Below are 47,344 nucleotides of genomic sequence, written 5' to 3' on the forward strand. Positions count from 1 at the left end.
GACGCTGCCCCGTGGCGAGATGCCGTTGATTAACTGGCTCGGGCCTTTGAGGATATCCACCCGCTCCGCCATTTCCATGTCGATGGTGTAGGTCGGCAGCACGCCGTACAGGCCGTTGTAGGCCACGTCACTGTTGAACAGGCTGAAGCCGCGAATGGTGAACTGCTCGTAACGCCCGCCCGCCGGGTTGGTCGAACGCACCGAGGGGTCACTGTTGATCAGGTCGCCCAGGGTCCGCGCCTGCAGGTTTTTCACCGCCTCACTGGTGTAGGTGGTCTGGCTGAACGGGGTTTCCATGAAGTCTTTGGCACCGAGCAGCCCTTGAGAGCCCTTGCGCGCCACCTGGCCACCGGCATAGGCCTGGCCGTCGGTACTGTCATTGGCACCGACGATAGACGTCGGCGCCAATTGCAGGCCGCTGCCTTGCGGCGCCGGGGTCAGGGTGTAGGCCTGATCGCCCACGGGCAGCAATTGCAGGCCGGAGCCTTGCAGCAGCCGGGCAAAGCCCTCTTCCACGCCATAGTTGCCGGACAGCCCGGCGCTATTGCGCCCGCTGACCAGCGCCGGGTCCACCGACAGATTGACCCCGGCCAGCCCGGCAAAACGGGTCAGTGCGGCACCGAGGCTACCGGCTGGCACCTCGTAAGTGCGCCGCCCCGCCGTCTCCGCCCAGCTGAGCGGGACGAACAGCGGACTGGAACTGAGGGTCAGCAACAAACTGAAATGCAATAGCGGACGCAAGCGGTAGGACGATACTGCGGACATGGAGGGAAGCTCTCGTATTTTGTTCACTTACCTGGAATGACCAGTGAGGCGAAAAAAAGGGACAGGCTTCATGCAGTATTTTTTTGCGTGGTGGTTTTTCTTGGCACCAGGGTGACCCAATAGCGGGTACGCATCTGCACCTCCAACGGCAGACTGGCCGCGAGCAACGAGAGCACCCGGTCGGTATTGTCGAGGCGGAAACTGCCGGTGACCCGCAGTGTTTCCAGCTCCGGCTCCCAGCGCAGCAGGCCGGTGCGGTAGCGGCCAAGCTCGCGCAGGAAGTCGCCTAGGGCCTGGTTCTGCGCCATCAACACACCGTCGCGCCAACCGGGCAACAGCGCATCGAAGCTGCTGACCGGGCCGGCCCCGCTGCGCAGCAGGCTGACCTGTTGCCCGGCGCGCAAATCGAGGCTCGGCCCCTGCAGCGGCTGCAACTGCACCGTGCCGCTGATCACCGAGACCCGGCAATCATCGGCATTCAGACGCACACAGACTTCGCTCTGGCTGACCACGATGCGCCCGTATGGCCCATCGATGGTCAAGGCGGCGCTGCCCGGCACCTTGAGGGAAATCTCGCCGCGCAGCAGGGTCACGCGGCGCTTGCCCAGGTCGACATTGACGGCGCTGTCAGTATCGAGCTGCAAGGTGCTGCCGTCGGCCAGGGTCCGGCGCCGCTGTTCGCCGGTAGCGGTATGCAGGTCGGCGCGCCAGACATCCACCGGCAATTGCCGGCTGATCAGCCAGGCGGTCGGGACCAATGCGGCCAGGCCCAGAGCCCGCTTGAGCATGGCCCGGCGGTCCTGATCCGGTCGATCCAGAGTGGCCAGGGCCAGGTGGGTCGGCAGACCGCTGAAGCGCTGGCGCAGTTGCTGGACCTTCTGCCAGGCGCGCTCATGAGTACTGCTGCTGTCGCGCCAGTGCTGCAACTCGCGCTGATCGTCAGCACTGGCGTCACCGGATTCCAGCAGCGCCAGCCATTGCGCCGCCCGCCGTGCGACTTCGCGATCAGCGCTGGAGACCTGGCGAATCACCAGTCCACCAACAGGCAATGTTCATAGGCCTGGGCCATATAGCGCTTGATGGTGCGCTCGGACACGGCCATGCGCTCGGCGATTTCGCGATAGCCCAGGCCTTCGAGCTGACTCAACAGAAACGCCCGGCGCACCAGCGGCGGCAGACCGTCGAGCAGTTCGTCCAGGGCTTGCAGGGTTTCCAGCAGCAACCAGCGCTGCTCGGGGGACGGCGCACTCTCTTCCGGCATCTGGGCCAGGGCTTCGAGATAGGCGGTTTCCAGACTGCGACGGCTGTAGAAGTTGCTCAGCAGGCGCTTGCCCACGGTCAACAGATAGGCCCGGGGTTCGCGCATATCGACGATTTGCTGGGAGCTTGAAAGCACCCGCAGGAAGGTGTCATGACTCAGATCCGCCGCGTCCCAGGCATTGCCCATGCGTCGCCGCAGCCAGCTTTCCAGCCAGCCATGATGGTCGCGATACAAGGTATGCAGGGTCGCCTCCGTCGGCATTACGGCTTCAGTCATGTCTAGAGTCTCTGGGGCGAAGGCTGTCGCAAATGAGACTGATTCTAATTAGTGTTGTGCAGGGAAACCAAGTTCTTTTTCATCAAGCAACGCGTAACGTACTGAATCGCAAAAACTCTGTGGGAGCGAATTCATTCGCGAAAGCGGTGTTCCAGGCGATGAAGATGCGTCGAATGTATCGGCCCCTTCGCGAATGAATTCGCTCCCACAAGATTTGCCCTAATGTTTGCTGCGTGACAGCGCGGCGTCAAAGGCGGGGCGGGATCTCCCACAGGACCGGTGTATGCCCTCGCCTCACGCCAACCGCGTGCGCAAAAACTCGATAAACCGCTGCGTCTTGGCCGGCAGCAGGCGGGTTTCGGTAATGGCATAGATGGTCATCGGCGTGCCGCTCCACTGCGGCAGAATCCGGCAGAGCTGACCCGCCGCCACCTCATCGGCGACGATTTCCTCGGGCATCAGCACAATGCCCTGATCACAGGCAGCCAGGCGCCGGAGCAGGCCGACGTTGTTGGCAATAAAGCGCCCACCCACCCTGATCGACACCGTTTGCGCACCGTCATTTAGCGTCCAGGCTCCGGGTTTGAGGATGCCAAGGCATTGGTGTCGCTCCAGATCGTCGGGAGCGTGCGGCATTCCTGATGTCTGCAGATAACGCGGTGAGGCATATAAGTGAGAGGTCAGCGCAGCCAATGGCCGGGCAATCAGTTGTGAGTCTTCGGACTCGCCCATGCGAATGGCCACATCGAAGGGTTCGCTGACCAGATCGACGCGCCGGGAAGTCAGGTCCAGATCGAAAGTAATGCCCGGATACAGGTCAGCGAACTCGGCTATCAATGGCGCCAGATAAGTAATAGCGAAGTCCACGGGCAGCGAAACCCGCAACACGCCAGTGGGTTGCGCCAGCATCTCACCCAGTTGCTCATGGGCCAGTCGAGCCTCATCAACAATTCGTTTGCAGCGCTCGAAGTAGATCTGCCCGGCTTCCGTCAGCTCGACCTTGCGGGTGGTGCGGTGCAACAGGCGCAGGCCGATGGCCTTTTCCAGTGCGCTGATGCGCCGGGACAAGGTGGAATTGGGCATGCCCAGTATTTCAGCCGCGCCGCGAAAGCCCCGGGCCTTGGCCACTTCGACGAACAGCGCCATATCGTTCAGCAGCTCCACTGTATTGCTCCATATATGGATCAGTCATATCCATAAAGCCATATTTATCCCAAAAACAATAGCCGCGATGATGAACCCCTCGCTACTTACCTCTGGGAAATCATCATGAGTCAGACTTTTACCCCTGCCATCGTTGGCAACATCGAGCTGTCCAATCGCCTGGTCATGGCGCCCATGACCCGCAGCCGCGCGCAGTTCGACGGCACACCGGGCGAGCTGGCCGCCGAATACTATGCCCAGCGCGCCAGCATCGGCCTGATTGTGTCCGAAGGCACGCAGCCATCCGACGATGGCCAGGGCTACCTGACCACGCCGGGTATCTACAGCGACGCCCATGTGGCCGGCTGGAAAACCATTACCGATGCCGTGCATGCCAAAGGCGGCCGTTTCTTCATCCAGTTGATGCATGCCGGGCGCATGTCCCATCCCGATAACACCCCTCACCACCGTCAGGGCGTCGCGCCTTCGGCCATTGCACCGCACACGCCGATGTTCACCCCCACCGGCATGCAGGACATTCCTGTACCCCGCGCCCTGAGCACGGCCGAAATCCACCAGACCGTGGCCGACTTCCGTCGTGCCGCGCGCCGGGCCATTGAGGCCGGTGCCGACGGTGTGGAAATCCATGGCGCCAATGCTTATCTGGTGCAACAGTTCTTCGCTCCCAGCGCCAACGCCCGCACGGACGAGTACGGCGGTTCGATCGAAAACCGCGCGCGCTTTGCCATCGAAGTCGCCACGGCCATCGCCGCCGAAATAGGCGCCGAGCGCTCCGCCATCCGCCTGTCGCCCGGCATTACCCTCTGGGGCATTGATGAGGGCGAGCAAGGTCCGGCGCTGTATCGCTATCTGGTGGCGGAACTGGACAAGCTAGGCCTGGCCTACCTGCACGTCATGCATCAGGGCGACGAGTCTTTGCTGGGCGAGATCCGCACGCTGTGGAACAGCCCGCTGATCCTCAACCGTCCGGGCCGCGCCCGTGAGCAGATCGGCGCCGACCTGGCCGCGGGGCTTGCCGATCTTGAAGCCTATGGCCAGATGGTGCTGGCCAACCCGGACTTCGTTGAGCGCTTGAAGACCGGTGCGCCGATGAGCCCGGCGGATCCTGCGACGTTCTTTGGCGGGGATCGCAAGGGCTATATCGATTACCAGACGCTTAACGCCTGAGCGACTTCGTGCAGGGAGTGGGAGCCGCCTTGGTGGCTCTCACAAGTTCGCGATCGAACGCAACATCTCGGCCTTGCTTTGGCCGAATGAGCCAGTATCCTGCCCCGACACTTATCGACCCCCGTCGACGTCAGGAACAGAAGCCACTGCCATGACCACCCTCACCTTGCGCAACGCCGCTCCGGCGGACGTTGCCCGTTGCTATCAGATCGAAATAACCGCCTATGAAGGCGATGAAGCCGCCACCGAAGCGAAGATCGCCACGCGTATTGCCCAGTACCCTGAAGGTTTCCTGATCATGGAACAGGAAGGCCGGATCATCGGTTTTATCAACAGTGGCTGCGCCCATGTCGTGGAGATGTCGGACGAGCCGTTCAAGGAACTGATCGGCCATGACCCGGCCGCGCCCAACGTGGTGATCATGTCGGTGGTGATCGACCCGGCCGAACAGGGCAAGGGCTATGCGACGCAACTGATGCAGGCGTTCGTCGCGCAACAACGGCAGATGCACAAGCAGACCATTCACCTGATGTGCAAGGATCGCCACGTCGAGCTGTACCGGCGCATGGGCTATCGCTATATCAAGCCTTCGGCGTCGGACCACGGCGGCATGGCCTGGCACGAAATGCTCATGGAGCTGTGAGGTGCCGAATATCAGTGAAGGCCGGGCAACCGCCTGCGGTCTCGGCGCGATCCTGTTGTGGAGCACGGCCACTGGCCTGATCCGCAGCGTCACCCAGCTGTTCGGGCCGCTGGCCGGGGCGGCGATGATCTACTCCCTGGGCGCCGCCCTGCTGCTGGTGCTGCTGGGACGCCCGCGCCTGCATGCGTTTTCCCGCTTCCACTTTCTGTTGGGCAGCGTGTTGTTCGTGGCCTATGAGGTCTGCCTGTCGTTGTCGCTGGGCTTTGCCAACAGCAACACCCAGGCCATCGAACTGGGCGTGGTCAACTACCTGTGGCCCTGCCTGACCGTGCTGCTGGCAATAGTGATGAACGGCCAGAAAGCCCGCTGGAGCATCATTCCGGGCACGGCTCTGGCGCTGTTCGGCATTCTCTGGGTGGTCAGTGGCGACGGTTTGTCGCTGCAGGGAATTGTTGCCAGCGTGCAGTCCAACCCACTGAGCTACAGCCTTACCGCCAGCGGCGCAGTGATCTGGGCGCTCTACTGCAATATCACCCGGCGCTATGGCGGCAGCCAGAATGGCCTGGTGCTGTCGTTCTTCCTCACCGCCGGGGTGCTCTGGTGCAAATACGCAATCAGCAGTGAAGTCATCCCCGACTTCACTTGGCATGGCAGCCTGGAATTGTTGATCGCCAGCGCCGCCATGGCCGTGGGCTATGCCCTGTGGAACCTGGGCATCCTGCGCGGCAATATGACCTTGCTGGCCATTGTGTCCTACTTTGCGCCCGTGCTGTCTTCGGCCTTCGCCGCGCTATGGCTCGGTGCAGCGCTGACCGTGCAATTCTGGCAAGGCGCATTGATGGTCACGGCGGGGTCGTTGATCTGCTGGATGGCGACGCGGCAGCGAACGACGGCTCAAGTCCCGGACCCGGCCTGAAAATCGGCGATCCATCGCCATATTTCAACCATCGGGAATGCCCGCAAAAGCCATTCTGTTTGCCGCACAGCCAGGCGTCCATACGGCAAACCTATCAATAGCCCTTACCCCGAAGCCGGGTGATAAGCCCTTCCACCAGTGGATTGGGGCGGGTCAGCGAACGCCGGGCCGCCGGGGCGACGATCATTTCCCTGTGCGCAGGCGAGCCGGACTTCTATACGCCAGCGCATGTGCGCCGTGCCGCAATCGCCACCATCGAGCAAGTCCACACCCGCTATACCCCGGTAGCGGGCAGCCGGGCCCCGCGCGAGGCCGTCGCCGCCGAGTCCCGCACTGAAAACGGCCTGGAGTGAGTGCCGCGCTGATTGGCCGGACATCGCCTGGCGGGCGCCCGTTGCACAGCGATGAAGACATCGCCCATGCATTGATCGAGGAAGCCAATGTTGCCGTCGTCCACGGCAGCGCCTTTGGCCTGGGGCCGTATATACGCATTGCCTACGCGCTGGACGATGCGGCGCTGATCGCCGCCTGCACGGCAATCCAGCGGTTTTGCCACGGCGTTTCTGATCACTAAAAGTGGGCTATTGAGGTGATTATTTGTCGCTTTTTTTGTGGATTGGCGAGCATTAACTTGGCCCGACAACACTATAAGAACAAGGTCCGACTCATGTCCTTACCGAACGCCATCAAGCCCGCCGTGCGCAGCCGTTACCGCTGGGTCGTCGCGGCGCTGATTTTCCTGATCTACACCATCGCCGCCGCCGACCGGGCCAACCTGGGCTTCGCCCTGCCGTTTATCCGCAAGGAATTCGACATGAGCAACGCCGAGGCCGGCGGCCTGGTCAGCATGTTCCTGCTCGCCTATGCCCTGGCACAGATGCCGGCGGGCTTCGCCTTCGGCCGCTTCGGCGTGAGCAAGATTCTGCCCGGTGCCATGATCCTGACCTCGGTGCTGACCGGCCTGGTCGGTACCGCCGGTTCCCTGCTCGCCCTGAAGATCTATCGCCTGGGCCTCGGCCTGGCGGAAGGCCCGTTGCCGATCAGCATGACCACCACCATCAATAACTGGTTTCCGGCCCGGGAAAAGGGCACAGCGTCAGGGATATTTCTGTCAGCGGTGAAGTTCGGCCCGGTGATCGTACCGCCCATCTGCGCGGTGATCGTTTCAGTCTGGGGCTGGCGGGAGATCTTTTATTTCTTCGCCCTGCCCGGCATTGCCTTGTCGTTCGTCTGGTACTTCCTGGTCTGTGACAACCCCGGTAAAAGCCGCTTCGTCAACAAGGCCGAACTCGACTACATCACCCTGGAAACCCCTGCGCCGAACAACATCTCGGCAACCACAACCGTCAAAGAGAAGGCCCCGCCTGCCTGGCTGAGTCGGCTCGATGTGCTGATTCGCACGCGTGAAGAAGCGCCCCTGACCAGCAACCGAGAGGTATTCAAGTCATGGAATATCTGGGGCTGCGCCGTCGCGTATTGCTTCCAGCTCGGCGTCTCCAGCGTGTTGCTGGCCTGGATTCCCACCTACCTGATGAACGTCAAACAGTTTTCCATCGTCAATATGGGCCTGGTTTCGGCGGCGCCCTGGGTCGGTGCGGTCCTCGGCAACCTGTTGGGCGGCTACTGCTCCGACCGGTTGATGGGCGGACGTCGCAAGCCCGGCATGCTGCTCTCGGCCCTGGGCACCGCGCTGATGATGTACCTGCTGATCCACTCCCCTGCCGACCCGCTGCCCTACGGCCTGCTGCTGTTGTTGACCGGCGCGGTACTGAGCCTGGGCTTCTCCTCCTACATGGCATATCCCATGGGCCTGGCCACGAAAAAGACGTTCCCGGTGGCCAACGCCATCGTCAACATGATCGGCCAGTTCGGCGCCGCCGCAACGCCCTTCATCACCGGCCTGCTGTTGGACCACTATGGCTGGAACTACGTGTTCGCCTGGCTGGCGATCGGTTCGTTCATCAGTTTCGTGGTGCTGCTGACCATCGCCGAACCCCTGCCCAAGAAATAATTCTTACCTCTCAAAAAAGGAGCGCATGCATGTCCCCTCAAGATCAGGAACTGGTGGCGTTGTTCGACGGCCTGGACACCCCCGGCGTGTCCGACGCCCTGGACAAGCTCGGCCTGCCCGGCCAATGCCTGGGCATCATGCCCCTGGCCGATTATCGCCAGGTCATCGTCGGCCCGGCCTTCACCGTGCGCTACGTCAGCGCCAGCACCCCGCCGGGCACCGTGGGCGATTTCGTCGATGACGTTGCCCCAGGTGATGTGGTCGTGATCGACAACGACGGCCGTACCGACTGCACCGTGTGGGGCGACATCATGACTCAGTACGCCGGCAGCCGGGGTATCGCCGCCACCGTTATCGACGGCGTTTGCCGGGATGTGAACAAGGCCCTGGGCGACGGCTACCCGCTGTTCAGCAAGGGTCGTTTCATGCGTACCGGCAAGGACCGGGTCGAAGTCGAAGCGGTGAACCAACCGGTTTCGATCGGCCAGGCGCGGGTCTGTGCCAGGGATATCGTGGTCGCCGATGCCAACGGCGTGGTCATAGTGCCGCGCGAGCGCGCCCGGGAAGTCGCCGAATGCGCCCGTGGCATCGAAGCGGTCGAGGCGCGGATTCGCGGGCTATTGGCTGAGGGCAAATCCCTGCGCGAGGCACGGGCGGAACTGGGGTATCACACGCTGCAGCGTAAAAGCTGAGTCTTGGCCGACATCAGATTTAACGCAGGAGCCCCCGCCCCGCCTTCGGCACAACGCTCTGGTGCAGCAAACACCGGATGAGGTGAGAGCGAAACTGTGGGAGCGAATTCATTCGCGAAGGTGGTGTTCCAGGCGATGAAGATGCGTCGAATGTACCGCCCTCTTCGCGAATGAATTCGCTCCCACAAGGTGTGCTCCATGCCTCGGTTAGTGTTTGCTGCGTGACAGCGCGGCGTCGCAGACGGGGCGGGATCCCCCACCGAAGTGCCATTGTTTCAACCAGCCATGCCATCGTTCGCTTCTGCAGGGCAAGCGCCTCAAGCATCAACGCGCTCAGCACACACTCGACCCCAACTGCAAAGCCCGCAACCCGACATGCTGCCAGCCCCACCAGCCCAGCAGCATCAACGCCAGCAACAATGCCAGCAGCAGGATTCGCGGCAGCAGCCGGTTCACAGGGCGACACCCTGGGCCTGCAGCCGCGCCACCGGCCGTTCGCGTACCGGCCAGTTAAGGGCGGCGGCCAGCAGGCTGAGGCCGATGGAAACTTGCCAGATCAGCTCATAGCTGCCCATGCGGTCATACACCACACCACCGAGCCAGCCGCCGAGAAACGCCCCCAGTTGATGGAACAGGAAGACGATACCGCCGAGCATCGACAAGTTGCGCACGCCGAACAGCGTGGCGACGGTGCCGTTGGTCAAGGGCACGGTGGACAGCCAGAGCAGGCCCATGGCGATGCCGAACAGGTACGCGCTGGTGGTACTCACCGGCCACCACAAGAACAGCGCGATCACCACGGCCCGCAACAGATACAGCGCCGTGAGCAGACGCGGTTTGGACATGCGGCCGCCCAGCCAGCCGGCGGTGTAGGTGCCGACAATATTGAACAGGCCGATCAGCGCCAGTACCGTGGTGCCGGTGGTCGCCGCCAGATGCTGGTCAAGCAGATAGGCCGGCAGGTGCACGCCGATAAACACCACCTGAAAACCACAGACAAAGAAACCGAAGGCCAGCAGCCAGAAGCCGGAGTGGGTGCAGGCTTCGTGCAGGGCCTCGCCCAAGGTCTGTTGCGGGCCGCTGCTGACCAGGGGTTTGTCCTTGAGCATCGGCACCAGGGGCAGGATCAGTGCCACCAGAATGCCCAGTACAAATAACGCCTTGGACCAGCCCAGGCCATCGATCAGCCCCAGTGAGCCGGGCAGCATGATGAACTGGCCGAAAGACCCGGCAGCACTGGCCAGGCCCATGCCCATGCTGCGTTTCTCGGCAGGCAAGGCCCGGCCGACTACGCCGAGGATGATCGAGAAGGTGGTCCCGGACAGACCGATACCGATCAGCACGCCTGCACTCATGAGCAGGGTCGAGGGCGAATCGGCCATGCTCATGCAGATCAGCCCGGCCGCATACAGCACGCCCCCGATCAGCACCACCTTGCCCGCGCCGTAGCGATCGGCCAGGCCGCCGGCAAACGGCTGGGCCAGGCCCCACAGCAGGTTCTGGAAGGCGATGGCGAAGGCAAACACCTCTCGGCCCCAGCCAAACTGGGCACTCATGGGTGACAGGAACAGGCCGAAGCCGTGGCGTATCCCCAATGACAGCGCAAGAATCAATGCGCTGCCGACAAGCACCCAACCGCTGGTGCGCCAGATCGAGGTCATGGCTGGTTTTCCTTATTCAAATGGTCAGGGATGCGCCCCCTTGGGGCATGATGCCTGAGGGGCGCTTCACGCGCCCGTCGATTGGCGACAGCGCGTTCTGCGTTACCGACATTGCACAGCCGTACAGAGAGTCAGCGCCCAGAGCCGACTGCACTTCTTTTATAGCGAAAAAGAATATAAAACAATAAAACGATATTTGGAGAGTATAAACAGAGTGCGTACTCTTCGCTTCGCCGAACTTCGACATTGGAACTCCAGATCACCTTATAAGCGTCTGCTACTAAGGAGGAACTTACCTGGCCATTTTTCCAGAATCAGTACTTTAGTCGTACACCCTTGGAAGTGGATCCCTGTGTTTGGCCGTATTTATTTATATAAATATTCATTCAATTCGTTTTTTGTCACCCACGTATTCAAGGATCTCAACGTGATCAATAAAAAGGCAGTATGGGGCGTTGCCAGCCTGGTATTGACGCTAACCAATGTCGGTTCGATCGTGGCCGCCGAGCAACCGCTCAAGATCGGCTATCAGCTACCGCTGACCGGCAATACCGCGCAATATGGCCAGGACTTCAAGGCAGCGGCACAAATAGCCCTTAAAGAATTCAATGCATCCGGAAAACTTCCAGTGCCTGTGGAAATAGAATTCGAAGACTCCCGCTCCGACGCCAAGGAAGCGGTATCCATTGCGCGCAAGTTTGCCGATGATCCGGCCATCCTCGGTGTACTGGGCGACTTCACTTCGACGGTGTCCATGGCCTCGGCGCAAGTATATAAACGCGCCGGGCTGTCACAACTTTCCCAGACCGCCTCACACCCCGACTACACCAAGATTTCCCAATGGCAATTCCGCAATATCACCACCCAGGATCAGGAAGGCCCATTCAACGCCGACTGGATCGCCTCCAAAGGCTTTAAAACGGTCGCTGTCATTGGCGAGCAAACCGATTGGGGCCAGTCTGCGGTCCAGGCATTCGAGAAGAAGGCCAAGGAAAACGGCACCCAGGTGATATTTTCCGAGTACTTCAATCGCGGTACGCCGGACTTTCGCTCTCTGATCACCAAGATTGAACGGGCCCATCCGGATGTCATCTACGGCGCCGTGTTCTACGAGGATGCCGCCCAGTTCCTCAAGCAACTTCATCAACTGGGGGTGAAGACCCCGGTTTACTCAAGCTCTGCGGCCTATAACGAACAGCTGATCAAGCTGGCCGACAAGGATGCCGAGGGCTTCCACGTCAGCTCGACCTTTGTCCCGACCTTCGATACGCCAGTCGTTCACCACTTCGTCGAGGCCTGGAAACAGGTGCGTAACGGTGAAGTGCCCGGCCAGTTCCCGGCCCAGGCCTATGACGCCACCCTGATCATGCTCGATGCCGTGGCCCACGCCTATCCGGCCCCGACCCGGGAAAAAGTTCGTGAGGCACTGGCCAGCACCAAGGACTTCCCCGGGGTGACCGGCATCACCACCTTCGACGCCAACCGCGAGCCACAGAAAACCCTGGTCAAGGTTGAAATCGTCGATGGCCAGTTCAAGGCACAGCCCAACTGATCCGTGCCGCCATCACATGAGCACTTGAAATAAAAGACTGTCTGTGGGAGCGAATCAGCTCCCACAGCGGCTCTCCCCTGTCCTGCCCATACCCCTGTTTAAGGCTCTTGCGTCGATGGATTTATATTACGTTCAGCAATTGGTCATCGGCCTTTCCCAAGGAATGACCTATGCGCTGGTAGCGATTGGCTTCACCCTGATTTTCGGGGTGCTCAACGCCGTCAACTTCGCCCACTCCGAGGTCTATACCCTCGGCGCAGTGGCGGGGCTGTTTCTGATCGGCACCTGCGGGGCGCCTCTGGTGGCGATTATTCTGTTTGTCGTGGTGGTCGGCGCCCTCGCCGGGTTGGGCCTGGAACGGCTGGCCTTCAAGCCGTTTCGGCGCTTCACCGATGAAGCATCTTTGAAGTCCCGGGCCATGCGCGAGTCGACCCTGATGTCGTCCCTTGCCGTGTCGATCATCGTTCGCGAAGGCCTGGAACTGGGCATGGGTTCACAGATGCAGCCGGTGCCGGTGAGCTACATGCTCAATACCCCCATTGCCGTAGGCGGCATCACCATCGTCAGCGGCGATATCGTCATCTTCGCCGTATCGGCGAGCCTGCTGATCGGCCTGCAATTGCTGCTGAAGAAAACCCGTATCGGCCTGGCCATCCGCGCCGTGTCGAATAACCCCCTCGGCGCCAAGTACAGCGGGATCAACGTCGACCGCACGATCATCTCGACCTTTGTCCTGGGTTCGATTCTCGGCGCCGTCGCCGGGCTGCTGGTCAGCCTTTACTACGGTTCGGTATTCCCGGCCATGGGCTTTGCCCCCGGCATCAAGGCCTTTGTCGCCATGGTCATGGGCGGCCTGGTGTCGATTCCGGGTGCGGTGATTTGCGCCTTGATCCTCGGGGTATCGGAAAGCATGGCAACCACCTTCATGCCCTCGGTCTGGGCTGACATGGTGCCGTATCTGTTTCTGATCCTGACCTTGATTTTCTTCCCTCGCGGGCTGTTTGGTGGAGGGCGCGAACGTGTCTGATCGTCGTTTTTCTCCCGCTGTCATCGCCACCCTGGCGCTGATTTTCGTGGCGATCCCCTTGGCGTTGCACCTCCAGGGCGGCGGCTACGCCTATCAACTGGCCTGCCTGGTGCTGATCTTCGCCCTGCTCGCCTCGTCACTGCACCTGGTGTCGGGTGTCGCCGGCCTGCTGCATCTGGGGCAGGCGGCCTTTTATGGCCTGGGCGCCTATATCGCCGCGCTGGCAGGCAATGCCCTGCAGGTGCCGTTCTGGCTGGCCCTCCCCCTGGCAGGATTGGGTTCGGCGCTGATCGCCTTTGTCGTCGCCCTGCCCACGATGCGCCTGGTCAGTATTTACTTCGCCGTGGCGACCCTGGCCATCGGTCAACTGATCTACCTGCTGACCCTGAACTGGGTCGACCTCACCGGCGGCCCCAACGGCATCACCCTGTTCTCGCCAATAAACCTGTTCGGCATCGAGATCACCGGCAACACCGGCATCTACTATACGGTTGCGGTGACGGTATGCCTGTCGATCTGGGCCATCTACCGGCTCAGTTACTCCTATTACGGCAACGCTCTGCGCGCCCTGCGCGAGGACGACCAATGCGCTGCAGCCATGGCCATCGACACCGTGCGTCTCAAGGTCGAGGTATTCACCGTGGCAGCGTTCTTTGCCGGTATTGCCGGGGCGCTGTGGGCCTATACCACGGGCTATGTCTCGCCCAATGACTTCAGGTTTCCGGAAACCATCCTGATCCTCGCCATGGTGGTGGTCGGCGGCCTCGGCAGCCTGCCCGGCGCGATCATCGGCGCGGTGCTGCTGATTCTGTTGCCCGAGGCGCTGCGAGGCTTTGGCGATGTGCGCAATATCATCGTCGGTATCGTCATGTTCCTCTCCATCCTGTTCCTGCCCAAAGGTCTGTTCGGCGAAGTCCCGGCCATTTCCCTGGCCCGGGGCGTGTTGGGCGGCGCGTGGAAAAAGGACGGCGGGCAAAAGGTGGGCTGGAAATGATGTTGCTCGAGTTCAACAACCTGGTCCGCCGCTTCGGCGGGCTCAGCGCCATCGATAATGTTTCCGGCCATGTGGCCAAAGGCGAACTGGTCGGTCTGATCGGCCCCAATGGCGCGGGCAAGACCACCCTGTTCAACCTGATTACCGGCTTCGTCCCGCTCAGCTCCGGCAGTGTTCACCTGAACGGGCGGGACATCACCGGACGCGCGCCCCATGTCATTGCCCGTCAGGGTCTGTCGCGCACCTTTCAGAATCTGCGCATCTTTCCCAACATGACCGTGTTCGACAACACCTCGGTCGCCGCCACAGGTGTGATCGGCCAGGGCCTGTTCGAAACCCTCCTCGGCAGGCGCAGCCGGGCCAAACGGATATCCGAACGCACCTGGCAGGCCCTGGAACAGGTTGGCCTGCAACACTTGGCCGATGATCTGGCGGCCAACCTGTCCTACGGCCAGCGCAAATACCTGGAGATCGCCCGCGCGCTGGCCATGGCCCCCGAGCTGCTGATCCTCGATGAACCCGCCGCCGGGCTCAACGACACGGAAACCGCCGAACTGGCCGCGTGCATACGCCGCCTGCATGGCGAAGGGTTGAGCATCATGCTGGTAGAGCACGACATGAATCTGGTCATGTCGATCTGTGAGCGCATCATCGTGCTGGCCTCGGGCAAGAAGATCGCCGACGCCTCGCCGCTGCAAGTACGCGGCAACGCTGCCGTGCTGGAATCCTACCTGGGGACCGACGAGCCATGAATATTCTCGAAGTAAAGGAGCTGAAGATCAATCTCGGCACCCACGATATCCTCCATGGCATCAGCCTGACCGTGCCCGAGCGCAGCATCATCGCCGTGTTGGGCGCCAACGGGGCAGGCAAGACCACCCTGATGCGGGCCATCTCGGGCATCTACAAGCCCAGCGGCGGTCGCATCGTTTTCGCCGGCCAGGACATCGGCGGGCTGCCCAGCCATCAAGTGGTCGAACACGGGATTCTGCAAACACCGGAAGGGCGGCAGATTTTCTCCAACATGACCGTGCGCGAGAATTTGCTGGTCGGCGCGGGCCCCTACGGGCTGGCCGACGTCGGCCAGGTGCTGGACCTGTTCCCGGTTATCGGCCAGCGCTACCACCAGCTGGCAGGCTCGTTGTCCGGGGGCGAGCAGCAGATGCTCTGCATCGGCCGCGCCCTGATGCACAAGCCACGTATTCTGTTGATGGACGAGCCTTCACTGGGGCTTGCGCCCAAGGTCGTGGCCGAGATTTTCCGCCTCATCGAAACCATCCGCGCCCAGGGCCTGACCGTACTGCTGGTCGAACAAAATGCCCGGGCAGCCTTGCGCATTGCCGACTATGCCGCCGTGATCGATGGCGGGCATATCACCCTTGAAGGGCCGGCCGCGCAGATCGCCGCCGACCCGCGCATTGTCGAAGCTTATCTTGGAGGGCACACCCATTGACCACTCACACCCCATCCACCGCCCTGGCCACCGAGCGCCTGCGCGAGGAACTGGCCTACCTGAAGTTACCCGCCGCGAGCTGGCCCGCGCCGAACGACGACCTTGATGTCGCCATTATCGGCGCGGGCATGTTCGGCATCGCCGCCGCCGTGGCGCTGGTGCTCAAAGGTGTCAGCAATATCCGTCTGTTCGATAGCAGCGACAACGGCCGCAGCGGCCCCTGGACCACCTATGCCCGGATGCCCACCCTGCGCTCGCCCAAGGACTTACCGGGGCTGGCATTAGGTATTCGCGCCCTGACCTTCCGCGCCTGGTATGAAGCGACCTACAGCGTCGCGGCATGGGATTCGCTGTACAAAATCCCCAACGCGGTCTGGCAGCAATATCTGGACTGGATAGCCGCAGCCTTCGAGCTGCCCATTGAATACAACGCGACCATTCGCTCATTCACACCGGAACCGCACAGCGTCACCCTGGAACGGGACGATGGCAGCTCCGTGATCGCCCGGCGCCTGGTGATTGCCAGCGGTCGGGCCGGTGCGGGCGGCGTGAGCATCCCCTCCTTCATTGAGCCTGGGCTGTTTCCTTCGCTCGCTGCCCATACCTGCGATGCCATCGACTTCAGCACCCTGGCCGGTCGCCATGTCGCGATTCTGGGCGCAGGCTCTTCGGCCTGGGACAATGCCGCCACCGCTCTGGAACAGGGTGCGGCCCAGGTCACCCTGTATGCCCGGCGCAGCCACCTGCCGCAAATCAACAAGGCCAGGGGCTATGTCTACCCCGGTTTTATCGCCGGCTGGCACGACCTGCCCACGGAGCAGAAATGGGCCGTGGCGACCTATCTGGACGACACCCCACCGCCGCCGCCCCACGAGACCGTGCTGCGCACCCTGGCAGCAGGTGGCGAACGTTTCCAGCTGCATTTCAATTCGCGGATCGAGGCGATTGGCGAGTCCAACGGACGCGTGCAGGTGCAGCTCGCCGATCGCACCGATCAGGCGGATTTTCTGATCATCGGCACCGGTTTCCAGGTCGATCTGTCGCGCGACCCGTTGTTTGCCCAAGTGGCCGACCGGGTGGCGCTGTGGCAGGACCGCTTCGAACCGGCCCGGCAGACGCGGCGCCATCTGGGCCTGTTCCCGTGGCTTGGCAGCGGTTTCGAGTTGCAGGAGCGTGGCCGGGACGATGGTGACTCCGAACTTAATCGTGTCCACCTGCTCAACCACGCCGCCAGCCTGAGCTTTGGCTCCATTGCCTCGGATATCCCGACCATTTCCGCCGCCGTAGAGCGCCTGGCCGGGAAGATCGTGTCGCAACTGTTTGTCGAGTCGTTCGATACGCACCGGCAATATCTTGAGGACTGGGAAGTGGAGTGGGAACTGGAGAAAACGCCGTATTTGCATAAGGGCGAGTAAACAAATGGCAACACACGTAGGCCTTGAAACGCGGCTCGTGTAGGACGCTTCTGAAGTTTACCGATATGCTCTCGGACCGCTTGTAGATGCCTGAACAGGTGACTAATTTGCTGCCTGTCGTTGACACCAACGGCAGGGTTTAGTCGCCCTCAGTCAGAACAAGCGCACCGCATCCTCGCCTGTATTTCCCACAGCCGCGGTTTCATGGTGGCTGTGCACGGGGCACCTTCGGGTGCGCCGGGTTCCTGACAACGGTCGACTAACCCGTGTACAGCCGCCACCTTTCGTTTAGTCGCGCAGCGTGTTGGCCCAACCATTTTTCAGGAATTGTTATGAGCCAGACCATACCCAGCCCGTTTATCCTCGCCCCCGATACAAAAACCGAAGACGCCCTGCTCTTCGCCGCCCAATACCTCGATGGCGCCGCCGCCATCGTCTATGAAACCGCCGATAACAGCACACCCGAATACCGTCCGCTGGCCCGCTCAGGGTTGCAGCAGCTCAATCTTGGTCGGGCGGTGATTGAAGCGTTGCTGGCGAGACTGGCAGTCAAGCCGCAAACAGCCTGACCCTACGCTATCGCTCTACAAATGCTTGCCAGGGCTGCGGGCGAAAATCGTGTGGGAGCGAATTCATTCGCGAAGAGGCCAGTGACATCCGAAGCATGTGTATCGGCCGTAATAGCCCTTTCGCGAATGAATTCGCCCCCACAGAGTTCCGGTAATTCTATGGATTTTGCGTTGTTTGATCACAGCGGACGATATTCCGACTTGCCCGCGAATCAAAAGACTCGGTTCATCAGAACGTCGCCGGTGTATTCACCCAGAGAATCCGCACAATCTCGCGGCTCACATTGCGGTAGCCGTGGGCGACGTTGCTGGGAAAGTGGAACGAATCACCCGGGTTGAGGGTGTAAGTAGTTTCGCCCAACGTCAGTTCAAGTGTGCCCTCGATGACGTAACCCATTTCCTCCCCCGCATGCTCGATCATCTCGCTGACCATGCCCGGGGCGATGATATGAATGTCGCCTTGCAACAGGCCGCCTTTCTGCGGATGGGTCACCCGCTCCAGGTCGATATAACCGGCCTTGCCGCCCTTGGCAAAACGACTGACCTGACGCGCCCCGGCGCGCAGCACCGGTTCGTCCGATACCCAGTCTTCGGACGTCAGCTCGGACACGTTGCTGCCCAACGCCTGAGCCAGGCGGTGCAACATGGCCAGGGAGGGCGAGGCGGCGTCGTTTTCCAGTTTGGAGATCAGGCTTTCCGAGCAACTGGCGACTTCAGCCACCTGCTTCAGCGTCAGGCCCGCCACCTTGCGTGCATGGCGCAGGCGCACGCCCAGGCTGGGCAGGCCATCGGTGTGCAGGGCCTTGACGGGTGTCTTGCTGGGTTTGGTCATGCATTCCTCTTGCTGATCACGGTATTTCTGACTCGGCACTATCGCGCGGCAGGGCGAGAACTGTTGGAGCGTGGCTTGCCCGCGAAGGCGATATTTCCAGTGCAGAAAATGCATCGGATGTTCCGAATATTTCGCGTGCAAGCCTCGCTCCAACAAAACCGCGCCATTCGAGTGTTTATGCATTATCCAGCTTGCAAATCAAGCCTGCACCGAGAAGTGCACTTCTACCGGATTCAGGTCATTGATCGGCACGATATCCTGCGGGCAGGCGGACATTACCACCACTACGTCCATTTCGGCACGGATCTCGACCGAGTCGCCGGCCTTGGACACCGGCGGCAGCCACTCGACGCTGTGGTCGGGCTTGACCGGAATGTTCATCCACAGGTTGAACGGCTGCGGCACTTCACGGGAGCGCAGGCCAATGGCTTGCAGGGCCAGGCGCATATTGTCGGCGCAGCTGTCGTGATAGCCGACCACGCCCAGGTTGGTGTAGCGATGCAAGTCGCAGGCGGCCATCAGGGTGTCGTGGATGCCTGGCGACGTGTCGCTGAGCAAAGTGCCGATGGCGCGACGACGGTTGCTGAACAGGGTATCGCCGGGCCTGGGGATGATGCTGTTGCAATGGGCACGGGCGTGTTCCATGGAGAGGAATTCGCTCATGTCTTCGAGATTGAACAGCCAGGTGTCGCAGACCTGGGTGCCGTGGCTGTTGATGATCTTGATTACCTGACCGGCCTTGAGCAGCACGGCACGACCGCAGCGGGCCGGGACGGTATAAAGCTCGCCGAGCACGGGGGTGCCGTCGACGGAAATCGGCTCGTTGAGGGTCGCGTTGATGCCCAGGGAATTGCCGTTGTCGGTGTGGCAGCAGGCCGGGTAGTCATGAGCGTGAGTGATGCTGGTCATGGAGGACTCCTTGGTTTTACGGTTGTTCGGCAAGTGCCGCCAGGCTCCAGGCGAGTGCCCGGGTGCCGGCAAGCAAGTGCGCAGGTTCAGTGAATTCCAGCGGGTTGTGGCTGATGCCCGCGCGGCTGGGGACAAACAGCATGCCGGTCGGGCAGTGCCCGGCCAGGTACATGGCGTCATGAAAGGCGCCGGAACGAATGGCCTGATGGGCCAGGCCGGTGGCTGTGCAGGCCTGTTCCAGCACCCCGACCACAGTCGGGTCGAAAGCCGTGGGCGCATGGCTGAACAGGCTGCTCAGTTCGGTATCACCGGGCAGGCAGCCCGGCAGTTGCGCATCGAAGGCCGCCAATACCGCTGGGTCGGCATGGCGAAAATCGATGCTGAACGTGACTTCATTGGCGATGGTGTTGATCGCATTAGGCAGGACATTCCAGCGGCCGAAGGTCAGGCGCTTGTCCTCGGTGGCCAGTTGATCGGCCAGGGCATCGATGCGCCGTGCGGCATCCATTGCCAGCAGCATGGCGTCGCGGCGCATGTGCATGGGCGTGGTGCCGGCATGGGCCGAAGCGCCCTTGCAGCGCACCTGATACCAGCGCACGCCTTGAATACCGGTCACCACGCCCAAGGGAATGGCGGCCTGCTCCAGCACCGGGCCCTGCTCGATATGCAACTCGACAAAGGCATGGGCAGGGATTTTTTCCCGCAGCGGCAGATCAGGAAAACGCGCGGTGTGCGCATCCAGCGCCTCACCCACCGAAACGCCCGTGACATCGAGGTTATTGCGGTAGACCGCCAGGCGCTCAGGTTCGACATAGGCACTGGAACCCATGGCTCCAGGGCTGAACCGGCTGCCTTCTTCGTTGGTCCAGACCACCACTTCGATTGGCCGGCGCGTACGTATCCCGGCGGCTTGCAGAGCATGCAGGCATTCCAGGCCGGCCATCACACCGTAGCAACCGTCGAGGGTGCCGCCGGTGGGCTGGGTGTCGATATGGCTGCCGGTCATCACCGGTGGCAGATCTTCCCTACCCTCACGACGGATAAATAGATTGGCGCAGCCGTCAGTCCAGACCTGGCAACCCAGCTGGCGCGCCTGATCAAGCAGCCAGCCCCGGGCCTGCAAGTCCTCTTCAGATAACGCCTGACGATTCATGCCGCCCTGCTCGCCCGGTCCAAAGGTGGCCAGGGTATCGAGCAGAGCTTGCAGGCGCCGTCCCGAAACAGCGTCCATTGCCTGTTGAGCACTCATGACAAAGCCTCCACGCGCGGCGACAGGCTGCGGTTGAACCAGGGTTTGAGAAAGCGTTGCAGGCGCTCGGTCTTGGGGGCCTGGAACATCGCTCCCGGCTCGCCGGTCTCGACGATCTGGCCGGCTTCCATGAACACCACCTGACTGGAAATCTGCGCGGCGAAGCTCATCTCGTGGGTCACCATGACCATGGTCATGCCGTCGTCGGCCAGGCTGCGGATCACCTGCAGGACCTCCTCGACCAGTTCCGGATCAAGAGCCGAAGTGGGTTCGTCGAGCAGCATCAGCCGTGGCTTGACCGCTAATGCCCGGGCAATGCCGACACGCTGTTGCTGACCACCGGACAAACGCGCCGGGTAGGCATCAGCCTTGGCCGCCAGCCCTACCCGCTGCAGGGCGGCATCGGCCAGGGTGCGGGCCTCGGCCTTGCTCATGTGCTTGCCCAGTACCAGCGGCGCCATGACGTTTTCCCGCACGCTCATGTGCGGCCACAGGTTGAACTGCTGAAAGACCATGGACAGCGGCTTGCGCACTTCATCTATCTGGCTGTCGCTGTCGCGGTCCCTGACGGTGCGGCCCGGGCCGCTGTAGCCGAGCAACTGGCCGTCGATCCAGATTTCGCCCTCGTCATAGGTTTCAAGGAAGTTCATGCAGCGCAGGGCGGTGGTCTTGCCCGAGCCGGACGGGCCGATCAGCGAGACGATCTCGCCGGCCTGGACCGACAGCTCGAAGCCCTGGAGTACCCGGTTGGTCCCGTAGGACTTGCCGACACCGCGCAGTTGCAGGAGGGGTAAATGGCTCATCGCATCAACCTCGCAGATGGCGCGTCGCCCGTCGCCCCAGGTACTCGGCCACCGCTGCGACCGAAGTGGTCAGCAGCCAGTAGCTCAGCACCAGCAAGGCGTAAGGCACGACGTAGGAAAAAGTGGTGGAAACGATGCGGCCGGCCGTCAGGGTCAGTTCGGGTACGGTGATGATCGAAGTCACCGCACTTTCCTTGATGGTCAGGATCACCTGATTGCCCAGCAACGGCAGGGCAAAACCCAGGGCCTGGGGCGCCTGGATATGCCAGAACGCCTGGCGCCGGGACAGACCGTGGACCCGCGCCGCTTCGACCTGACCACCCGGCACGCTGGCCCAGGCCGAACGAAACAGCTCGGCAAAATAAGCAGCGCTGTACAGCGCCAGGGCGAAGATGCTGGCCTCGACCGCTTCCAGACGCAGGCCCAGCACCGGCAAACCGAAATAGATAACCGCCAGTTGTGCCAGAAACGGCGTACCACGGATCAACCACACGTAGAGCCCATACACACCGGCCAGCATCGGCACGGCCAGGCGCAGGGCATTGAGGCCGAAACCCAATAGCAGCCCCACTGCGGCGGCGGCCAGGCTGATGCCCAGGGTCACCAACAGGGCCTCGCCGAAGTCGGGCAGATAACTCAATAATTCGTGCATCAGGCGCGCTCCTGCCAACGGCGTTCGAGCAACCGGCCAAGCACGCTCAGCAGGCTGGTCAGGGCCAGGTAAAACACCGCCGCCACCAGATAAACCTCCAGCGGGCGATAGGTCTGCGACACCAGTTGCTGGCTGACCCGCATCAGGTCGGTAATGGAAATCACCGAGACCACCGCCGAGACCTTGATCACGTCGATCAGCTCACTGATCAACGCAGGTGACGTCAACCGCAGCACCTGCGGCAGTTGGATGCGGGTCAGGGTCTGCCATTTGCCGATGGAGAACACTCTCGCCGCTTCCAGTTGACCTTTGGGGATCGCGGCAAAACCGCTGCGCAGGATCTGCGACTGGTAGGCCGCCGTGTTCAGCGCCAGGGCCAAACCGGCAGCCACCAGCGGCGGCACATCGATATTCAGTGCCGACGGCAGGTAGAACAGCAACAACAGCTGCGCCAACATCGGCGTGCCGCGAAAGAAGCTCACGTACACCCTGGCGAAGGCCACCCCGCTGCGGCTGCTGCCGGTACCGAGCAGATGGATCAGCACGCCCATGACAAACCCCAGGACCATGCTTGCGGCGCACAGCCACAAGGTGGTCAGGGCGCCATCGAGCAAGGCGGGCCAGTACAGCGCCAGGCGTGTGGTGAAATCGTTCATAGCCAGGCCACTCAGATGCTCGGAACCGGCATGGCATCGGTTGGCAGGGTCATGCCGAAACCGAACCACTTGTCCTGGAGCTTCTTCAGGGTGCCGTCTGCACTGGCGCGCGCGATGCCGTCACTGAACAGCTTGACCAGGGTGGCGCTGTCGGCGCCCTTGCGCCCTACCCAACCAAAGTAAGTGGTCGGGCCGACCATTTCCGGCAAGGTGCTGAATACGCCGGGACGCGCCTTCATCAGCGGGCCGAGGTTGGACAGCGACTGCGCCACGCCATCGAGACGGCCGTTGGCCAGGTCGGCATAGGCCTCATCGAAGCTGACGTATTCCTTGATCCGCGCCAGACCCGGTTGGCCTTCGGCCTTGAGCTTGGCATTGAAGGCCTGCAACACCGCCAACTGACCGGAGCCGGCCTGGGAGCCGATGATCTTGCCGTTAAGGTCGCCCACCGATTTGAGGCTGTTGTCATCGCCGCGCTTGAGCAGGGCCACAGTGGATTCGGCAATCGGCACGGTGAAGGCGAATTGCTCGAAGCGCGCCTTGTTCACCGTAACCGAAGTCACCACGAAATCGAACTTGGCGCTGTCCAGGCCCGGCAGGATGCCCTGGAACGGCAGGTCGAGCTGACGCACCTTGACCCCCGGCAGATCGGCATCGAGCACGTAGTGCATGAGGTCGGCGCCGTAACCGACGATCTTGCCGTTCTCCACCGACTCGAAAGGCGCGAAGCGCGCTTCGGTGGCGACGACGATTTCCTTTTTGTCCTTGATCCGCTGCAACAAGTCATCGGCCTGAGCCATGGACACGGCGAACAGAGTAATCAGTGACAGGGACAGTGCTTTGAGTGCGTGGCGTTTCATCGGTGTTGGCTCCCCTTGAATCGACAGGATTTATATTCAAGTTACTTGAATAAAGATACAAGAGCATGAAGCGTGCCAATCGGCAGCAATGCCAATTCAAGGTACTTGAATGATTTTCATGGGGAGGAATTTGCTTCAGGAGGGTGCAGCAAAGGCAGTCACTGACTCAGGTCGGTGCGCGGTCGATAGAAGCGAACGTGTTCGCGAGGGGGTCGGTATGACTGACCTGGCACACCGCGTTAATCGGCTCGCTTCTTTATAGACCGGTTAAAGCGCAGCGAATGAGCTTCGTCTTGCTAAGGGCATACCCCTCGACTACTCACGGAGAATTCTATGCTGCGCCCTACCCTGGCCATCGCCGCCCTGAGCCTGTCCGGCCTCGCCTGGTCGGCCGAACCCTGTACGGTGGATATTCATGGCACCGACCAGATGACCTACGACCTCAAGACCATCGCCGTGCCCGCCAGCTGCAAGAAATTCACGGTCAACCTGCTGCACCCCGGTACGCTGCCGAAGAATGTGATGGGCCATAACTGGGTGCTGGCGAAGAAGGAGGACATGGCCGCCATTACCGCAGACGGCTCCAAGGCGGGAGAAGCCGACGACTATCTACAACCGGGCGATCTGCGCGTGCTGGCCCATACCCGGTTGATCGGTGGTGGCGAACAGGCTTCGACAACCTTCGACACCGCCACCCTGAAGTCCGGCGAGAACTATGTTTTCTTCTGCTCGTACCCGTTCCATTCGACCATGATGAAGGGCACGCTGACCTTCGGCGGCTGACCGCTGTGCCGGTGAGCAAGGCCATCTGCTCACCGGCAACCGGGCTTATTTCAATTCCAGTGTCTGCTGCACACCATCGGCCTTGATCTGCTCAGGGGTGAAGGGTAGCGGCCGCCATTGCTGCGTCGAGAACAGTAGCGTCTGGTCCTTGAAATGCGCGGACGCCGGGTCGCTGGACTGGGACATCGCCAACAGGCCCCGGGCGACCGGCCCCTTGTCGTCGAAACTGACCAACTGGATGTAGCTGCTGCCACCGTCGACAGTAAAACCGGCACCGTTACGCTCAACGGTAATGGCGTTATAGATACCCAGCTTGCCGTCACCTCCCGGGATGGCGATGCGCTGCCTGTCACGGACCACGGTCTGCAACTGGCCCCAGCGGGTGTCGGCTGCCAGGTTCAGGCCCGCCACACGGGTGCTGGCATCGATCAGACTCTTGTGCAGACGTGCGGCAACCTCGGGGCGTTCCCAGGCAAGGCCACTGGGGGTACGCACCGGATCACCGGCCGCAAACGCCTGGCGCCAGCTGTCGCCCCCGGCCTGCAGGCCGACCATGACCCACTGGAAATACAACGGCCCCAGGCCACTGGAGGTCTGCGCCTGACGATCCCAGCCCTGCAATGCCGTACAGGCTGGCCGGACAGCCGAATCACTTTGGCGCCGGCAGAACGCCAGGATGTCGTCCAGTACCAGGTCAGCCAGATACACGCGGTTACCGGTGACCAGTTCTGCGAGAAAGTCCGCCGAGACCGGCCGCTCGCCCAACGGCTGCAAGCGGCTCAGGGCAAACCGGGCACGCAGACCCAGGGGCCGGTCGCTGCGACTGATCAACGGCGAAAACCCTGTGAGCGGTGCAGCGGGCCGGGTCATCCAGGCGCTGTCATTGGCGTTCTGCAGCACATCATTGCCCAGTAATTGCGGCAGATGGCTGGCCGCGACAATACCCGCCTGCCGCGCGCCCGGATCATTCTGCCAGTTACAGGCCGAACGGCTGCCATCCAGGCCAGGCAAACCGGCCTTGACCAGCGCCGGGTCAGCACACTGTGCGAGGCTGGCGAGGGGCATATTGGGGATGACCCCGGCATTCATGTACAGCGCCCCGCCACGGTCATCCACTGCCAGTGTGTTGACCCAGGGAATCCCTTGCAAGTCGCTGATGGCCTGTTGCAACTCGACGACGCTGTGGGCGCGGTTCATCGCATCCCATTGCGCCAGGATGCGGTCATTGCCCAGGTTGGCATCCTGCAGGGCATAGGCCTGATGGGCGTCCCATGGCATCAGCCCCGGCAGACTCACCACGGGGCCGAAGCGCGACTCATAGACATCGTGATTGACGCTGGTCAGCTTGCCGTCATCCTCGCGAACCTGCACCTGGACCGGCCGTTTGCCCATGGCTTCACTGTGGCCATCGACGATATAGCGCTGCGAATTCTGCGGGTCGAGTTGCAGGCGATGCAGGGTGAAATGGCTGGACTGGTCGACCGTATGGGTCCAGGCCATGTGCTGGTTGAAGCCAATATTGACCAGAGGCAGGCCCGGTAGCGCGGCGCCCATGACATCCAGTTGGCCAGGGATGGTCAGGTGCATCTGGTAAAACCGCAGGCCACCGTTCCAGGGGAAGTGTGGGTTGGCCAGCAACAGGCCTCTGCCGTTCTCGCTGCGCGCGCCGCCCACGGCGATGGCGTTGCTGCCACGGGTCTGGGCGAAGCCCTGCAACCGGGCCATAGACTCGGCGACGATTGAACTGGAAGCCACTGCGGGCTGAGCCGACGTCGGTGGCGCCGCACTGACCAGCGCCTTGGCAAAACGACCGACGCCACCTTCCACCAGCAGACGCCGCACCAGGCGCACAGCGTCTTCCTTGACCAGGGGGCGCAGCCAACCGGCGTTACGACAGGCTTCGGGTAGCTGGCTGGCCGGGGTCTGTGACAGATACGCATTAAACCCGGCGACATAACCGGCGATGCGCTGTTGCATGGCCACTGGCTGCGCCTGCCAGAACGCCTGGACCTGTTGCGCGCTGTTTAGCCACTGGAAAAAGATATCGGAGGTCAGGTTGTCCTGGCCCACGGACGAGCGGCCGGCGCGGCCAAGTACCCGGCTGCGCTGACCACTGACAGTGACGACTTCATCGGCGAGCAGGCACAGGTTGTCCCGCGCATAGGCGTAGCCGATGCCGTAGCCAAGCCCTTGATCATCGGCGGCCTGAATGTGCGGTACGCCCAGGGACGACCAGCTGATAACGGCTTTGCCCGGCGGCTCGGCAGCATTCACGGCACTGAGAGCCAGACAACAGCAGGAAGCCAGGGCCAGGGTTTGCAGGGATAGCGGATGCACGAAGGCTCCTTGAACGGACGCCGCGTTGGCGGGGGAAATCTCTGTTCAGGGAACGAGCAGGCTTTTACGGAATTTAGTCACATTCTTCACATCTTTTTAGAAGCGACCCGCTCTCGGAAAAACGCCCTGTTTTAGCCCATGAAGCCGTGGTCTGAGACGAAATTGGCACTATGGGAATGCGAAAATAATCCATTAATAGGATTAATTCCCATTTGACAATGATAAGCAACAGACTTACTTTTGCCGCCGAAACGTACGGATACATTTTCTGTCAACCTCGACCGCGCAGGTAACATCATGCAGGACTCAGGCATCACAGACCTTCGGCTAAACGGATTCCCATCCCTGCTTCAGACATTGATTTCCAACCGTGCAAGCTTGATCAAGACCGCTGCCAGGATCACCGGCTGCCATAGCCGCGCCGAGGATGTTGTTCAGGATGCCTATATCCGGGTGTCATCCATGACCTCCGATACGCTGCCTTTCAATGCCCGGCTCAATTACATCTTCCGCATCGTGCGCAACCTGGCCATCGACCACTACCGCAAGCAGTCGATGGAGCAACGGTACTTCGTCAACGACGAGCAGAATCTGAATGCGGCGCCGCAGGTGTCTAATCCGGAGTCGATCAATGTGGACCGTCAGACATTGGGCAAAGTGGATCGCGCACTGGCACAACTGCCCGAGCGCACGCGTTATGCATTTGTCATGTATCGGGTGCACGGCAAGCCGCAGAAGGATATAGCCGTCGAACTGGGCGTCTCGCCGACCCTGGTAAATTTCATGATTCGCGACGCTCTGGTCCACTGCAAGAACTTCGTGGAATCCGCCCACACTCATTAAGCCGTAAGACGCTCCCGCCTCTCACCACCACGCCCTGACGCCCCATTGCCCGGTTAAGCCTGTACCCTCCTGGTACGACAGCCGGGCTGGTCGCTCATCGACATCCTGTGCAATCATGGCTATATGCCGTCACCCTGAATAATATTTAACTGTATAATTATCTACATACACACTAAAAGAATGGCGCTGTACGACCAGATCAGTCAGTCGGTAATTTTTCATGCCCACTCCTTCCGCTTCAGGCTCTTCCCATGACGCGCTAAGCGATGAAGCGGCGCATTGGTGCATGCGCGTCAATGAAGACGACTTCAGCGAACAGGAACGCGAACAACTCAATCAGTGGCTCGACCGTGATCCGGCGCACCAGCGTGAATTCGACGCCATGATGGAAATCTGGACCATCAGCGAATACCTGCCGACTGATTCGCCCTCTGCCCCCTTCATACCCGCCGAGCCACAACCGCTGCCACGGCGCACATTCAAGCGCCCGTTGATGGCTGCCGCCTTGTTGCTGCTTGCCCTGCCCATTGCCGGACTGATCGGCTGGCATCTGAATGTCATTCCCGACAGTTACCAGAGTTTCGAAAGCGGCTCGCAATTGCGCGACATCGTGCTGGCCGACGGCTCGCGAGTGCAGATGAACCTGGGCAGCCAGCTGTCATTCGCCAATTTCAAGGATCGCCGCAGCGTCACGCTGAACAAGGGCGAAGCCTATTTCGAAGTGCGTCACGATGGAAGCCACCCCTTCCTGGTCAATGCCGGACGCGGGCAGATTCGGGTAACCGGAACCAAATTCAATGTATGGACCTACCAGGACGAGGTCGTCGTCACCCTGATGCAGGGTTCGGTGCAGGTGATGGCTGACCGCAACAGGATCGATCAGCTGGCTTATTTGTCACCGGGCATGCAGGCCCGCTATACCGCGCAGATGATCAGCCCGCAAGTCAGCACCGCTCTGCCCGAAGAGGCCATGGCCTGGCGCAGCGGCAAACTCATCCTGCGCGACCTGTCCCTGAGCGATGCCCTGCCGCAGATCAATCGCTATCTCGCTGTTCCGATCCACCTTGGCGACCGGGCCACCGGTCAGCTGCGGGTTGGCGGTATCTACAACACCCAGGAAGTTGCCGCACTCGTACAGACTCTGCCCAAAGTGTTGCCGGTGTACCTGAGCAGTAACGAGAAAGGCGAGACAGTGGTCCGCAGCAAGCGCGCCGCCCCTTAAGCCCACTGCTGCATGCGCAGGCGGCAATGCTTCATGGCATTGACGATGTGCTTTTCGACCATGGCCCTGGACACATTCAGCCGCTCGGCAATTTCCGGGTGCGACAGGCCTTCGAGCTTGCGCAGCAGGAAACATTGTCGACACGGCTCACTGAGTTCAGCCAGCGCTCTGCGCATCAAGGCCAGGCGCTCTTCATCCACCGAACCGACATGGGCAGGCGCGACGAAGAAACGCTCGTCAGTTTCCAGCACCTCGATGGGCTCCACCCGGCGCACCACATTACGTCGGTGGGCATCGACCATCAGGTTCTGCGCGGTGCGGTACAAAAACGCCCGTGGATGGCTGACCTGGACCTCGCCGCGACGTTCGAGCATGCGCACATAGGCGTCATGGGCAATGTCCTCGGCGTTATGTCGACTGCCGAGTCGCGCGCTCAGATAGCCCACGAGCTCCCGGTAGTAATGGTCAAGCAGGACTGGCATCGAAGGTGCGTTCCTTGAATATTCGATGAAGAAGGTAATGCAATGCAGGCCATTTAATAGCATCGCCACGCCCTAAATTATAATAATTCTCATAAACTTTCAAAAAGACTCTCAGCAACTGCCTCCACATCGCTATAGAGCGCCTAAATTCCCCTTCTTTTCTTTCGTCTAACCGGCAGTTACCGACGCTGCTCCTTCGTGACAGCGCACCACCTACTGGCCGGAACCCTGCATGACTCCTCCTCGCCTTACCCGCCGCGCTGTCGCCGTTGTGCTTTGCCTGATCCCCGCCGCTGCGTTCGCTGCCTGGAGGCTATTGCCCGAGTCGCCGGATCAACGACCTTTCGTCAGTGTTTCCCGGGGCAATATCGAATCTGCCGTCACCTCTTTGGGCACTCTGCAACCACGGCAATACGTCGACGTTGGCGCACAGGCGTCGGGGCAGATTCGTACGCTGCATGTCGAAGTTGGCGACACAGTCAAGCAAGGCCAGTTATTGGTGGAAATCGATCCCTCGACCCAGAAGGCCCAACTGGATGCCGAGCGCTTCGCCATCGAAACCCTCAAGGCCCAGGTCAAGGAGCAACGCGCCGAGCATCTGCTGGCCCAACAGCAACTGCGCCGACAACAACGCATGGCCGTCGATGGCGCCACGCGGGAGGAAGATGTGCAGACCGCCCAGGCCAAGGTCTTGACCACCCAGGCGCGCATCGACATGTACCAGGCGCAGATTCTCCAGGCCCAGGCCACCCTGCGCAGCGCCGAGGCGCAACTGGGCTACACGCAAATCTACGCGCCCATCAGCGGCACCGTGGTCGCGGTAGACGCCCGGGTCGGCCAGACCCTCAATGCCCAGCAGCGCACCCCGCTGATCCTGCGCATCGCCAAGCTGTCGCCCATGACGGTCTGGGCCGAAGTCTCGGAAGCCGATATCGGCCAGGTCAAGGCTGGCATGCAGGCTTACTTCACGACCTTGAGCGGCGGCGGGCGCCGCTGGTCCAGTACGGTTCGACAGATCCTGCCGATCCCCCCCAAACCCCTGGACCAACTCAACCAGGGCGGTGGCAGCCCGGCCTCCGCCGCAGGCAGCTCCAGCAGCGGCTCAGGCAGCAGCGGTGGCCGAGTGGTGCTGTACACCGTGCTGCTCGACGTGGACAACGCCGATAACGCGCTGATGGCGGACATGACCGCCCAGGTGTTCTTTGTCTCAGGCAGTGCGCAAAACGTATTGACCGCGCCGATATCGGCCTTCCACAGCCAGGGCAACGACCGACAAACCGCCCAGGTACTGGCCGCCAACGGCCAGATCGAAGAGCGCCAGGTCCGTACCGGCCTGAGTGATCGTCTGCGCGTGCAGATCCTCGACGGCTTGCAGGAAGGCGACAAGTTGCTGATCAGCCCCACCGGCAGCGGGGGTTGAATGAGCACGCCACTGATTGAACTGATCGACATCCGTAAATCCTACGGCGGCGGCGACAGCCCCCAAGTCGATGTATTACGCGGCATCGATCTGGCCATTCACGCCGGTGAATTCATCGCCATTGTCGGTGCCTCGGGCTCGGGCAAATCGACCCTGATGAATATCCTCGGCTGCCTGGACCGGCCAACGTCGGGGCAGTACCGCTTCGCCGGAGAAGACGTCGCGCTGCTCAACATCGACGAGTTGGCGTGGTTGCGCCGGGAGGCGTTCGGCTTCGTATTCCAGGGCTATCACCTGATCCCCTCCTCCTCGGCCCAGGAAAACGTCGAAATGCCGGCCATCTATGCCGGTACATCGGCACTGCAGCGCGCCGAACGTGCCCAGGCCCTGCTGCAACGCCTGGGCCTGGGCGAGCGCATCGGCAATCGCCCACGCCAGCTGTCCGGCGGTCAGCAGCAACGGGTATCGATTGCCCGCGCGCTGATGAACGGCGGCCACATCATTCTCGCCGACGAACCCACCGGGGCGCTGGACAGCCATAGCGGCGTCGAAGTCATGAACCTGCTCGACGAACTTGCCGCCCAGGGCCATGTGGTCATCCTGATTACCCACGACCGTGACGTCGCCGCCCGGGCCCAGCGCATAATTGAAGTGCGCGATGGCGAGGTGATCAGCGACAGTGGCACAGGTCAAAACAGGCCCGAACCGGGTGCAGGCGCCCTGCACGCCGATGACCTGCGTCGGCGCCTGAGCCAGGCCAATACCGAGCGCAGCCCGTGGCTCGGGGAAACCCGCGATGCCCTGCAAGCGGCCTGGCGGGTGATGTGGACCAACCGCATGCGCACCGCCCTGACCCTGCTGGGCATCATCATTGGTGTCGCCTCGGTGGTGGTGATGCTGGCGGTGGGTGAAGGCAGCAAGCGCCAGGTCATGGCCCAGATGGGTGCCTTCGGCTCCAATATCCTGTTCATGAACGGCGCGCCACCGGCCCCCAGAGCGCCCAGCGGCCATATCCGCCTCAGCGATGTCCGGGCCCTGGCTGACCTGCCCCAGGTCAGGACCATCATGGCGGCCACCACCCTCAAGGCCCAGGTGCGCTACGGCAACCGCGACATGACCTCGACCATCGGTGGCTACAGCCCGGTGTTCCCGAAGATATTCAGTTGGCCGCTGACCGCCGGCAGCTTTTTCACCGACGCCGACATGACCAGCGCCGCAGCGGTGGCGGTGATCGGCTCGGAAGTGCAGAAAAAACTCTTCGTCGATGGTCGCGACCCGGTCGGCCAGTACATCCTGATCGAAAATGTACCCTTCCAGGTCATCGGCGTACTGGCGAGCAAAGGCTCCAGCGGCGCCAACCAGCGCAATGACCTGCGTATTGCCATCCCCTATACGGCGGCACGCATTCGCCTGTCCGGCGCCGAATACCCCGAGTACGTGGTCATCGGCGCGGCCGACAGCACCCTGGTCCACGAGGCCGAACAGGCCATCCGCAGCCTGATGCTGCGCCTGCACAACGGTGTGGCCGACTTCGAGATCGACAACAGCGCCGCCCTGATCCAGGCCGAAGCCCATACCCGCAACGGCCTTTCTCTGATGCTCGGGGCCATTGCCGCCATATCCCTGCTGGTCGGGGGCATCGGCGTGATGAACGTGATGCTGATGACGGTTCGCGAGCGCACCCGCGAGATCGGTATTCGCATCGCCACCGGCGCCCGCCAACGCGACATCCTGCGCCAGTTCCTGACCGAGGCCGTGGTGCTGTCGCTGGTCGGTGGCCTGATCGGTATCGCTCTGGCCCTGCTGATTGGCAGCGCCTTGACCCTGGCCGATGTGGCCGTGGCGTTTTCCTCCCTGGCCATGCTCGGCGCCTTTGCCTGCTCGGTCGCCACCGGCGTGATCTTCGGCTTCATGCCGGCGCGCAAAGCCGCCGGGCTCGATCCGGTCGCCGCCCTGACCAGTGAATAATCATGAATAAAGCCCCTTTCGCCCTGCTCCCTCTGCTGATCCTGCTTGGCGCCTGCAGTCAGGCGCCCGTGCCTCTGGACAGCGGCATCACACCACCCAAGAGCTGGCAAACGCCCGCTGCGGCAGCCGCGCAGTACCCGCAATGGTGGAACAGTTTCAACAGTCCGCAATTGACGCGCCTCATCGAGCAGGCGCGTCAGGGCAGCCACGACCTCAAGGCCGCCGTGACCCGGGTCCGTCAGGCCCGCGCCGATGTACGCATCGCTGGCGGCACGTTGCTGCCCAAGCTCGATGCCAGCGCCAATGGTTATCGCCAACGCCTGCTCAAAGGCCAGGGCTACAACGAACTCGACACTTCCAGCAGCGAACGCACCTACCATTACTTCAACCTGGGCCTGACCGCCAGTTATGAGGTGGACTTCTGGGGCGGCAATGCGGCGGCCCGGGACAGTGCCGAATACAACCTGCAAGCCTCTGCCTTTGATCGCGACACCCTTGAGCTGAGCCTGCTGGGCAGCGTCGCCGACAATTACCTGACCACCCTCGCCGCCCGTGAGCAGGCGCGGATTGCCGAACTCAACCTGAACAACGCCGAGAAAATCCTCGCGCTGGTGCGCAACCGCTATCAGGCCGGCTCCGCCACGGCCCTGGAACTGGCCCAGCAGCAAAGCCTGGTCGCCAACCAACAACGCCAGTTGCCGCTCTATCGGCAACTGGCGCGTGAAGCACTGATAACCCTCGCCACGTTGCTCGGCGAGCCGGTGCAGAATCTCAGTCTGGATGAGCAACCCTTCGAACAGATCACCGGCCCGGCCATCGACAGCGGCATACCCAGCCAGTTGCTGACTCGCCGCCCTGACATCGCCAGTGCCGAAGCACGGCTGGCCGCTGCCCAGGCCGATGTCAGCGTGGCCAGGGCGGCGTTATACCCGACACTGAACCTGACCGCTGGCCTGGCCACAGGTGATGGGCAACTGGTCGATCTCACCCGTAACCCGGTATTCAACCTGGGCGCAGCCATTACCGCGCCGATCTTCAATAACGGCCAGCTACGTGCCGGGCGCGACAAGGCCATCGCCCGTCAGGACGAGCTGCTCGATACGTACCGTGGCGTGCTGATCACCAGCTTCGGTGAGGTGGAAAAGGCCCTGAACAGTGTCGACGGTCTCGATCGCCAGGCGCGCTGGCAGAACGAAGAACTGACCCAGGCACAACGCGCGTTCGACCTGGCGGAGAGTCGCTACCGCGCGGGGGCCGAAGACCTGCTCAGCGTGCTCGAGGCCCAACGCAGCCTGTTCAGCGCCCAGGCCGATCGGGTGCAACTGCGCCAGGACCGGTTGCAGGCCAGTGTGGCGCTGTACAAGGCCCTGGGAGGTGGCTGGAGTCTGTCGTCGGTGGTGGCTAACAAACGCTGACCTCGCAGCATACCTATTCTGCAGACGCTGCCGCAGGCTGCGAATGGACTAGCTGACCCAACGCTGTCGCAGCCTGCTGCAGCGCCTACAACCCACCCCTGCTCGGCCCCGCCGCCAGATGGCGGCCATACCAGGGTCGCTGTGGCACTCGGCCCGCCAGGCGGTCGGCTTCTTCCTCGGGGCTGAAAATCACCTGCAAGGCCAGCTTCATGGTCTCGATATCCAGTTTGTCACTGCCGCCGCCGTTACCCAGGCCCCAGGCCCCGCAGCCTTCCCGGGAAGGGCCGAGCCAGGGCTCGGCCACGCGCACCCAGCGCCCCGGCGCGAACCACGGAATACCGTTGACCGTCAGCGGCAGCACCTCACCGGGATGGGCTTGCTGATGAGCGAGGAACCAGTCATTGAGGCGGTCATCAATCCAGCCATGGAAGGCCCAGAACACCGGGTTTACATGGGAGGAAAACGGATCGCCGAGAAAATCATTGCCCGCACCGAACCAACGGCCGGCAAAGTCATAGTTGCGCCGTGCATAAGCCATGGGCAAACCCGAGTCAGGGTCACGACCCAGGGCGGCCCAGCGCATATGCAACCAGTCATGGATACCCAATTCGATGCGCGATCCCAACTCGCCCAGGCACAGGGTGCTGAGGTACTGCGGGTCGTGCAACTGGGCCTCCCAAAGCTGGAAATTGGCGTACAGCCCCTGATTGCTCTTGAGGTAATACAGCCACTGGCTGAAGGCGTCGTCGCCACTGGCTTGCCAGGTGGGCGGAACACTGTAGCCCGTGCGGTTGCTAAGGTAATCGACAAAGGCCTGAGTGCCCTGGCCCAGATAAGGCCGCGGCGCCGGCATGCAAGGCCAGGAACGCAGGTCCTGAATCTCGCGCACGCCATGGAGCATATGCCGGTGCATGAACAGGAAGTCCTCGCCAGAGCCGTTGCGATGGCGATCATGGCCGCGGGCGTTGCGCTCCTTGCCCAGTGGGCCGACCTGCCAGCCCAGGGCGCGGATCATCTGGCGGCGCGACTCATCGATACGGTGCCAGCGATCACGGCTGGCGTGCCATAACTGGTGGTAGTAGCGCCGTTGCGGCGAGATCAGATCGTCATGCAAGGCCGCAACGAAGGGCAGGCGCTCACGGGCTTCGACAAAGGCTCGGCGACTGGCGACAAAACGCGCCTGAGGGCCGGAATAGCCCGGCTGGGTCCCGGCCACGCGAACCTGCCCGCTGATCGTCGCGCCGCCGCCACCTTCACTCCAGTCACCCCAGATTTCATCCAGCACCGCGTCGCAGTCATAGGCCGCGCCTGACGGGGCGACCATCTTCCAGCGCAGCGTCGGCAAGTGCTCGGCCGCCAGCGGCCCATACACCTGCAAGCCGTCGTCCGCGTAAGGCGCACGCCCCAGATAGCCACGCACGGCACGGGCGCCCTGACCGACATCGAGCAGCAGCTCCAGCGGACCGGCCAGAGCAGCCAGCGCCGGGTGAGCGTCCACCAGCTGCCAGTCCCAGATACCCACCAGACGCTCGGCCAGAAAAGCATTGGGCAAGTCATCGACCGGCACCGCAGGCTCGTCGCTGCTCAGCTCCGCTTCCTGCACCTGGTTCCACTTCTGCCGCCCGTACCAGCCGGCAGGCAGCACTACACCGGCGGCCACCAGGCCGGCCAGCATCCCTCGACGTGACACCTTCATCCACTGTACTCATGACGTGACTACTGCTGCGAAAACGAATGATCAGCACAGCGATTTAGCGCCTTGCTAAATTCTCCCCAACCCGACTCGTTTCACCCAACAGGTTCGAACGGCATGGGGCCGTCGTACAGGCGGGTCGGATAGGCAATGACGAAGCACCCTCAACAGTCGCGCAAATGGCCGTGGGCAGTCGCCCTGTCGGCTCTGGTCCTGATCGCCGCCGCAGGCGCCTGGTGGTACTGGGTATATCGCCATGCGCATCCCTTCAGTCGCGACATCGAGCAGCGTGCCAACGCCTTGCAAGAGCGCATCCTCAGCCTGGATGCCCACCTTGACGTGCCGCTTAACTACGGCAGCGACGGTCGCGAAGCCAACCGCGACGGCCCGACCCGGTTCGATCTGGTCAAGGCGGCCAAAGGCCGTCTGCGTGGCGCCTCCATTGCCATCTGGTCGTGGCCGGAGTTCTGGAGCGGGCCCAACTGGCCCCATCGCCCCACCGCCGGTTTCCAGGCGGCCATGGCCAATGAACTGGAAGTGCGTTATCGCATCATCACCAGCATCGCCAGGGACTTCCCCGAGCAGGCCGGCATCGCCTACTCCCCCGCCGACTTCCGCCGCCTGGCCGGTGAAGGCAAGTTCGCCATCATCATCAGCATGCTCAACGCCGCGCCCCTGGGCGACGATATCGACAAGCTGAACCTGTGGGCGGCCCGAGGCATGCGCGTGTTCGGCCCTGGCTATGTGGGCAATAACAGCTGGGTCGATTCGGCCCGCCCCCTGCCCTTCCTCGGTGACTCGGTAGACCCGCTGGGCGGCCTGTCGGATATCGGCCGTCGGGCCGTGTCCAGGCTCAATGACCTGGGCGTGGTCATTGATGTATCGCAGATGTCCAGCCAGGCCCTGAGCCAGATCACCCAACTGAGCCGCGCCCCGGTGATCGCCTCCCACACCGGCGTGCAGGGCATGATGGATATTCGCCGCAACCTGAGCGACGCCGACCTGGCCAGCATCAAGGCCACTGATGGCCTGGTCAACATCGTTGCCTACTCCAAGTACCTCAAGCCGTTTTCGCGCAAGACCATCGAAAAGATGAACGAACTGCGCGCCCGCTACAACCTGCCCGACGTGCAGAACCAGACCCAGATGGGCACCACGACTGACCCGGTGTTCTCGATCTGGTCGGAAAAGAAATTCGGTGAATACCTCACGCCCTTCTACGACATCCTCGGCGAGGAGCCCGAAGCCACTCTGGCTGACTACGTCGACTCCATCGACTACGCCGTGAAGAAGATCGGCATCGATCATGTCGGCATCAGCTCGGACTTCAACGACGGTGGCGGCGTGGAGGGCTGGGAGAACGTCAGCCAGGTCCGCAACGTCACCGCCGAGTTGATGCAGCGTGGCTACTCCGACGAAGACATCGCCAAGCTCTGGGGCGGCAACTTCCTGCGTGTCTGGGAGGCGGCCCAGAAAGCCGCCGCACCGGCCGCTGCTGCCATCGTCCAACACTCCCAAGGAAAACCATGAAACGTCTGACCGCACTGCTTGCCCTGGGCTGCCTGTCCCTCTCTTGCGAAGCCCTGGCGGCTGATCCGGTTGAGCCCGGCAAGGTATTCAAGGACTGCAAGGACTGCCCGGAAATGGTGGTGTTGCCTGCCGGCAGCTATGTCATGGGCACACCGGATGACGAAATGGGCAAACAGGATGACGAAGGCCCTCTGCATCAGGTGACCTTCGCCCAGCCCTTTGCTGTCAGCCGTTTCCATGTCACTGCCGAACAATGGCAGGACTATGCCAAGGCCACCGGCACCGTGCTGCCCGACGGCGATTTGCGCCCCGGCCGCCTGTGCAAAAACGGCAAGCCCAGCTATCCCCAAAGTCCGCGCCAGCCTGCCGTGTGCATGAACTGGGAAGAAGCCCATGGTTACATCCGCTGGCTGGCAAAGAAGACCGGCCAGCCCTATCGCATGCTCAGTGAGTCAGAGCGTGAATATGCCGGCCGCGGCGGTTCCACCGGGCCCTTTCCGTTCCCCTTCGACAACGAAGGGGAATACCAGATCACCAAGCACGCCAACGGCTACGGCCCCAAGGATGGCTTCACCTACACCGCCCCGGTGGGCAGCTTCCCGGCCAATGCCTTCGGCGTCTTCGATGCCCATGGCAACGTTTATGAATGGGTCGAAGACTGCTGGCATAGCGACTATGTCGGTGCCCCCACCGATGGCAGCGCCTGGACCACCGGCGGCACCTGCAGCCATCGGCAGATTCGCGGTAACGACTATCTCGAACCGCCCATTTTCTCACGCTCCGGCAACCGCAACGAGCGCGAACCCGAAGTACGCGGCGACTGGTTGAGTTTCCGCGTCGCCCGCAATCTCAACGGTAATGACAAGGACTGACGTCCGCCCACGGAGAAAAAACATGACCTCATTGAGTCGACGCCGTTTTGTCACCGCTGCCACCCTGGCCAGCCTCGCCCCGGCCCTGCCCGCCTGGGCGGCAAAAAACCCTGCCAAGCCTGCGATCGACCCGATCTTCGGCGATGACATCGTCCGCCTGGACTACAACGAAAGCCCCTACGGCCCCAGCCCTGCGGCGGTCAAGGCCATGGAACTGGGTGCCCGCCAGAGCGGCCGCTACTACTACGAACAACAGGTGCGCCTGATTGAGTTATTCGCCCGCCAGAACAAGGTGCCAAACGATCATGTCGCGGTGTTCTGCGGCTCGCGCTCGCCGTTGCAGTACGGACTGGCCCGCTCGGCGGGCGCCCGCAGCGTGGTCACCGCCGCGCCGACTTATGACTCGGTGGCCAGCGGTGCCCGCTATGTCGGCGCTGCGGTGCATGAAGTTGCCCTGGACGCCCGGCATGCCCATGACGTACGCGGCATGCTTGCCGCTGATGCCCAGGCGGGGGTTATCTATCTGTGTAACCCGAACAACCCCACCGGCACCCTGACACCCCATGCCGATATCGAGTATCTGGTCAGCCACAAGCCCAAGGGTTGCCTGGCCATCATCGACGAAGCCTATCTGCACTTTTCCGACGCCCCACCCTGCCTGAACCTGGCAGTAGAAAACGACGATGTGATGGTCCTGCGCACCTTCTCCAAGCTTTACGGCATGGCCGGAGCCCGTCTGGGACTGGTCATCGCCAGGCCCGAATTGCTCAAGGACCTGCAACGCTTCAATGGTCGCAATTTCATTTCCGTCAGCACCTCCCTGGGCGGCATTGCCAGCCTGGAAGACCCCGACCTGGTGGCTCTGCGCAAGCGCACCAATCGCCACATCCTGCAAGACACCGTGCAACGCCTGCAGGCTGCGGGCTACCGCTGCACCGACGCCCAGGCCAACTGTTTCATGATCGCCCTGGGCCGTCCGGCACAACCGGTGATCGATGCCCTCGAGCAACGCAAGGTCCAGGTCGGCCGGGTCTTCGGCGCATGGCCCGAGTGGATGCGTGTCACCGTCGGTACTGCCGAGCAGATGCAAGTCTTTCTGAATCAGTTCTTCAGCGTCATGCAGCACTCATAAAACCGGATAACACATTTCAAGGAGACCCCATGATGAACGCCCTTAACAGCAAGACCGTTCATGACGTTATCGGCATCGGCTTCGGCCCGTCGAACCTGGCCCTGGCCATTGCCCTGGAAGAGCTGACACACAGCGAGGGGCGCAGTCTGAACAGCGTATTCATTGAAAAACAGGCCGATTATCGCTGGCATGGCAACACCCTGGTCGGGGGCAGCGAAATGCAGATTTCTTTTCTCAAGGACCTGGTCAGCCTGCGCAATCCTTCCAGCCCCTACAGTTTCGTCAATTACCTGCATCGCCATGGTCGCCTGGTCGACTTCATCAATCTGGGCACCTTCTATCCATCGCGCATGGAGTTCAACGACTACCTCTGCTGGGTGGCCGGGCACTTCAACAGCCAGGCCCACTACGGCGAAGAAGTGCTGCGTATCGAGCCGATCAACGTCGGCAGCGAAGTCGATCACCTGCGGGTGGTCAGCCGCGATCAGCAGGGCCGTGAACACGCACGCTATGCCCGCGCCGTGGTCGTGAGCAGCGGAGGTACGCCGCGAATCGTCGAGCCTTTCAATGAACTGATGGGCGACCCGCGAGTATTCCATCACGCCCAATACCTGAGCCAGGTCAGCAGCCTGCCCTGCGCCGCTGGCAAGCCGACCCGGGTCGCCATCGTCGGCTCAGGGCAGAGCGCCGCCGAAGCCTTCATGGACCTGCATGCCAGCTATCCCTGCGCCCGCGTCGACATGATCGTGCGCGGTTCGGCACTGAAACCGGCGGATGACACGCCGTTCGTCAACGACATCTTCTCGCCCGCCTATACCGACCTGGTGTTCGACCAGCCCCCGCAGGAGCGCCGCAAGCTGTTGCAGGAGTATCACAACACCAACTATTCGGTGGTCGACCCTCAGTTGATCGAACGCATCTACGGCATTCTCTATCAACAGAAAGTCTCCGGTGATTTGCGCCATAACGTGCTGTGCCGCCAGCAGATCGACAGCGCCCGTACCACCGACCAGGGCATCGAACTGATGCTCCACGACCTGGCAACCGATGATCGCCGTCAGCACCGCTACGATGCGGTCATCCTTGCCACCGGCTACGAACGACGTTCCCATCGCGATCTGCTCGCGCCAGTGGAGCAGCACCTCAAGCAGTTCGATGTTGATCGTCACTACCGCGCCCTGGCCAGCCCCGATCTCAAGGCAGCCGTGTTCCTGCAAGGATTCTGCGAGGCCTCCCATGGCCTGAGCGATACCTTGCTGTCGGTGCTGCCGGCACGCAGTGAAGAAATCGGCCGGGCGCTGTATGCGCTGAGTGAAACCCGACGCCTCGAACAGCCCCTGGCTGCCCTGGCCGGCATCTGAGCGTTGCGCTCACACCCTCCCCTGGACCGGCTCAGCGAGACCTCGACATGACCGTAGCGGTTAACAGCCTGGCCCGCGAAGCCTGGCGCATTCTCAAGCCTTACTGGAAGGCGGTACTGGCGTCCATCGTGATGGGCGTGGTCAGCGGCTTGAGCGTGACGGCGTTGCTGGCGACCATCAACCATGCCATGAACCAGGGCGCCGGGCCCACCGCCCGGCTGGCCTTGCAGTTCGCCGGTTTCTGCGCGCTGACCCTGGGTTGCTCGACCGGCTCACGCCTGTTGACCAACTATGTCGGCCAGCGCGTGGTACGCAACCTGCGCCGCGAACTGGCCGGCAAGGTGCTGGCAGCGCCGGTCGAGCAACTGGAGCGCTTTCGTGGCCACCGGCTGATTCCGATCCTGCTCAATGACGTCACCACCATCAGCACCTTCGCCCTGTCCGTGGCGCCCATGGTCATCGCCTTCACCGTTACCCTGGCCTGCCTGTGCTACCTGGCCCTGTTGTCCTGGCAGATCCTGCTGCTGACGGTACTGACGGTGTTGATCGGTGTCGGCGCCCAGTACGTCGCACAACGCGGCGGCAATGTGCGCCTGACCCAGGCCCGGGATGGTGAGGACGAGTTGCAGGGCTACTACCAGGCAATCACTGACGGCGCCAAGGAGCTGCGTATTCAGCGGCCGCGCCGCTGGCACATGCGCGACCAACTGATCCACGGTGTCACCGAGCGGATTGCCCAGGCCAACATTCGGGCGGCGAATATCTTCATCACCGCCGAAACCTTCGGCTCGGTGCTGTTCTTCGCCGTGATTGGCCTGGCCATCGCCTTTCAGGTCATGTGGCCGGCGGCCGATCGCACGGTGCTCGGCGGCTTTGTTCTGGTCATGCTGTACATGAAGGGGCCGCTGGAACAACTGGTACTCAACCTGCCCATGATCAGCCGGGCACGCATCGCCCTGGGGCGGGTTGCCGAGTTATCTTCACGTTTCTCCACACCGGAAACCCAGGCTCAGCCTGGTGGCAAGCAAGCAGTGCCGGAGTTCCAGCACATTGAGCTGTGCAGCGTGCGCTATGACTACCCGGTGGTCGAGGGCAGCGAGCCGTTCTGCCTGGGGCCTGTCAACCTGCGGATCGAGCGCGGCGACATCCTGTTCATCGTCGGCGAAAACGGCTGCGGCAAGACTTCACTGATCAAACTGCTGCTGGGGCTGTACCCGCCCCAGGCCGGCGACATCCAGCTGAACGGGCAAAGCATTGGTGACGCCGGCCGTGATGATTATCGCCAGTTGTTCACGACCATCTTCGCCGACCATCACCTGTTCGACGACTTGAGCCCCGGCGCCCGACAGAAGCCCGAGTTGGTGGCGCGCTACCTGCAACGTCTGGATATCGCCCACAAGGTCAGCCTGGTGGACGGCAGCTACAGCACTACCGCGCTGTCCACCGGACAACGCAAGCGCCTGGCCCTGGTCAATGCCTGGCTCGATGAGCGACCGATTCTGGTCTTCGACGAGTGGGCCGCCGACCAGGACCCGACCTTCCGCCATGTGTTCTACACCGAGCTGCTGCCTGAGCTTAAACGCGAAGGTCGCACGGTCGTGGTCATCTCTCACGATGACCGCTATTTCCACGTCGCCGACCAGTTGATCCGCATGGACAAGGGTCGCGTGGCCAGCGAACGCGTCGACAACCCGGCCCTGCAGCCGGCCTGACGCCCCACTACACCTCAAGGATGGTCCTGCCATGGGCAAAAAGAACATTGCATACCTCTGGTCCCTGCGTAACGCCGCCGCCGACAAGGCTGGCCAGGCGGTTCCTTACAAAGGCGAACAGCGTTACATGAAGTCGGTGCTCGAATATCTGGTCGAACAGCTGGAACAAACCGCTCTCGGTGAGCTGTACCACCTGGAGACGGTGATCTACGACGACGATGCCGAATCACCCCGGGATCGCGAACACCTTGCCCAATACGGCTTCAGGCACGGCGATGGGCCACGCTGGTTCTACCCGCCTCAGCTCAAGGTCCAGGGCCGGGTGCTCAATGATCTGTTGACGCCGATCCCTTCGACCTACCGCCGCCTGCCCCTCGATGCCGCCGAACGCCCGGCCGGCAAGCATGACTTCGAACAACGCCTGCTGCTCAAGCTGCAAGCGGAGAAAATCGACCTGGTGGTGGTGGACGGCCTGCTGGTGATCCTCGACGAACTGGTCCGCCCCGGCAGCCCCTATCACCGACGCATGGTCAATATTCATCCAGGAATCACCCGTCTGGAATCGCCCTATGAACGCCGCGGCGCCTACGCCACCTGGGACGCCCTGTACGGTGCCCGCGGGCGCAAGATCGTCGATTGGAATACGCGTCAGGAGATCGAAGTACCGGTGCTCGACAAGACCGGCGCCTCATTCCACTACATGGACAACGGCATCGATTCCGGCGACGTCATCCACGATGTGCTGGCCACCAGCATCGACCCCGGGGACAGCATTCTGGAACTACGCTGGAACAACTTCAATCGCAGCCTTTTCCCGGCACTCAGCGAGGGCCTGATGCATCTGGCCCGTGCCGAACGCGCAGCGCTCTCTTCAGCCTGAACGGAATGCCGGGAGGGGCCTTGCGGCCCCTTTTTTTTGCGCAAAATCACTAATGATACAAATTCGCATTCCGGTTTATGCAAGGTGACGCGTCTCATACGCATCCCTGCCAACACAATAATTTATTTGATTTACTTTACTAGAGAGCATCCATGTCATCCCTCAACCGATTGAACCCGATTGCTCGGGCATTGCTTGTCAGCCACGCCGTACGCAAGCCGCGCTTCTTCGCATCCGCCGGCCTGGCCATGATGCTGCCAGCTGTGGCAGCGCAGGCCCAGGACGTTACCTTCAATATTCCGGCACAGGCGCTGGGGAGCGCCCTGGCAGAATTCGGTAAACAGGCGAACGTCGAGGTGCTGTACAGCCCGGACCTGGTCAACGGCCAGCGCAGCAATAGCCTGCGCGGTACGTTCAGTGCCGAGCAGGGTATCGCCCAGTTGTTGCGCGGCACCAAGGTCAGCTACAGCCTGCAAGGCAGTTCACTGATCCTGACACCCGTGGGTGACGGCAAGACAATGGAGCTTGGCCCGACCAACGTCACGGGCGCCGCGCTGGGGAGCACGACCGAGAACACCGGCTCCTATACCACCGGCGCCATGCGCACGGCGACCAAACTGCCGTTGACGCTCAGGGAAACGCCACAGGCCGTCACCGTCATCACCCGCCAGCGGATGGATGACCAGGCAATGAATACCCTGGATGACGTGGTCAAGAGTACGCCAGGCATGAGTGCACAAAAACTCGGCCCGGATCGTCAACGCTACTACGCCCGGGGTTTCCAGGTCGACAATCTGATGTATGACGGCATCCCGACCAACGTCGGTTCCGGTGCAGCGGATATCATTTCTTCGGCCGACCTGGCCATGTATGACCACGTCGAAATCGTGCGTGGTGCCACCGGCCTGATGCAAGGCGCGGGCAACCCGTCGGCAGCCATCAACATGGTGCGCAAACGCCCGACAGCCGATACCCAGATCAGCATTACCAACAGTGCTGGCAGCTGGGATCGCTATCGCAGCGAGGTCGACGCGGGTGGCTCGCTCAATGAGCAAGGCACCCTGCGCGGCCGCGTAGTGGGTGCCTATCAGAACAACCACAGCTTCCAGGACAACGTCCAGACCGAGCGCGGCGTGTACTACGGCATTCTTGAGGCGGACCTCAACCCGAGCACAATGCTGACCTTCGGCGCGTCCTATCAGGACGACAACAACCATATCCCGTGGGGCGGTGTACCGGTGGCAGCCAATGGCAGTGATTTGCACCTGTCGCGCTCCACGTACCTGGGCAACGACTGGGACTACTGGGACAAGGACAGCACCTTCGCCTTTGCCAAAGTCGAACACAGCTTCGATAACGACTGGAAGATGACCCTGGCGGCCAACAAGGGTTGGGGCAAACTCAATCACCTCGCCAGTAAGGTGAACAACCGCAATAACGTGTTCGGGCAAACCCTGGGCGGTTATCGCTACGACAGCAACCAGACCAGCACCGATCTGTTTGCCAGTGGCCCGATGAAGCTGTTCGGACGCGAACATGAACTGGTCGTGGGTGCCAGCGACCGCAAGGAAAAGCTCAGCCTGACGGAGCGCACCGATAACAGTGTCTACCCGAACATGGACATCTATAACTGGGATCCGGATCTTCGCCCCAAACCCGGCGTCCTCACGTCCAGCTTCTGGCAGCACACCGACACCGAACAGAAGAGCGCCTATGTCACCGGCCGCTTCAGCCTGGCGGACCCTCTTCACCTGATCCTCGGCAGCCGCCTGGACTGGTATGACTACAGTGCCGATACCGGCACCAGCCACACCGAGTACAAGGTCACCCGTAACGTCACCAAGTACGCCGGGCTTATCTATGACTTCGACGAGCATCACTCCGTCTATGTCAGCTACACCGACGTGTTCAAACCGCAGAACTACCTGACCTCAGGTGGCGGGCTGCTGGAGCCCATTGTCGGCAAGAACTACGAAATCGGCATCAAGGGTGAGTACTTCGACGGAGCACTCAATGCCTCCGCTGCCGTATTCCGCATGGATCAGGAAAACCGCGCACGAGCCCTGGTCGACCAGACCCAGTGCCCGACCAGCGCGACCTGCTACGAAGCCGCCGGCAAGGTACGGGCTCAAGGTATCGACCTGGAAATCCAGGGCGCGCTTACCCCTCGCTGGCAGATCGGCGCAGGCTATACCTATACCGAAGCCAAATATCTTTCCGACGCCAACAAGAACAACGAAGGCCGCCCATTCGACACCGACCTCCCGCGTCACATGGCCAAGTTGACTAGCACCTACCAGTTGGACGGAGAGCTGGAGCGCTGGCGTGTCGGCGGTACGCTCTACGGGCAAAACGCACTGTTCAACAAGGGCGCGACCTATAAGACCGAACAGGGCGCCTACACCCTGCTGGACTTGATGGTCGGTTTCAAACCCACTGATCACATCGACGCCCGCCTGAACCTGAACAACGTCTTCGACAGGAAGTACTACGTCAGTATCACTGACAACCCGCTGCGCGCCGAAAACATCTATGGCGACCCACGCAACCTGATGCTCACGGTCAAGTACAACTTCTAAGTCCGCCCCGGCTCCCGATGGTCATCATCAGGAGTCACCCCCGTTGCAACCCAACATAAAAAACGCCAGGCTTTGAAGCCTGGCGTTTTTTTGTGTGCGCCGCCCCGGCCTATCCCTGGGACTCCAGACTCGCCAGGAACACCTCCGAGCGCACCATGAGCGAGTGCTCGATATCCACTACCTCGGCTCTGGCAACGCCCGACCGCGTGCAGCGAGCGGCGAACTCTCTGATCAGCGCATGAGTATCGATAAAGGTTGTGCTCGACCACCAGCAATGCGGCTTGACCTGCGAAGGCGTAATCTGCGCCTGCCTCTGCAACTCGGTCACCTGCTCGAACACGTCGAAGCCAACGGCCATCTCTGCTGCCAGTTTCTGCACGTCATACAGCTGTCTGAACTCATCCACCGGCATATCTTTATCCATCGCCAGTTGAGCCAGCACATGGTCGACCGGGCGCAGCGCGGGCGTCTGATCCTTCGCATCAGCCCAGTGTCGGGCAATCCAGTCCTCCCCGACCTCGGGGAAGAAGCCTTTTATCACCGCGACCAACTGAGCCAGATCCTCGTCCTCGGCGGGCTGTTCGATCACCTCGGCGGTACGGTAGAAACCGGAGAAGGCAACCGGCAGGGCTGCATCCACCAGGCCCAGCCATTGCACAGACTCACCACGGGCCTCCAGCCTGTTGCAGATCGCCATTGCCAGCAAACCACCCGAAGACCAGCCAAGAAAATGATAAGGGCCATGGGGTTGTTGCTCGAGTATGTCGGCCAGAAAGCCGTCAACCATGGCGTCCCAGGAGCGATAGCGCAAACCCGCCTCAATGATCGAGCGATGCAGGACACCATAGGTCTGGTATCGCCGACGCAGGCGATAAGCCAACGGGTAGTAGGCAAAGACCACACCTCCGGCGGGCGGCAGGCAAAATAGATTCGGCGATTCTGGATCATCCCCTGCCATGCGCACCAGCGCCGAAGGGATCTGCTGGCCGCTACTGCGCAGCCAGTGGGACAGCTGCCTGATCGTGGGATGGGTCATGAATTCATGCAGCGGCAGATGGGTATCGAACGCCTGACGGATCTTTTCCAAAAGCCCGAGCATGAGGATCGAGTGTCCTCCCGATTCGAAGAAATCGTCATCGAGCCCGACCCGCTCCACCTTCAGAGCCTGTGTCCACAGCGATGCGAGCTCGCGTTCCAGCGCAGTGCGCGGCGCTTCATATTTCTTGTCCTCGGCATGATCCGGCAGTGGCAGCGCCTTGCGATCAAGCTTGCCATTGGGGCTCAGGGGCATGGCCTGCAATAACACCCACTGCGCGGGCACCATATAGTCCGGCAGACCCGCCTTCAGGTGCACCTTGAGCCCTTCCCGTGGGTCGGCACCCTCTTCGCTCGGCACCAGATACCCCACCAGTTGTTTGCCCAACGGGCCATCGATATCGATCACCACCGCTTCACGTACCGCCGGATATTCCTGGGCCCGGGCATCGATTTCGCCCAGCTCGATGCGCAGGCCGCGAATCTTCACCTGATGATCCAGGCGCCCGGCGTATTCGATGGCGCCATCGGCGCGGTAGCGGGCCAGGTCGCC

General features: G+C 61.9%; 44 protein-coding genes and 1 pseudogene (1 of these 45 cut by a window edge). 27 read left to right on the plus strand and 18 right to left on the minus strand.

Annotated elements, in window-relative coordinates:
• From M2401_RS30180 to M2401_RS30195, 4 genes are all read right to left on the minus strand, one after another.
• Window positions 1-765 carry the 5' portion of a TonB-dependent receptor gene (locus M2401_RS30180; protein ID WP_259109541.1) on the minus strand. 1,638 nt of this gene lie to the left of the window's left edge, so 765 of the gene's 2,403 nt are visible here — the first part of the coding sequence; the start codon lies at window positions 763-765; the stop codon falls past the left edge of the window.
• A 68-nt stretch (window positions 766-833) separates the two neighbouring features.
• Window positions 834-1,796: a FecR domain-containing protein gene (locus tag M2401_RS30185; protein WP_259109635.1), complete on the minus strand. Its 963-nt coding sequence runs from the start codon at window positions 1,794-1,796 to the stop codon at window positions 834-836.
• Window positions 1,793-2,302, minus strand: a complete 510-nt coding sequence (locus M2401_RS30190) for a sigma-70 family RNA polymerase sigma factor (protein ID WP_259109542.1) — start codon at window positions 2,300-2,302, stop codon at window positions 1,793-1,795. The genes M2401_RS30185 and M2401_RS30190 overlap by 4 nt, the downstream gene beginning before the upstream one ends.
• A gap of 294 nt (window positions 2,303-2,596) precedes the next feature.
• Window positions 2,597-3,466, minus strand: a complete 870-nt coding sequence (locus tag M2401_RS30195; RefSeq protein WP_259109543.1) for a LysR family transcriptional regulator — start codon at window positions 3,464-3,466, stop codon at window positions 2,597-2,599.
• Between the two features lie 105 nt (window positions 3,467-3,571).
• On the opposite strand from M2401_RS30195, the gene M2401_RS30200 reads away from it, so the two are divergent.
• The 7 genes and pseudogenes from M2401_RS30200 to M2401_RS30230 all read left to right on the plus strand — a co-directional run bounded on the left by M2401_RS30200 (window position 3,572) and on the right by M2401_RS30230 (window position 8,895).
• Window positions 3,572-4,633, plus strand: a complete 1,062-nt coding sequence (locus M2401_RS30200) for an alkene reductase (protein ID WP_259109544.1) — start codon at window positions 3,572-3,574, stop codon at window positions 4,631-4,633.
• A gap of 151 nt (window positions 4,634-4,784) precedes the next feature.
• Window positions 4,785-5,276, plus strand: coding sequence for a GNAT family N-acetyltransferase (locus M2401_RS30205; RefSeq protein ID WP_259109546.1), 492 nt, complete (start codon window positions 4,785-4,787; stop codon window positions 5,274-5,276).
• A gap of 1 nt (window position 5,277) precedes the next feature.
• The gene (gene yddG / locus M2401_RS30210; RefSeq protein ID WP_259109548.1) at window positions 5,278-6,192 is read left to right on the plus strand and encodes an aromatic amino acid DMT transporter YddG; all 915 of its coding nucleotides are present in this window, start codon (window positions 5,278-5,280) and stop codon (window positions 6,190-6,192) included.
• Between the two features lie 119 nt (window positions 6,193-6,311).
• Window positions 6,312-6,545, plus strand: coding sequence for a hypothetical protein (locus M2401_RS30215; RefSeq protein WP_259109550.1), 234 nt, complete (start codon window positions 6,312-6,314; stop codon window positions 6,543-6,545).
• A gap of 2 nt (window positions 6,546-6,547) precedes the next feature.
• Window positions 6,548-6,766, plus strand: a pseudogene (locus tag M2401_RS30220) (aminotransferase class I/II-fold pyridoxal phosphate-dependent enzyme); the annotation flags it as partial.
• Window positions 6,767-6,859: 93 nt separating this feature from the next.
• Window positions 6,860-8,203 (plus strand): MFS transporter, encoded by a 1,344-nt coding sequence (locus tag M2401_RS30225; RefSeq protein WP_259109552.1) that lies wholly within the window; start codon window positions 6,860-6,862, stop codon window positions 8,201-8,203.
• 29 nt (window positions 8,204-8,232) lie between these two features.
• Window positions 8,233-8,895, plus strand: coding sequence for an RraA family protein (locus tag M2401_RS30230; protein ID WP_259109554.1), 663 nt, complete (start codon window positions 8,233-8,235; stop codon window positions 8,893-8,895).
• A gap of 333 nt (window positions 8,896-9,228) precedes the next feature.
• Here M2401_RS30230 and M2401_RS30235 read toward each other — a convergent pair whose 3' ends face one another.
• Genes M2401_RS30235 through M2401_RS30245 form a run of 3 tightly spaced genes read right to left on the minus strand, consistent with a single transcriptional unit; the run spans window position 9,229 to window position 10,803 of the window.
• On the minus strand, window positions 9,229-9,351 hold the full coding sequence (locus tag M2401_RS30235) for a hypothetical protein (protein WP_259109556.1): 123 nt from the start codon (window positions 9,349-9,351) through the stop codon (window positions 9,229-9,231).
• Window positions 9,348-10,556, minus strand: a complete 1,209-nt coding sequence (locus M2401_RS30240; protein ID WP_409034008.1) for an MFS transporter — start codon at window positions 10,554-10,556, stop codon at window positions 9,348-9,350. Before M2401_RS30240 ends, M2401_RS30235 begins: the two co-directional genes overlap by 4 nt.
• Window positions 10,557-10,572: 16 nt before the next feature.
• Entirely contained in the window at window positions 10,573-10,803 is a 231-nt protein-coding gene (locus tag M2401_RS30245) for a hypothetical protein (protein ID WP_259109558.1), read from the minus strand.
• Window positions 10,804-10,983: 180 nt separating this feature from the next.
• Here M2401_RS30245 and M2401_RS30250 point away from each other — a divergent pair, with 180 nt between their 5' ends.
• From M2401_RS30250 to M2401_RS30280, 7 genes are all read left to right on the plus strand, one after another.
• The gene (locus M2401_RS30250) at window positions 10,984-12,108 is read left to right on the plus strand and encodes an ABC transporter substrate-binding protein (RefSeq protein WP_259109559.1); all 1,125 of its coding nucleotides are present in this window, start codon (window positions 10,984-10,986) and stop codon (window positions 12,106-12,108) included.
• Window positions 12,109-12,223: 115 nt separating this feature from the next.
• Window positions 12,224-13,135, plus strand: a complete 912-nt coding sequence (locus tag M2401_RS30255) for a branched-chain amino acid ABC transporter permease (RefSeq protein WP_259109561.1) — start codon at window positions 12,224-12,226, stop codon at window positions 13,133-13,135.
• A complete protein-coding gene (locus M2401_RS30260; RefSeq protein ID WP_259109564.1) occupies window positions 13,128-14,129 on the plus strand; it encodes a branched-chain amino acid ABC transporter permease in 1,002 nt (333 codons plus the stop codon). Before M2401_RS30255 ends, M2401_RS30260 begins: the two co-directional genes overlap by 8 nt.
• Window positions 14,126-14,881, plus strand: coding sequence for an ABC transporter ATP-binding protein (locus M2401_RS30265; RefSeq protein WP_259109567.1), 756 nt, complete (start codon window positions 14,126-14,128; stop codon window positions 14,879-14,881). Before M2401_RS30260 ends, M2401_RS30265 begins: the two co-directional genes overlap by 4 nt.
• Entirely contained in the window at window positions 14,878-15,582 is a 705-nt protein-coding gene (locus tag M2401_RS30270; protein ID WP_259109570.1) for an ABC transporter ATP-binding protein, read from the plus strand. The genes M2401_RS30265 and M2401_RS30270 overlap by 4 nt, the downstream gene beginning before the upstream one ends.
• Entirely contained in the window at window positions 15,579-16,997 is a 1,419-nt protein-coding gene (locus tag M2401_RS30275) for an NAD(P)-binding domain-containing protein (protein WP_259109572.1), read from the plus strand. Before M2401_RS30270 ends, M2401_RS30275 begins: the two co-directional genes overlap by 4 nt.
• A gap of 332 nt (window positions 16,998-17,329) precedes the next feature.
• Window positions 17,330-17,566 carry a hypothetical protein gene (locus tag M2401_RS30280; protein ID WP_259109575.1) on the plus strand — a complete coding sequence of 79 codons (237 nt, stop codon included), beginning with the start codon at window positions 17,330-17,332 and terminating at the stop codon, window positions 17,564-17,566.
• A 229-nt stretch (window positions 17,567-17,795) separates the two neighbouring features.
• Here M2401_RS30280 and M2401_RS30285 read toward each other — a convergent pair whose 3' ends face one another.
• The 7 genes from M2401_RS30285 to M2401_RS30315 form a co-directional block, all read right to left on the minus strand.
• The gene (locus M2401_RS30285) at window positions 17,796-18,398 is read right to left on the minus strand and encodes a cupin domain-containing protein (RefSeq protein ID WP_259109577.1); all 603 of its coding nucleotides are present in this window, start codon (window positions 18,396-18,398) and stop codon (window positions 17,796-17,798) included.
• A 198-nt stretch (window positions 18,399-18,596) separates the two neighbouring features.
• Complete coding sequence (locus tag M2401_RS30290) at window positions 18,597-19,307, minus strand: urea carboxylase-associated family protein (RefSeq protein WP_259109580.1); 711 nt, start codon at window positions 19,305-19,307, stop codon at window positions 18,597-18,599.
• A gap of 16 nt (window positions 19,308-19,323) precedes the next feature.
• Window positions 19,324-20,556 (minus strand): M20 family metallo-hydrolase, encoded by a 1,233-nt coding sequence (locus M2401_RS30295; RefSeq protein ID WP_259109582.1) that lies wholly within the window; start codon window positions 20,554-20,556, stop codon window positions 19,324-19,326.
• Window positions 20,553-21,359 carry an amino acid ABC transporter ATP-binding protein gene (locus M2401_RS30300; RefSeq protein ID WP_259109584.1) on the minus strand — a complete coding sequence of 269 codons (807 nt, stop codon included), beginning with the start codon at window positions 21,357-21,359 and terminating at the stop codon, window positions 20,553-20,555. Before M2401_RS30300 ends, M2401_RS30295 begins: the two co-directional genes overlap by 4 nt.
• 4 nt (window positions 21,360-21,363) lie before the next feature.
• Complete coding sequence (locus M2401_RS30305) at window positions 21,364-22,011, minus strand: amino acid ABC transporter permease (RefSeq protein ID WP_259109587.1); 648 nt, start codon at window positions 22,009-22,011, stop codon at window positions 21,364-21,366.
• Window positions 22,011-22,667 carry an amino acid ABC transporter permease gene (locus M2401_RS30310; protein WP_259109588.1) on the minus strand — a complete coding sequence of 219 codons (657 nt, stop codon included), beginning with the start codon at window positions 22,665-22,667 and terminating at the stop codon, window positions 22,011-22,013. The genes M2401_RS30305 and M2401_RS30310 overlap by 1 nt, the downstream gene beginning before the upstream one ends.
• A gap of 11 nt (window positions 22,668-22,678) precedes the next feature.
• Window positions 22,679-23,527: a transporter substrate-binding domain-containing protein gene (locus tag M2401_RS30315; RefSeq protein WP_259109590.1), complete on the minus strand. Its 849-nt coding sequence runs from the start codon at window positions 23,525-23,527 to the stop codon at window positions 22,679-22,681.
• Window positions 23,528-23,860: 333 nt separating this feature from the next.
• Here M2401_RS30315 and azu point away from each other — a divergent pair, with 333 nt between their 5' ends.
• Window positions 23,861-24,310 (plus strand): azurin, encoded by a 450-nt coding sequence (gene azu, locus M2401_RS30320; protein ID WP_259109592.1) that lies wholly within the window; start codon window positions 23,861-23,863, stop codon window positions 24,308-24,310.
• Window positions 24,311-24,355: 45 nt separating this feature from the next.
• Here azu and M2401_RS30325 read toward each other — a convergent pair whose 3' ends face one another.
• Window positions 24,356-26,647: an acylase gene (locus M2401_RS30325; protein WP_259109595.1), complete on the minus strand. Its 2,292-nt coding sequence runs from the start codon at window positions 26,645-26,647 to the stop codon at window positions 24,356-24,358.
• 297 nt (window positions 26,648-26,944) lie between these two features.
• Here M2401_RS30325 and M2401_RS30330 point away from each other — a divergent pair, with 297 nt between their 5' ends.
• Both M2401_RS30330 and M2401_RS30335 read left to right on the plus strand, forming a co-directional pair.
• The gene (locus M2401_RS30330) at window positions 26,945-27,490 is read left to right on the plus strand and encodes an RNA polymerase factor sigma-70 (protein WP_259109598.1); all 546 of its coding nucleotides are present in this window, start codon (window positions 26,945-26,947) and stop codon (window positions 27,488-27,490) included.
• Between the two features lie 220 nt (window positions 27,491-27,710).
• Window positions 27,711-28,712, plus strand: a complete 1,002-nt coding sequence (locus M2401_RS30335; protein ID WP_259109600.1) for a FecR family protein — start codon at window positions 27,711-27,713, stop codon at window positions 28,710-28,712.
• Here the strand turns inward: M2401_RS30335 and M2401_RS30340 are convergent.
• Window positions 28,709-29,194 (minus strand): sigma-70 family RNA polymerase sigma factor, encoded by a 486-nt coding sequence (locus M2401_RS30340; RefSeq protein ID WP_259109602.1) that lies wholly within the window; start codon window positions 29,192-29,194, stop codon window positions 28,709-28,711. The two genes, M2401_RS30335 and M2401_RS30340, sit on opposite strands and share 4 nt — an antisense overlap.
• A gap of 232 nt (window positions 29,195-29,426) precedes the next feature.
• Here M2401_RS30340 and M2401_RS30345 point away from each other — a divergent pair, with 232 nt between their 5' ends.
• Genes M2401_RS30345 through M2401_RS30355 form a run of 3 tightly spaced genes read left to right on the plus strand, consistent with a single transcriptional unit; the run spans window position 29,427 to window position 33,997 of the window.
• Window positions 29,427-30,614: an efflux RND transporter periplasmic adaptor subunit gene (locus tag M2401_RS30345; protein ID WP_259109604.1), complete on the plus strand. Its 1,188-nt coding sequence runs from the start codon at window positions 29,427-29,429 to the stop codon at window positions 30,612-30,614.
• Window positions 30,615-32,582, plus strand: a complete 1,968-nt coding sequence (locus M2401_RS30350; RefSeq protein ID WP_259109606.1) for a MacB family efflux pump subunit — start codon at window positions 30,615-30,617, stop codon at window positions 32,580-32,582.
• A 2-nt stretch (window positions 32,583-32,584) separates the two neighbouring features.
• Window positions 32,585-33,997: an efflux transporter outer membrane subunit gene (locus M2401_RS30355; protein WP_259109607.1), complete on the plus strand. Its 1,413-nt coding sequence runs from the start codon at window positions 32,585-32,587 to the stop codon at window positions 33,995-33,997.
• Between the two features lie 85 nt (window positions 33,998-34,082).
• Here M2401_RS30355 and M2401_RS30360 read toward each other — a convergent pair whose 3' ends face one another.
• Window positions 34,083-35,693: a PvdJ/PvdD/PvdP-like protein gene (locus M2401_RS30360; protein ID WP_259109608.1), complete on the minus strand. Its 1,611-nt coding sequence runs from the start codon at window positions 35,691-35,693 to the stop codon at window positions 34,083-34,085.
• A gap of 147 nt (window positions 35,694-35,840) precedes the next feature.
• Between M2401_RS30360 and M2401_RS30365 the strand changes: the two genes are divergently transcribed.
• The 7 genes from M2401_RS30365 (at window position 35,841) to M2401_RS30395 (ending at window position 45,756) form a co-directional block, all read left to right on the plus strand.
• Window positions 35,841-37,220: a dipeptidase gene (locus M2401_RS30365; RefSeq protein ID WP_259109609.1), complete on the plus strand. Its 1,380-nt coding sequence runs from the start codon at window positions 35,841-35,843 to the stop codon at window positions 37,218-37,220.
• Window positions 37,217-38,092: a formylglycine-generating enzyme family protein gene (locus M2401_RS30370; protein WP_259109611.1), complete on the plus strand. Its 876-nt coding sequence runs from the start codon at window positions 37,217-37,219 to the stop codon at window positions 38,090-38,092. The genes M2401_RS30365 and M2401_RS30370 overlap by 4 nt, the downstream gene beginning before the upstream one ends.
• 22 nt (window positions 38,093-38,114) lie before the next feature.
• Complete coding sequence (locus tag M2401_RS30375) at window positions 38,115-39,224, plus strand: aminotransferase class I/II-fold pyridoxal phosphate-dependent enzyme (protein WP_259109614.1); 1,110 nt, start codon at window positions 38,115-38,117, stop codon at window positions 39,222-39,224.
• A 29-nt stretch (window positions 39,225-39,253) separates the two neighbouring features.
• Window positions 39,254-40,585, plus strand: a complete 1,332-nt coding sequence (locus M2401_RS30380) for a lysine N(6)-hydroxylase/L-ornithine N(5)-oxygenase family protein (protein ID WP_259109617.1) — start codon at window positions 39,254-39,256, stop codon at window positions 40,583-40,585.
• Between the two features lie 47 nt (window positions 40,586-40,632).
• Entirely contained in the window at window positions 40,633-42,297 is a 1,665-nt protein-coding gene (locus tag M2401_RS30385; protein ID WP_259109619.1) for a cyclic peptide export ABC transporter, read from the plus strand.
• Between the two features lie 31 nt (window positions 42,298-42,328).
• Window positions 42,329-43,177: a N(5)-hydroxyornithine transformylase PvdF gene (locus tag M2401_RS30390; protein ID WP_259109622.1), complete on the plus strand. Its 849-nt coding sequence runs from the start codon at window positions 42,329-42,331 to the stop codon at window positions 43,175-43,177.
• 152 nt (window positions 43,178-43,329) lie between these two features.
• The gene (locus M2401_RS30395; protein WP_259109624.1) at window positions 43,330-45,756 is read left to right on the plus strand and encodes a TonB-dependent siderophore receptor; all 2,427 of its coding nucleotides are present in this window, start codon (window positions 43,330-43,332) and stop codon (window positions 45,754-45,756) included.
• Window positions 45,757-45,865: 109 nt separating this feature from the next.
• Here M2401_RS30395 and M2401_RS30400 read toward each other — a convergent pair.
• Window positions 45,866-47,344, minus strand: a 1,479-nt coding sequence (locus M2401_RS30400; RefSeq protein WP_259109626.1) for a thioesterase domain-containing protein, incomplete at its 5' end; no start/stop codon positions are given.

Origin of the sequence: Pseudomonas sp. JUb42, assembly GCF_024807945.1 — a bacterium.
Lineage (GTDB): Bacteria > Pseudomonadota > Gammaproteobacteria > Pseudomonadales > Pseudomonadaceae > Aquipseudomonas.

Bases quoted from the DNA above. Each gene is read 5' to 3' on its own strand.
- M2401_RS30340 (WP_259109602.1), bottom strand. From the start codon at position 29,194: ATGCCAGTCCTGCTTGACCATTACTACCGGGAGCTCGTGGGCTATCTG.
- M2401_RS30200 (WP_259109544.1), top strand. From the start codon at position 3,572: ATGAGTCAGACTTTTACCCCTGCCATCGTTGGCAACATCGAGCTGTCC.
- M2401_RS30390 (WP_259109622.1), top strand. From the start codon at position 42,329: ATGGGCAAAAAGAACATTGCATACCTCTGGTCCCTGCGTAACGCCGCC.
- M2401_RS30285 (WP_259109577.1), bottom strand. From the start codon at position 18,398: ATGACCAAACCCAGCAAGACACCCGTCAAGGCCCTGCACACCGATGGC.
- M2401_RS30270 (WP_259109570.1), top strand. From the start codon at position 14,878: ATGAATATTCTCGAAGTAAAGGAGCTGAAGATCAATCTCGGCACCCAC.
- M2401_RS30305 (WP_259109587.1), bottom strand. From the start codon at position 22,011: ATGCACGAATTATTGAGTTATCTGCCCGACTTCGGCGAGGCCCTGTTG.
- M2401_RS30330 (WP_259109598.1), top strand. From the start codon at position 26,945: ATGCAGGACTCAGGCATCACAGACCTTCGGCTAAACGGATTCCCATCC.
- M2401_RS30240 (WP_409034008.1), bottom strand. From the start codon at position 10,556: ATGACCTCGATCTGGCGCACCAGCGGTTGGGTGCTTGTCGGCAGCGCA.
- azu (WP_259109592.1), top strand. From the start codon at position 23,861: ATGCTGCGCCCTACCCTGGCCATCGCCGCCCTGAGCCTGTCCGGCCTC.
- M2401_RS30385 (WP_259109619.1), top strand. From the start codon at position 40,633: ATGACCGTAGCGGTTAACAGCCTGGCCCGCGAAGCCTGGCGCATTCTC.
- M2401_RS30395 (WP_259109624.1), top strand. From the start codon at position 43,330: ATGTCATCCCTCAACCGATTGAACCCGATTGCTCGGGCATTGCTTGTC.
- M2401_RS30205 (WP_259109546.1), top strand. From the start codon at position 4,785: ATGACCACCCTCACCTTGCGCAACGCCGCTCCGGCGGACGTTGCCCGT.
- M2401_RS30190 (WP_259109542.1), bottom strand. From the start codon at position 2,302: ATGACTGAAGCCGTAATGCCGACGGAGGCGACCCTGCATACCTTGTAT.
- M2401_RS30355 (WP_259109607.1), top strand. From the start codon at position 32,585: ATGAATAAAGCCCCTTTCGCCCTGCTCCCTCTGCTGATCCTGCTTGGC.
- M2401_RS30310 (WP_259109588.1), bottom strand. From the start codon at position 22,667: ATGAACGATTTCACCACACGCCTGGCGCTGTACTGGCCCGCCTTGCTC.
- M2401_RS30225 (WP_259109552.1), top strand. From the start codon at position 6,860: ATGTCCTTACCGAACGCCATCAAGCCCGCCGTGCGCAGCCGTTACCGC.
- M2401_RS30370 (WP_259109611.1), top strand. From the start codon at position 37,217: ATGAAACGTCTGACCGCACTGCTTGCCCTGGGCTGCCTGTCCCTCTCT.
- M2401_RS30230 (WP_259109554.1), top strand. From the start codon at position 8,233: ATGTCCCCTCAAGATCAGGAACTGGTGGCGTTGTTCGACGGCCTGGAC.
- M2401_RS30290 (WP_259109580.1), bottom strand. From the start codon at position 19,307: ATGACCAGCATCACTCACGCTCATGACTACCCGGCCTGCTGCCACACC.
- M2401_RS30300 (WP_259109584.1), bottom strand. From the start codon at position 21,359: ATGAGCCATTTACCCCTCCTGCAACTGCGCGGTGTCGGCAAGTCCTAC.
- M2401_RS30255 (WP_259109561.1), top strand. From the start codon at position 12,224: ATGGATTTATATTACGTTCAGCAATTGGTCATCGGCCTTTCCCAAGGA.
- M2401_RS30245 (WP_259109558.1), bottom strand. From the start codon at position 10,803: ATGTCGAAGTTCGGCGAAGCGAAGAGTACGCACTCTGTTTATACTCTC.
- M2401_RS30380 (WP_259109617.1), top strand. From the start codon at position 39,254: ATGATGAACGCCCTTAACAGCAAGACCGTTCATGACGTTATCGGCATC.
- M2401_RS30360 (WP_259109608.1), bottom strand. From the start codon at position 35,693: ATGAAGGTGTCACGTCGAGGGATGCTGGCCGGCCTGGTGGCCGCCGGT.
- M2401_RS30375 (WP_259109614.1), top strand. From the start codon at position 38,115: ATGACCTCATTGAGTCGACGCCGTTTTGTCACCGCTGCCACCCTGGCC.
- M2401_RS30280 (WP_259109575.1), top strand. From the start codon at position 17,330: ATGAGCCAGACCATACCCAGCCCGTTTATCCTCGCCCCCGATACAAAA.
- M2401_RS30350 (WP_259109606.1), top strand. From the start codon at position 30,615: ATGAGCACGCCACTGATTGAACTGATCGACATCCGTAAATCCTACGGC.
- M2401_RS30365 (WP_259109609.1), top strand. From the start codon at position 35,841: ATGACGAAGCACCCTCAACAGTCGCGCAAATGGCCGTGGGCAGTCGCC.
- M2401_RS30345 (WP_259109604.1), top strand. From the start codon at position 29,427: ATGACTCCTCCTCGCCTTACCCGCCGCGCTGTCGCCGTTGTGCTTTGC.
- M2401_RS30295 (WP_259109582.1), bottom strand. From the start codon at position 20,556: ATGAGTGCTCAACAGGCAATGGACGCTGTTTCGGGACGGCGCCTGCAA.
- M2401_RS30335 (WP_259109600.1), top strand. From the start codon at position 27,711: ATGCCCACTCCTTCCGCTTCAGGCTCTTCCCATGACGCGCTAAGCGAT.
- M2401_RS30315 (WP_259109590.1), bottom strand. From the start codon at position 23,527: ATGAAACGCCACGCACTCAAAGCACTGTCCCTGTCACTGATTACTCTG.
- M2401_RS30265 (WP_259109567.1), top strand. From the start codon at position 14,126: ATGATGTTGCTCGAGTTCAACAACCTGGTCCGCCGCTTCGGCGGGCTC.